Here is a 57671-nt window from a genome sequence, read left to right as displayed (position 1 = left end):
TATGTGACGATGCACGTTCCCGAAACACCATCGACGCATAACATGATCACCGAAACCGAACTGCGCATGATGAAGAAGGGCGCCATCTTCATCAACAATTCCCGCGGAACGGTGGTCGATCTCGACGCGCTCGCCAAAGTCTTGAAAGATGGCCATCTAGCCGGTGCTGCTGTCGACGTCTTTCCCAAGGAGCCGGCCTCGAACAAGGAGCGTTTCGAAACCCCGCTACAGGGCTTGAGCAACGTCATTCTGACACCTCATATCGGTGGCTCGACAGAAGAGGCCCAGCAGCGCATCGGTGGGGAGGTCTCCAGGAAGCTCGTCGAATATTCCGACATCGGCTCGACCATGGGCGCCGTAAACTTCCCTCAGGTTCAGCTACCCGAGCGCCCAAATGGCACGCGTTTCATCCACGTGCATGAGAACCGACCCGGCATGCTCATCCAATTGAATGAGATCTTTTCCTCGCGCGGAGTGAACATCGTCGGCGAATTCCTTCAAACTCACGGCGATACGGGTTATGTCGTCATCGAAGCTGAGGGGATTTCCGGATTCGCGGATGATATCCTTTACGCTCTTCGCGAAATTCCTGGAACCATCCGCTCCCGATTGCTCTACTAAGGCATTTTTGAACGGGGCCAACCCGCGGAACTTGAGTTTAGATCCGACATCAATCTTAGCGAATCTGGCCGGAATTTCGGCTCGAGCCCGGTTTATCGCGGTCGGTTCTGGACCAAGGGGAGGGGAGGCTTCGCCGTCGGCGAGGCCTCATCTTGTGTCGAGGAGACAACGCCCGACCCGGCATCGAGCCAAGTACGGCTTTTTTGGTGCCATACGGTGAGTGGGGAAGCTGCTCAGAATACTCGATTATGCCAAGCGGGCATGCCAGCCTCAAGGATGAGCGGTGCCCCCAATTTTCTTTGTCGTCGTCGCGGACATCTCGTCAGATTGACAAATGTGCTACTGAGTAGCAAATTGGGCTCAAAGGAGTTAAACCGATGAGTGTCAAATCGTCGATCTCGCTGACCGACCAGCAGGATGCGTTTGCCCGTTCGCTGGTGGAGAGCGGCCGGTATTCCAGCATGAGTTCCGTTCTTCAGCAGGGCCTGGAACTGCTTCGCCAAAAGACCGAAAATGAGACCGTCGAAACGGCAGCGCTTCGCGAATTGATCCAGCGGCGATTGAACGGACCGATAATTTCTGCGACGGAAATGGAAAGCCGTGTCGCGGCAATGATTGAGCGGAAGCGACGGGTTGTTCGTGTGGACTCTTGAGTATTCTGAGGATGCCGAACGCGATTTCGAGTTGATCTTCGATCATCTGTTCGACGTCTATGTCGAACTCGGCGACTCGGTCGACGAGGCCGTGGAGCGTACTGCTGAACTGATCCACAAATTGCGTGTCGAAATCGGTCGTCTCGTCGATACGCCAAACATCGGGACTCTGCGGCCGGATATTCATCCCGGCATCCGGTTTCTTCGGCGGGACAAGGCGGCTATTTGGTTTCTACCGGTGGAACATAGCCGCACAATCATTGTCGCGGCAATTTTCTACGGCGCGCAGGACCACATCAGAAATATGCTCGCACGTATGCTCGCGGGATAAGGTCCCTACAGCATAAGGTCCCTACAGCCCCGAAGCCTTCGTCAGATTGACCCTAGATCGGTCGCGTCGGCGTTGGTATTTGCAGGTCATTTCGGCGCTCGCATGGCCGAGCTGCTTTTGCACGTGGCGATCGTCGACTTCGGCCGAGGAGGCCAGACCGGCGCGCAGCGAATGACCGGAGAATTTGGCCGCCCGCTCGTCTTTGCCGAGGTTGCCATGCAAGCCGGCGGCAAGGGCTGCGGATTTTACGAGGCGGGCAGCCGCCTTGTCGTTGAGGCGGTCCGGTCCAAGGTCTTTGCCGCGTCCGGTGACACGGCGGAAGAGGGCCCCCTTGGCGAGTTTGGCGAACCTGATCCGGGTCTCGACGGCGACGAGCGGGCGGGTGGTGTCGGCGGAGCCGCGGCCGATCTCGACCTCGCGCCAGCCGGACTTTCCGTTCAACGTCAGCAGCAGCCCCTTGTCGAGGATCTCGATCCAGCCGCGCCCGTCCTCGGTCTGATCGCGTCCGAGGTCGCGACCGGTAATCTCGGAGCGGCGCAGGCCACCGGCAAAGCCGAGGAGCAGGATCGCGCGGTCGCGCAGGCCCCGGCTCCCACAACACGATAAGGCCTGGCGGGCGGCTTCGTTTGCTCCGCACCGTCTCATCCCGATCGTCGCGCTATACTCATTTCCGTGTCGTCCACTTCGACGCCGTCGGTCACAAAGAAGGATGGCGGCTCGATGGAGGTGGAGGTCGCCTGGACATTACCTCTTCCCACTTGTTGACTCACCCGCGGCTGAACAATAACTTTCGAACTCGGTCGTTAGGCTTGCCCTCACATGACGGATCAATCTCTTCAGCGTCGCCTTGCCGCCATCGTCGTTGCCGATGTGGTGGGATATTCACGCCTGATGGAGGCTGATGAAGTCGCAACGCTGGCGAACCTCCGGGAACTCCGTTCTGGCGTTATCGAGCCGGCTGTGATGCGCCACAACGGTCGCATCTTCAAGGCCATGGGCGACGGATTCTTGATCGAATTCGGTAGCGCGGTGGACGCGGTCGCAGCAGCGTTGGAAATGCAACGGGCCACCACTGCTGTTGAGGCTTCCGGAGACCGGCGCCTGCTTTTGCGTGTAGGCGTCAATCTGGGCGATGTCATTGACGACGGTTCAGACGTCCTCGGCGACGGCGTCAATGTCGCGGCGCGCCTCGAGACGCAGGCCGCACCGGGCGGTATCTGCATTTCAGCCAAGGTTCACGGCGAGATCGTCGGCAAGATCGGCGACCGGTTCTTTGATGCAGGCGAACGCTACCTAAAGAACCTGACTCGCCCGGTCCACGTGTGGCATTGGCCGGATGCGCTGCAGAGCATATTGCCGCTGCCCGAATGTCCCTCGATCGCTGTATTGCCGTTCACGAATATGAGTGGGGATGAAGCGGACGCGCCTTTCGTCGACGGCTTGACCGAAGACCTGATCACCGACCTTTCCCGTACGGCTGGCCTGTTCGTCATCGCGCGCAATTCCGTGCACGGCTACAAGGGTAAGCCGGTCGACGTACGGCTGGTCGCCCAGGAACTCGGCGTCCGCTACGTCCTCGAGGGGAGCGCCAGACGCGCAAAGGGCCGTGTCCGCATCAATGCCCAATTGATCGACGCGCTTGGCGGCCAGCACTTGTGGGCCGACCGGTTTGACAGAACGGTGGAAGATGTTTTCGAGTTACAGGATGAAGTTAACGCCAAGATTGTTGAAGCTCTCGTCGGCCGGCTGACCATCCCGACGCAGCGCAAGCGGCCGAAGAACTTTGAGGCATACGATCTGTGTGTGCGCGCCCGCCTCCTGACGGAAGAGTCGCCGCAAACGGAGCGTGAGGCCTATATGCTGCTCCAACGCGCGGTTGAGCTCGAGCCATCATATGCCGAGGCGCTCGGTCTGCTCGCCTATAACCGTTGGCTTTCCTGGACTCATTTCGGCGAGCCCGAAGATCCCAACCGTCGGATGGCAGTGACGTTCGCGCAGAAGGCGGTCGACCTAGATCCCAACGATGCCGGCTGCCGTTACGTTCTGGGGACCATTTTGGCTTATGAGCGGCGATGGGAGGAATCGGAGGCCGCCTTCGCCAAGGCCCTGGAGCTGGACCCCAACCACGCCGACACCTGGGCCGCCATGTCGGACATGTCCGTGCTGGACGGCAGGGTTGCCGACGGACTAGCGCAGATCGAAAAAGCTCTGCGGCTCAATCCCTATCCAGCCTGCTGGTATCTTTGTCATCTTGGGCAGGCGCAATACGCCGCGCGTGACTATGAGGCGGCAACCGCTACACTCCGCAGGAAAGACACGTATCGTACCAACTCACGCAAATTCCTGGCTGCTACGCTTGCGCAGTTGGGCCACCGTGAAGAGGCGCGGCGAGAAGCAGAATTGTTCCTGATCGCCCACCCTCATTTCACGATCGGCCATTGGCTCAGCTCCCAGCCGCTGCGCGATGCATCTGTACGAGACCACTTTGTCGACGGCTTCCGAAAGGCTGGCCTGCCGGAGATGTGACAGCGGCTGGGGACAATCGCGACGCGTTCGAGGACTTGATCAACGGATATGCGCTGCGCGAGAACGTTTTGATCTCAACCTGATCGTTGCCAAGCCGACCGTCGGCACCCTGCGCGTAGTTCTTGTTCAGCCTTATTCCGTAGGTGATGACGCCGAAGAGCTCTCCTATGTCTCCGTAGACATTCAGATGACGACCTGTCTCAAGGTGGTAGCTTTGTGCCAGTGACAAGAGCTCTTGAAAATACGGGATCAAAGATCTGATGGTACTGGGATATTTGGCGCGCCATTCGTGATATCGGAGCTGCTCTTCCACGTCGGACCAGGAAACCCACTCGCCGTCGTCATAGAAGGCGCGATCCCAGATATCAGCATCCATTCTTCAAGTCCGACCTTCGCGACCCCGCCCTTGCGATCTTTTGGTCGACCCATGCAGAAAGGCCGTTCCAGAGTTCTTGGTTCACGCCGAGGTGACGAGCGATCGCAATGATCTGCTGGTAGGAGATCGGCGTGATCGCAGCTTGGCCAGATACACTGGGATCCACCAGGCCTCGCTTTACCTTCCGCGCCGTCGGGAAGCTGGGATGATGGGCAAAGGCTGCTAGAGCTGCCGCTTGAAGGTTGCGGTGCTTGGCTATCGCTGCTGCCAGCACGGCGTTGCGCATCCACTGATAGGCGTCTCCCTTACATGGGCAGGGCGTATGATCAACGCCCGGATCGAGCGCGAAGGCCTCAGGGATGTATTCCCAATACCGAATGCCCTTGCCCGTAAGAGCGCAATGCGCGCGCACGCCGTTGCCCGGGTTGATTTGGTCAGCGTAGCTTCCGTTGCATTGTCGTTCGCCCGAGCGCGACACAGCCGTTTGGCTACATTGCTCTCCGGGTTCGGTGAACTTGCACTCGATGACGAGCGCGGCCATCGAGCCGGCGGCAAGGACGTCGACTTGCGTGGGCCTCGGTTCTCCCAGCAGCCGATCGCTGTCCGTCCACTCGAGTGTTATCGTCCATGGACCGCCTGATGCAACTCCCACACGCTCGGCGATGGCGTCGAGGATGCGGTCGCGATCGGTGCTCATCTTAAGTGTGCCGAACGCGTCGATTGCGATGGCTTGCGACGAATGCGCCTTGTGTGCCTGAATTCGATTGGCTCGGTCACGATGCCAAGGGAATGCCCTCCAGTCCTCGATCGCTCCGTGGCTGGCCGGAGACAGATTTTCGCGAACTGCCTCGAATTCGGCGATCATCTCGGGGTTGCCTCAATTCCATCAAGCCAATGCGATGTGTTGCTCCAATGGAGGTGGCTCGACCGTGCAGGCATTCGTGATGAGGGCGCGTTAGGTGACACTCGGCTTTTCCACCAGCTTCTCGATCAATCGCCTGAGTTCCGACGGCGTCGTTTGACCAGCTACGACCTCGTGGTACCCGATGCCAGCGCGGCGTAGCGCTTCCTTCTTGACCGCGTCACGTGCGGCCGCTGCGCCTTGATGATGCGCTCCGCCCTGGTACTCGATGACGTGCCGCGGTCGACAATTGCTGTCTACGAGCAGCAGATCGACACGCTTGGAGTTGATACAACTATAGGCGTCCGCATCGGTGCATCGGAGGATCTCACCGGGTTCGGTTTCCATGTAGTTGATGCCCTTGCCCTTCACGGTGCGGGCGATGATGCAGCACGGCTTTGTGCGCGGGCACGGTCGGCCTTCACGGCGCGCAGCAGCGTGAGGTCATCCATGCGCTTAAGCGTTTGCCGGAGGTCGTCTCCTGCGATGTCATCAGCGGCGAGTTCGACCTCGTTGTTCGGGTCGAGGCGAGTGCGACGGACCGCATCCGCGAAATCTGGCAGGAGGTATCCGTCCTGCCCGGCGTTCGCGACACGCTGACGGCATTCGCATTGTCCTCGATGATCAAACGCTGACCGCGGCGGAAAGGAAGTCCATGAAACCCACTAGAATCCTCGACGGCGGCATGAGCCGCGAACTTGTCCGCCTCGGTGCGGAACTCAGGCAACCTGAATGGTCGGCGCTCGCACTGATCGAGAACCCAGCGATCGTTCGGCGCGTGCATGAGGAGTTTTTTGCTGCCGGCGCCGACATTATCACCACCAACAGCTACGCGCTTGTACCGTTCCACATCGGCGAGGAACGGTTCCGCCTAGAGGGCCGCAGGCTGATGTCCCTTGCCGGACGCCTGGCGCGCGAAGCGGCCGACGAGGCTGTGGACCGAAAGGTGCTCGTTGCCGGATCGCTGCCCCCAATCTTCGGCTCCTACGAGCCGCAGCGCTTCATGCCGGACCTCGCACACGAATATCTCGACGCGTTGGTCGAGGAACTCTCGCCGTCGGTGGATGTCTGGCTCGGAGAAACCCTCAGCCTCGTGGCGAAGCCGAGGCGGTGCGGAATGCGGTGGCGGGCACCGGCAAGCCATTCTGGGTATCCTTCACGCTGGACGACGAGCCGGGTGCCGAGTACAGGCCGGCAGCGCTGCGTTCCGGCGAAAGCGTAGAGGAGGCCGCACGCTGGATCGCCGGATCTGGTGCGGCGGCGCTGCTCTTCAATTGCAGCCGCCCGGAAGTCATGCGCCGTGCCATCGATGAGGCCGCCTCCATTTTTGCGCAGGAGCGATTCTTCATCGAGATCGGTGTCTACGCCAATGCACTCGCCACGGAGGAGCAAGGTGCAGCAAACGAGACACTTCATTCGGTCCGCAACGACTTGTCGGTCAACGATTACTCTGTCTTCGCCTGTGAATGGGCAGAGAGCGGGGCGACAATCATCGGCGGCTGCTGCGGTGTCGGAGCATCACATATCCGTTGCGTTTCTGCCCGGCTCAAGGGGAGACAAACATAACCTTTTGTCCACTTCGGAGTGCATGGATCGCCGGTTCAAGGCGAGGGTCTTGAAAGTCGGCTCAGGGGCCGACGAACGAACCCGCTGCGCGGGAGGGCGCCTGCGGTTGAGGTAGAGATCAAGAACTGGTCGTTGCGCCTGCGTTGAGCGGCGTTCTGTAGGGGCAGAGCATCACAGGCTTCTTCAACAAAGGAGCCTGACCATGCCCCATCCCACTCTCGATGCCCCTGTCAGCCCGCTGCGCCAACGGCTGATCGACGACATGAACATGCGGCGTTTCTCACGGGGGACGCAACGCAACTATCTCCGCGATATCGGACGCCTGGCGACTTTCCTTGGGCGTTCACCAGACACAGCGACCACCGACGACCTGCGCCGGTTCCAGATCGAGCAGCAGGAGGATGGCGTTCCGATCCCGACCATGAACAGTATCGTGTCGGCGCTGCGCTTCTTCTTCACCCACACCCTCGATCGCCCGGACCTGGCGCGCAGGCTGGTCCGGCTGGCTCATCCGCGCAAGCTGCCGGTGGTGCTCAGCCGCGACGAGGTGGCCCGGCTGCTCAACGCCACCACCTGCCTCAAGCACCAGGCCGCACTGTCGGTCGCTTATGGTGCAGGTTTGCGCGTTGCCGAGGTGTCGATGTTGAAGGTCGCCGACGTCGACAGCGAGCGCATGCTGCTCAGGGTGGAACGCGGCAAGGGCGGGCGATACCGGAACGCCATGCTATCGGACGACCTGCTTTTGTTGCTGCGCCAATGGTGGAAGGTCGGACGCCAGCAGGGCGTGATGCACCGCGACGGCTGGCTGTTCCCGGGACAGCACGCGATGAAGCCGATCAGCACCCGCCAGCTGTATCGCGTGGTCGTCGAGGCAGCCCAGGCCGCCGACATCGCCAAGCGGGTCGGACCGCACACGCTGCGGCACAGCTTCGCCACCCATCTTCTGGAGGACGGCACCGACATCCGGATCATCCAGGTCCTGCTCGGGCACGCCAAGCTCAACAACACCGCCTTCTACACCAAGGTTGCAACCCGCACGGTGCGCACGGTCACGAGCCCGCTCGACAAGCTCGGGCTGTTCAAGGGAGAAGTATCCCCCGACGGCTGAGCCGTGCACGCCGCGGTCGAGATCGCCGACATCTTCCGTGCCGCCGGGCCCGCGTACCGGGCCACCCATTCCAGGCGCCTGAGCCTCACCCAGCTCAAGGTCATGTCGGCGATCGAGCATTGCCGCACCGCGGCCCTCGGCGGTCATGTCGAGGCGTGCGAGGACTGCGGCCAATGGCGGGTCGCCTACAACTCCTGCCGCAACCGGCACTGTCCCAAGTGCCAGGGCGCGGCGGCGCGGACTTGGCTGGCCGAGCGCGAGGCCGACCTGCTGCCGGTCGGCTACTTCCATGTCGTGTTCACGCTGCCCGCCGAAGTCGCCGGCATCGCGTTCCACAACAAGGCGCTGGTCTACGACCTGCTGTTCAAGGCGGCATCGGAGACGATGCTGACCATCGCCGCCGATCCGCAGCATCTCGGCGCGCGCATCGGCATCACCGCCGTGCTCCACACATGGGGATCGGCGATGACGCACCATCCGCACGTGCACATGATCGTGCCGGGCGGCGGAATCGCGCCGGACGGGAAGCGCTGGATCTCGTCGCGTCGGGCCTTCCTTCTTCCGGTCCGGGTACTGGGGAAGCTGTTCCGCCGGCTGTTCCTCACCCGGCTGATCGCCCTCCACGACGCCGGCCGGCTCGCCTTCTTCGGATCCATGGCGCACCTGGCCGACCGACGCGCCTTCCTGCACCATCTGAAGCCTGTACGGAGCAAGCGCTGGGTCGTCTATGCCAAGGCTCCCTTCGCCGGTCCGGAAGCGGTGCTAGCCTACCTGTCCCGCTACACCCACCGGGTGGCGATCTCGAACCGTCGTCTCGTCCGGTTCGACGAGAGCGGCGTCACCTTCCGCTACAAGGACTATCGTCGCGACGGCGCCAATCGCCAGCAGGTCATGACGCTCGCCACCGACGAGTTCATCCGCCGCTTCCTGCTTCATGTCCTGCCGCGTGGCTTCCATCGCATCCGCCACTACGGGCTGCTCGCCGGCTCCGCCCGCAAGGCCAGTCTCGCACTGGCTCGCGAACTGTTGAACGTCGCCGCACCGTCGGCTGACGACGGCCCGGAAGAACCGGACGACTTCCGCCCCCCATGCTCCTGCTGTGGCGGCCGCATGATCGTGCTCGAGGTGTTCGGACGAAGGAGGCAGCCGCGCGGGCCGCCGGACGCGACGACGACGAACCGGGAGACAGTTCCATGACCCGGCATGGCATGGTCCAGCCTTCAGCCGGAGGCACCCCGCCTTCGGCAACGGATCCACACGCCTCCATGGTGACCCTCGACGCTGACAGGGTCGCGTCCGACCGCCCACCAGGCCGACAACACCGCGCGGAGGCGCAACGAAGCGGTCCCGCCGGATCCATCCCGGTGCCTCCCGAAAGCGGTCACGCTATCCTCGACATCAGCCGAAAACGGAAATCCCCATAGCCATCGCCTGTGGCCCGCGGGTTCCTTCCTCGGGGACTTTCGTACGCCTGCCGGCGCCCGAAACTCTTCACGATGGCCGACTGTCCGCTGCCAGGACACCAAACACGAAAAGCGGACACGCGGCCCCTCGATGCCAAGGTCTTGAATAGGCCCAAGGGGACGTAGAAAGTTCGCATCGTGGAACGGCTGCTTTGCGCCACATCTGGACGCCAGCGAAGCCTCGCGGAATATCGTGGCGTATCAGGCCACCGAGTAACCAAGTGACGTTTGGTCCACGCTTCGGAATGGAATAGTTCATCTAGCCTACGGAGCGCCTGAATAAACAGGCTAGCCCTAGTCGATCAGTTCCAGCAGTTTCGCATAGCGTGGATGGCTTCGGATGGGATCAAAATCCGAATCGTTCTTGAACCAGGATTTCATATGAGGCCCAACTTTTTGCAGGTAGGGTTCCAGCAGGTCGATTGCGTGATCGGGCTCGCCGAGCAGCGAATAGACGCAGGCAACGTTGTACAGCGCATTGTTGTCGTCGGCATCGATCGCCAGGGCGCGATCTGCCCACTCCTTGGCCCGCTCATGCTGGCCAAGAGCAATGAGGGCGATGGCGCCGAGTTGGGCGGGATCGGAATTTTCGGGATGCTGCCTGAGGGCGCGTTCCGCCCGCTCGAGCCCCACCGCGGCCAGCTTAGCCTCCTCGTCGTGTCGACCGAGAGAGTGCAAGGCGTTCATGACCAGGAGCGGCGACCGGTAGTCGTCGGGGTTGATGTCGGCGCAGCGTTCGTAGAGTTCGACCGCTTTTTCCAGATCGCCTTCTGCGAACGAGTGTCGAGCATAGAAATAATGGCCCTCATAGGAGTTCGGATCTAGCGCGATCGCGCGTTCGAATTCGGCGACCGCGTCGCCGTGCCGGCCGTTTGTCGACAGCGCCAGGCCGTGCGAGGCATGTGCCTCGGCGAGGCTGGGATCAAGCGCCAGCGCCTTGGCGCAGGTCGCCAACAGCGCCTCGAGCGAGATCTCCGCACCGTGCCAGGCATGCAGGGCCGAATCGCAATCGGCGATCCCGGCATAGGCGCGCGCATAGTTGGGATCCAGATCAGCCGCCCTGGCGAAGAGGCGTCGCGCCAGTTGCAGCGATCCTTTGGTGCGCGTGTGGAAAAACTCGCGGCCTCTGAGATAGTTGGTATAGGCTTCGACATTCGCCGTCGGCGCCTGTCCAATCGCCTTCTTCTCTTCCGGCAGCAGTTTTACCTTGAGTTGCTCGACGATTGTGTGCGTGATTTCGTCCTGGATCGCAAAGATGTCGGTCAGGTCGCGATCGTAGCGATCGGCCCAGAGGTGCGTTCCATCCTTGCCGTCGATAAGCTGCGCGGTGATCCGCACGCGTTGTCCGGCTTTGCGCACGCTTCCTTCAAGGACAGTAGCGACATGGAAACGCCGGCATACGTCCTGTATGTCGACCAACTTGCCCTTGTAAGTGAACGCGGAGTTGCGGGCGATGACCGAGAGCCCGGAAATCTTCGACAGGTCGGTGATGATGTCCTCCGTGATGCCGTCGGAGAAGTATTCCTGCTCCGGATCGCCACTCATGTTGTCGAAGGGCAGCACGGCGATCGAAGGCTTATCCTTTGCCAGCGCTGCCTTGGGCGCCGCGCCGGTTGCTACGCCCTGCGGCGGAGTGCGCTGGAAGAGGTCAACGTTATAGACCCGCACTGGCCGGTCGATGTTCTTCAGCGTCTGTTCGCCCCTGTCCTCGAAGGCGAGGTCGAGCCGGTTGCCGACATTGTCGCGAACGGAGCCGGACACGGCGATGCCGCCCGGCTGGGCAATGCTCTCGATGCGCGCGGCAATGTTGACACCGTCGCCGTAGATGTCGTTGTCCTCGAAGATGATGTCGCCGAGATGAATGCCGATGCGAAATTCGATGCGGCGGTCATCCGGCACGTCGACGTTGCGCTCGCGCATCCTGCGCTGGATGTCGGCGGCGCAGGCAACTGCATTCACCACGCTCGGGAATTCGACTAGCATGCCGTCGCCGGTGACCTTGACGATGCGCCCCTGATGCTCGTTGATCTTGGCGTCCGCCATCTCGCGCCGGTGTGCCTTAAGCGCTGCGAGTGTCCCCGCCTCGTCAAGGCCCATAAGGCGGCTGTAACCGACGACGTCGGCGGCCAATATTGCAGTCAGGCGGCGTTCCATGATTGGTGGGCTACTGACTCCGGGGCTTCATCTTAGCAGTTTTTCGCGGTGAGTATCCGCATTTTCGTCGGCCAACAGTGGCACGACTGTATGGCAGCGTCCGGTTGCCACTGCGTCATAGCTCAACGAGGGATTGCGTATCTGCCAGAGAACATCGTAGCAGAAGAAATTGCTACCAAGCGTCCGGTGCAGGTTCTTGACGACTGGTCGCCGGCTTTCCCTGGGTCCGGAACGGGCAGGATGATCGCGTGCCGATGGAGCTTATGAACGTGCGAGCGCTGATATCTTCGCCTGATGAGGGGGAGAGCCTGCCGCTTGGCGAGACCGCAATCCGTGGCGTCGCGTGGTCGGGGGTCGGGTGTATTTCCAGGGTCGACGTAAGCCTGGACGGCGGCCCATGGCGCGAGGCGCGGCTCGTTGGTGAGCGGCGGCCCTCTTCCTGGCAATGGTGGGAGCTGATCACGCGACTTGAGCACACGGGGCCGCTCACAGTGCGGGCGCGCGCCACAGACATGGCGGGCCGGACACAGCCGGAGCGCGCCGAGTGGAACCGCCTGGGGTACGGCAACAACTCGATCCACTCGGTAGCGGCGCACGTAAGCTGAAGGCGGGAAGCGTGCGGATCTCCGGTGGAGATCGGCATCTCCACAAACACTGATGCGGCCGACGTAGGCTGTGCCATGCCTACACCTGGCTGCGCGGACTTGGTCGGAAGGCGGGGCACGCCCTTTATGAGGAGGTCGCATAAAGCGTCGACCGGAGCTGATTAGCCGCCTGACGACACTTGGTGTCAAATATTGCCTGGACGAGGACGGCGATGACGGTTTGCGCGACATGTGTGGGGTTCAAGTTCTCCCTCTGGCGGCCCGCAGCGGCACCAAGCGTCTTACCGGGCAATCTCCATAAAGCGACGCCGCTCTTGCCAAAGCGACTGCCGCTGGCGGGGCACAACATTAGGTCTTACCTAGCGTCGCAAAGGTTCATCACCGGACATGCCCGGCAGATTGAGCGTTAAAAATCGAAACGAGGATCAGAAGCTCGATCAGGCCGAGCGATTGACGTTCGTGCCGAGACACCTATTCACGGGCAAGCAACCTCTGACCTCATCCCTTCGGGTCGAATCCGGATTGTCACACTCGGCTTGTTAGGCGATCGGCAGACGCAGGATGGGATGAGTTTCGGTGAGCGAGCGCGAGCTCAATCGGTTGTCGGAGTTCATTGACGGTCGTCCTCGCCCGCGCGGCTCGAAGCAGCCTGCCGTTGACCTCCGTGGCAAGCCCGGTTGATCGGATGCTATAGTCGGCTGAGCAACTCCGACTTCTTGGCCCCGAATTCCTGATCCGTGAGAATGCCTTTCGCATGAAGTGCCGCGAGGCGTTCGATCTTGTCGAAGATGTCCTCATCCGACCGAACCGTCTCCGGCGCTGGATGTGCCCCCTGTTGTGGCTCGGCGGATTCCGACGCGGACGATGCGAATATCGACGGCGCAGCCGTGACGGCGGATGCTTCTGTCGCCGGCGTGTCTGGCGGTTCCTTGCCGCCCTGCCGTATCACATCCAGTTCCGAAATTTTCACCAGCCCATACTGAGAGGTGAAGCTCAGCGACTGATCGCCGCTTTGCTGTTGCGAGAACCCGCCAATGCGATGGTCCTTCGTGTCATAGACCAAAATCCGGCCGCCGATATCGATCGCTAGCCGTCGGGTTTTCGGGAAAAAGGCATAACGCAGGTCATTCTGCGCCCCGGTCGAGGCAGGATGCCCGAGCTCCTCGGGCCACCAGTCCCCAGCCGAATGCGCGCCCGGCACAAACAGGCTGACGCCGCCGGCCTGGTCTTGATACTGGGACTGGTGCGACGTCTGCGGGCGCAGCAAATCCATGCCGCGCACCAAGGCCGCAAGCTCGGAACAAACCCCGGCCACGTTCGCCTTCAGCGCATTGTTGAACATGTCGCCGACCATGATCATGCCGCCCTGCGACCACTGCCCCATCCCACCCAGATCAGGATGGTTGAACTGGGCCTGTGTCGCCTGCCCGGCGATAATCGCCATCAGCAGGTGCTCCACCGCGCCGAGGCTGACCCCGTACCGCTCCGCAATCTCTCCCAGGGTTCGTCGGCCCTCTTCACTGAGTTGTCTCATCGCGATTGCTTCCTTACTCCTCTCCGCTGAGGTCGCCTGTCTGTCCCGTTTGAAGGTCTGCAAATCCAATTTTAGCTGTCGTGGTGAAATCCAGTACGCCGATAACACCCGCGCGTTGCCCTGCCTTTCAATGCGGTCTGGGCGTTTCTCGATTTGAAGGGGGCGAAGAGCTTGTCGTAGCGTGTTGCGAATGTGCGTCTCCAAACTCGCTATTGCCCTATGGCTTAGACAGCAATCCGTCACTACCAGGTCTCGCCCCGCTCCATCGCCAGTTCTGCCTCGAGGCTCTCGGTGTCGCGGAAGATCGTGGCGACCGCCAGTACTCGTCCGCCGCGCTTGAAGCGCAGGAGGCAGTCCTTGGCGGGAATGTCGCCCTCGACCTCGATCTCGTCCCATGCCTCGGCATGGCCGACATAGTTGATCGGAACGTTGTAATGCTGGCTCCAAAAGAACGGCACACCCGTGAACTTCTTCCGGTGTCCGAGCATGTTGAGTGCGGCCGCAGCGCCTTGCCGCTGCGCCACCACCCAGTGCTCCACTCTGATGTTTTCGCCACTATGGGGATCGGGCCACCGGGCAATATCGCCGGCCGCATATATGCCCGGCACGCTGGTCTCCAGATAGGCATCGACCCGGACGCCTCGATCGGTGGCGAGCCCGGCCGCTTCGGCGAGACCGACCCGCGGCCGCACGCCGATGCCGGCAACGACCATATCTGCGGCCAGGATGCCGCCGCTGCTCAGCTGGATCTTCGTTGCGCCGATGCTCGCTGCTGTATCCCCAAGGTGGAAGATGACGCCATTTTCCTCATGCAGGGCGCGGATGAAATCGCCGATCTGCGGCCCCAGTATCCGTTCCATTGGCCGTTCCTCGGGCGCCACCACATGCACTTTGACACCGCGGCCTCGAAGTGCGGCGGCAACTTCTAGGCCGATGAAACTGGCGCCCAACACGACCGCGCTGCGTGCGGTGCCGGCTTGCGCGATGATCTTCCGACTGTCGGCAAGCGAGCGCAGCGTGTGGACATGGGGCTGGTCGGCGCCGGGTATGGTCAGGCGAACCGGTTCGGCGCCCATCGCCAGCAACAGTCTGTCGAAAGCGACCCGCGCCCCATCGGCGAGCAAGACTTCGCTGGCGCGGACATCGATGCCGGTAACCTTGGTTCCGAGGCGCAAGTCGATGCCGTTCCTGGTATAGAAGCCCTCCTTGCGCAGCGGGATCCAGTCCTCCGGCGCCTTACCGGCGAGATAGTCCTTCGAAAGGTTAGGGCGGTCGACGGGCGGCGCCTCGTCATCGCTGATCATGACGATGGCGCCCTGGAATTGTTCGCGTCGAAGTCTTTCGGCGGCGGCAAAGCCGGCGGCGCCGCCACCGACGATAACGATCTTTTCGGGAGTCGCTCCGTCGCCTTCGCGTGAAACCGGCGACTGCTTCTTGCGCTTCTCGCCGACGACTATTTTGTCGCCGTGCTGCTCAACCGACCAGCAGGCGAGCGGCGATAACGCCGGAGCACGCAAGGCCTCTCCGGTGCGCAGATCAAAGCAGGCGTGATGCCAGGGGCAGCGAACCGTGTCGTCGGCGACGAGGCCATCCACTAGCGGCCCACCGTAATGCGAGCAGCTAGCGGCTATCGCGAAGATCTCGGATCCGCGGCGCACCAGAAGCACCGGCTCGCCATCGCGATGACCGACCAACTTGCCGCCATCGGGGAGATCGGCGAGTGCAATGCCGAGGGCGAGATCGGGTCCGCTCGCGTCTGAATGGTTACCGGCCATCTTCTCCTCCGTCGAAGGGCAGCTACCGGTGTCGCCCACTGCGACGCCGGGCTTGCTCAGCCAACAGGCAACTCGTCTGGAATTGTCCGCCATTCTGGCTCCCAGGCAAGCGAATTTGACCTGCAGTTGCGCGCAATTTTTGCAATGTGCCCCGTACGAACAACCCGGGCGCCGGCGCTGTGCCGATCGCAATTTTCCGAACCAATTTCGACTTCAAGCCCGCGGAGTTGGCCCGATACAGGGACTGGTTGAAAGTCGTGGCGTCGCCCGGTTGTACGCGCCCTTGCCGATGACTATGTGTGCGGCAGCCAAAAAAGGATCAAACCCAATGCGTATTGTCACATTGTTGCTCGTACTTTCCGCGCTCGCCGGATGCTCTCAGACCGCCGGCGGTGCGAGCAGTGTCAGAGAGGATTACTACGGCGGCGACGGCGGTTTCTATGCGGGCGCGGTTGCCCCGCGCTGAAGCGGCGCCGGCGACGCTGCAAGCGCGCTGCTGATGGCCGTGAAAACTCCGACCGCGGCTGGCATCGCGTCATCCTCGCCTGTAGTGGCGTCGAACGTCACTACAGCGACACTGTGAGGACCACGAAGATATTTTTGTTGAGCCTTCAACCGGTCAAGCCGCGCGAAACATCTCGATGGCGGCGGTCGCTTTTTGCCATCGGCGCTGTAGGCACGCTCAGGTCAATTGAACACACAGTCCTGCTCAGCGTAGGAAAATCCGCTTGGATCGAAATGCGACCAGCCCGACTATGCGATACTTGTTTCCACCGCATCGAAAAAGCCGCTACGACCTCTTTGCACATATGTTCTCATTTTATGCGTCCAGGATCGCATGATGTATCGAGGGGAACTGGCGCCTTGGTAGACTAGGGCTTGCGTCCGCTTAGCAGGACTTAGATCCGCCGCGAAATCCCTACAAGCGGATGACAGCATTTTGCGGACCTAACCACGGCTCTCTCTATTCAAAGTTTGTCTGCCCCCATCAAACAGGATGCTGTGTAAGATTTCCCCAACTCGCACCGCCGGTTCACGCCTCTAATGGCCGCGCCTCGGTGCCTTTCGTTCCGTGGGGAAAACAATGGATCTGCAAAAGATCAAGACGCTTCTCGATTTTGTCGGGCGTTCGCGTGTCTCCGAGCTGACAGTCAGCGATGCGGAAACAACTGTCGTCATTCGCAATCCAGTTCGTGAAACTGGAGCCAACCAGGGTACCGCGACCGCAGTTCAGGCAACGCCATCGACGGTCGACGCGGCTAGGTTAGATGACCATCCGCAAACACAGATTGTTCGTGCTTCGACCTCAGGCATCGTACACCGGTCGAACAGCCCGGGATCCGCTCCACTCGTCGCGGCAGGTGATCCGGTTGAAGTGGGGCAGGCTCTGTGCATTGTGGAGGCGATGAAGGTCTTCACGACCATCTCGACCCCGTTCGGCGGCATCGTCAAACGCGTCTTCTTTGAGGATGGGCAGGAGGTTTCTTTCGGCGATGCGCTCGTGGAGATCGGCTGATGGACGCGTCCTTCAAGGCCGTCCGGCAAATCGGCCAACCATTCCAGTCCGTCCTCATCGCCAATCGCGGAGAAATCGCCGTCCGGATCGAACGGGCCTGCAAGGAACTCGGCCTTCGCGCAATCCTTGTTGCATCCGAGGCGGATAGGGCAGGAGCGGTAGCGCCGGGCGAGGGTGGTCCGCTCTCGATTGGGCCGTCAGCGCCTGCCAGAAGCTACCTCAACCAGGCGGCGATCGTCTTAGCCGCGCGTGTAACCGGCGCGGAGGCGATCCATCCGGGATACGGGTTTCTCTCGGAAAATGCCGATTTCGCTGAAGCAGTCGAAAAGGCCGGGCTGGTTTTCATCGGACCTCCGGCCTCGGCGATCCGCACCATGGGTGACAAGATCGCTGCGAAGCGCGCCATGATGGCCGCCGGGGTCCCTTGCGTGCCGGGACCTGGCGAGCCTCTACCTGATGATGTCGGGGCCGTGCGTGCCATTGCCGAGGCCATTGGCTATCCGGTCATCATCAAGGCGGCCGGCGGCGGCGGCGGGCGGGGCATGCGCGTCGTGCGCGACGGCGCCGATATAGCCGGTGCGGTCGCGGTTACGCGCGAGGAGGCGCGCCGCGCCTTCGGCAAGCCTGAACTTTACCTGGAGAAGTTTTTGGAGCACCCGCGTCATATCGAGTTCCAGGTGCTCTGCGACAATCACGGGAATGCCGTCTGGGTTGGTCATCGCGATTGCTCCGTTCAGCGGCGGCACCAGAAGGTCGTCGAGGAGGCGCCGGCACTCGGTATTGCGCCGGAACTCGCAGAGAAGATCGGCGCACGCTGTGCGGAGGCCTGCCGGCAGATCGGCTATCGCGGCGTTGGTACCTTCGAGTTCCTCTACGAGCACGGCGAGTTCTACTTCATCGAGATGAACACGCGTCTGCAGGTCGAGCATCCAGTCACGGAGGCAACAGCCGGTGTCGACCTTGTGCACGAACAACTGCGTTCGGCTCAGGGCGACGTGCTTGACACGAGCCGGTTTCGCGGCGAGGCGCGCGGGCACGCCTTCGAATGCCGTATCAATGCGGAGGACCCAACCACCTTCGTGGCTGCCCCCGGCCGCATTTCAGCGGTTCGTTTTCCGAGCGGACCCGGCATTCGCGTCGATACCCATGTCTCGGCCGGATACCGGGTTTCACCCTATTATGATTCCCTGATTGCCAAGCTGATCGTGCATGCGCCGACCCGCGACGAGGCGATCCGGCGCACGCAGGTCGCCCTTTCGGAGACCAGGATCGAGGGCATCTCCACCAATCTTCCGCTGCACGAGAGGATCTTTGCCGACCCGGAGTTCGTGCAGGGCTGCGTCGATATCCATCATCTTGAAAAACGTTTGAGGGAGGAAGCCGGTGTCAAGGCGTGATCGCTCGTCGGGCAGATCCGGGATCGGCGATTTCTCCGATCCGGCGCTCATCTCCACTTTGACTGCCTGGCTTAGCGCTTCCGGCGCGAGTGAGTTGGAGATCACCACGAAGGACGGGCCCGCCCTGAAGATCGTGCTGGCCCCTGATGCCAGATTGGCGAGGCAGCCTGAAGATGTACGAGATGTCGCCTCGTCGGTGACAGAGGGATGGGCGATCAAGGCACCGCTCGCAGGGGTCTTTCGCGATCGACATCCCGGTGACGTCGATGCTTCACCGCTTGCACGTCAGGGCAGCACGCTCGAGGCGGCCGAGATCGCTGGTTTTGTGGAGGTCGGGCCCATCCTGCTTCCATTCATCGCGCCGAAAGCCGCGATCGTCTCGGGCGTTCAGGCCCGCCCCGGCGAATTGGTCGGCTACGGCGATCCGGTGTTCATGATGGAACATGCTCAATGAGTGTCCTGCAGCAGCCCCCGTTTCCGTCGCCCGTCTCAATCGTTCCTGATACCGAGGGGCTGGCAAAGATTTCCTTTATCGGCACGCGCGCCTTTCTGCTTGAAGCGCCCGGTGACTTCGACTTGCCAAACCAAAGGCGTATCTGGGCGCTTACGCGCGCGCTCGAGACGCACAGCGACGTCGCCGAGATCGTTCCCGGTATGACGAACCTGCTTGTGATGTTGAAGGCGACCCCGGACGATCCGGACGCGGTCGTCCGGCAGCTGCACGAGGAATGGCGGCGAGCGAAGGGCATCGATCTCGCCGGTCGGCAAATAGAAGTCCCCGTCACCTATGGCGGCGAACATGCCACCGACCTGCCGGCCCTCTGCAACCTCAGCGGCCTCAGCGACCGCGAAGTCGTGCGCATTCACCACGAAGGCATTTATCGCGTCTTCGCCCTCGGCAGTGCGCCGGGCTTCGGATACCTGCACGGGCTTGATCCGCGCATCCACATGCCGCGAAAGACCGTTCCCTCGCTGAAGATGGCACGGGGCTGCGTCACGATCGGCGGCATGCAGACCGGTGTGGCGGTGCTGACCGGCCCGAACGGATGGAATTCGATCGGCTTTGCCGAGCTTCAGATGTTCGATCCTGAGGCAGCAACGCCCGCCCTGATGGCGCCCGGCGACACCGTGCGCTTCCGTCCTGAAAGGATCGAGCTGTGATCGAGATCATCGAAACCGGCCCGTTGAACACCGTCCAGGATCTCGGGCGTCCGGGCTATCGAAGTATCGGGGTCACGGCCTCCGGCGCAATGGACCCCCTGGCCATGGAGATCGGCAACATTCTCCTCGGCAATCCCCAGGGTGCTGCGGTCCTCGAGGTTCAGACTTTCCCCTTCCGGCTATGCTTTGTCAAAGGTGGTGCATTCGCGCTTACCGGTGCCGATTGCCGGGCGAAGCTTGACGGCCTCGCCCTTCCGCCCTGGTGGGCAGTGGAAGCCAAGGCCGGTCAGGTGTTGGAGCTCTTCCCGCCGCTTCGCGATGCACGTGCCTATGTGAGCCTGGCTGGCGGGGTCGATGTGGCAGAGGTGATGGGATCGCGCAGCACCTCGCTGCGTGGAAGCTTCGGTGGGTTTTCCGGCCGGACCCTTGCCGCCGGAGACGGCATCGCGACCGGTCCGGTCGAACCTGCTCACCTGCCGAAGGGCGGCTTCGGCGTTGTGCCGCCAGCAGTTGCCTTGAGGGATGCGTTTCCTGTCGACGAAGATGGTGCGCTTCTCATTCGCGCGCTGCCGGCCGGCGAACACGATCTTTTTGGGTCTGACACGGACCGGTTCTGGCGCCAGCCGTGGAAGATCTCGGCGCGCAGCGACCGCACCGGATACCGCCTCAGCGGAGATCCGATCCATCCGGTGGAGGTGTTGGAGATGCGTTCGCACGGCGTCGTGCCCGGTGTCATCCAGGTGCCGCCCGCGGGTGAACCGATCGTCCAGATGAGCGATGCCAACACGGCCGGAGGCTATCCGAAGATTGCCGGCGTCATCGAGGCGGATCTCTGGCGGATGGGGCAGGCTCGCATCGGTTCGACCCTGCGCTTCGTGCCGGCCACGCACGCCGAGGCTAGAGCCATCGAGAAGGCGCTCGCTGCCTATGTCGAGGACATCAGAATTACCGCGCGCCTCGTAAGTAAGGCGCTCGCCGCCATGGCTTAGGAGACATTCATGAAGGTGGATCTCAATTCCGACATGGGCGAGGGTTTCGGACCCTATTCGCTCTGTGATGACGAGGCGATGATGGATGTCGTGACCTCCGCCAACGTCGCCTGCGGCTTCCATGCCGGCGACCCGGAGACGATGGTCCGGATGGTGCGTCTCGCGCGGGCGAGGGGAGTGGACGTCGGCGCCCATCCGGGCTTGCCGGACCGGCAGGGCTTCGGGCGCCGGGAACTGCCCTTCGGTCCCGACGAACTGCGCCAGCAGATGCTCTACCAACTGGGCGCGCTGGTCGCGATCACCCGTGCGGAAGGTGTGCGCGTCTCCCATGTCAGTTTTCACGCTGCAATGGGCAACATGGTCAATCGCGACCCGACCCTGGCAGCCGCGATGATGGCGGCGATCCGTGCCGTCGATCCCGATCTGATTGTCTTTGGTACGTCCGGCAGCATCATTGAACGCGCAGCGCTCGATGCTGGGCTGAAGACGCTCACCCTCTTCCTTGCGGACCGCGCTTATGACGCCGAGGGCAAGCTCGTGCCCCGCGGACAACCCGGTGCCCTCGTCAAGGAGGAGCCTCGGTTGCGCGCAAGGGTGCGGCAGTTCCTGATCGAAGGCACAGTCACCGCCATCGACGGGACCGTGATCCCGATGCAGGCCCGCTCCATCCTCGTGCACAGCGATACGCCGGGTTCGCTTGAACTTGCCCGTACCGTCCGCAGCGAAATCGAGGCGACAGGCGGCGTGGTCACGCCTGTCTCCAAGCTGCTGGGCTGAGCCAGCCCGCCTACAAAACCTTATCCGTCCCCTATCGAAAGCAACGATCATGCCTGCGATTGCCGACCGTCTGAAGAACGTTTCCGTTTCCGCTTCCGCCACGATGACCCAGCGCGCCCGCGATCTTGCGGCGAACGGCATAAAGGTCATCAGCCTTTCCTCCGGCGAGCCGGATTTTCCGACACCCGCCAACGCCGTGGAGGCCGCCCACGCCGCAGCGCTTGCCGGCGACACAAAGTATCCGCCGCTTGATGGCACGCTGGCGCTCCGGCAGGCCGTCGCGCGCAAGTTCAAGCGCGACAACAGCCTCGACTACGATGCCTCTGAAATCGTCGTTGCCGGCGGCGGCAAGCAGATCATCTTCAATGCGGTCCTTGCCACCTGCAATCCCGGCGACGAGGTCGTCATCCCGGCGCCCTCCTGGATCAGCTATGCGGATATCGTGAAGTTCGCCGGCGCCGTTCCGGTTCCCGTCGATTGCCCGCAGCGGAACGGTTTCAAGCTGAGGGCCGAAGACCTCGAAACCGCGATCACGCCGCGCACCAAGTGGCTGTTTTTGAACTTCCCGAACAACCCGACCGGTGCTGCCTGCTCGCGCGCCGAGATGAAGGCGATCGCCGAGGTGATGCTCCGGCACCCGGACGTCTGGATCATGACCGACGATATGTACGAGCACCTGATCTACGACGACTTCGAATTCTGCACGATTGCCGAAGTCGAGCCCCGTCTCAAGGATCGCGTGTTGACGGTCAACGGTGCCTCGAAGGCCTATGCGATGACCGGCTGGCGTCTTGGATTCTGCGGCGGCCCGAAGGACCTGATCAAGGCGATCAGTAACGTCAACGGCCAGAACAGCGGCGGCACCTCAACGATCACCCAGGCCGCTGTTGCAGCGGTGCTCGACGGTCCACAGGACATCCTCAAGGAGCGGGCGGCGATCTACAGGAAGCGGCGCGACTTCGTGGTTGGGCGGCTGAGTGCAATCGAGGGCATCCGCTGCCACAAACCGGAAGGCGCATTCTACGTTTTTCCAAACATCGCCGAACTCATCGGCCGGACCAGCAGGAAGGGTCGCAGGATTGAGAACGACACGGATTTCGTCTTGGCGCTGCTCGACGAACATCATGTGACGACCGTGCAGGGCGCGGCCTACGGCATGAGCCCGTTCTTCCGTATTTCCTATGCCACCAGCATGGAACAGCTGAGCCAGGCTTGCGATCGCATCTCCGAATTCTGCATCGGCTTGCGCTAAGCGTTCAGCCTTTAGGCCTTTAGGCGGGCGGTAAGCTCCATGAGGATGGATCTCACCGCCAGTGCCGGCTCCGACAGTTCGCTCTGATCGGAAACGCAGAGCGACAGGGTCTCTTCGATTTTCGGCGTCACCATGCGCGAGACCAGAGGCTCGGAGGACTCAGCCACGATCCGTTCCGCGATCGCGCGCGGCATGATGGTCGCGCCGACGCCACTTGAGACGGCGCGCCCGAGCGTGCGGACGATCTCGACCTCAGCCACGACATTCAGAGACAGGCGCGCGCGCGTGAAAGAAAGGTCGATTGCCCGACGCACGAAGTTGTAGGGCGGCGGAAGAAGCAGCGGAACATCGTTCAGCACGCTCAACGGAAGCGGCGTATCACCCGGTTCGATGCCGAAATCGCGATGCGCCACGAGGTGAAATTCTTCCACGAACACTGGCTCGAACCGGACACCCTTGATGGGTCCCGTGCCATGGATCAGCGCCATTTCCAGCCTGCCGTTCATGATCATCTGGCTGTAGGTCTGGCCGACGCTTTCGGTCAGATGCAGCAGGATGCCGGGATGCCGCTTGCGCGTCTCTGTCAACAGGTCGACGGAGAGTGTGGCAGCACTTGAAAATGGCACAAGACCGACCGAGACGCGCCCGACAAGCGAGGCGCCGGCTGCCTTCACGTCTGCCTGCGCCTGGTCCATCTGGCGAAGAACGATCTGGGCATGACGGTAGACAGCCTTTCCCGCCTCCGTCATCGACACTCCCTGTTGGCTGCGGATCAAGAGCTTCTGTCCGAAATGGTCCTCCAGGGCGGCAAGTTGCTGGCTGAGGGCCGGTTGGGCGATGTGAAGAACGTCGGCGGCGCGCGTGATGCTGCCGGTATCGACGATGACGATGAAGGATTTGAGACGCCTGGTATCCATATGCCCTGCCTGCCTGTTCGGCCCAAATGTTACAGGCCGGTGGGTTCGCCGCAAGTCATAAGCCTTCGTTATCCATCCAGATTCAAACGGTCTTATTCAGACCTGAAAACCTTCGCTACTCTCTCTTTCAACAACAGGGGAACCAAAATGTCCTTTTCCGATTACAGAACCGCACTGGTGACGGGCGCATCCTCCGGGATCGGTGCTGCGGTCGTCGAGCGGCTGCGCCGCGAGGGTCTTGAGGTGCACGCGGTTGCCCGTAGCGCCGACGCGCTGAAAGCACTTGCCGAGCGCACGGGCTGTATTTCCCACGCTATCGATGTCACGGATCGTACCGCTCTGGCGAGACTTGCGGCCGAGGTCGAGTTCGACATCCTCGTGAACAATGCCGGCGTTGACCGGCCCAAAAAGTTTCTCGAGGCGGAGGATGGCGACATCGATCTCCTAATCGATGTCAACCTGCGCGCGGTTCTTCATCTCTGCCGGCTGATCGTGCCGGGCATGGCTGAGCGTGACCGCGGCCATGTCATCAACATCTCCTCGATTGCCGGCAACTACAACTTCAATGGCAACTCCACGTATCACGCGACCAAGGCTGGCGTCAGCATGCTCTCCAACCAGCTGCGCATCGATACCTTCGGCAAGCGCGTGCGCGTAACCGAGATCTGCCCAGGCCGGGTCGCGACCGACATCTTCAACCATGTGCACGGCAACGATCCCTCCATCCGCGAGCGCTTCATCGACGGTTTTGAACTGCCGCAGGCGAGCGACATCGCCGATGCCATAGCTTTTGCGATCGCCGCACCCGTCGCCGTCAATATCGGGCACATGGAAATCACTCCGACGCTTCAGGTGATGGGCGGACTGCAGACGGCCAAGCCGCAGACGGCAGGCAAACCGAAGGAACCAAGGTCGTGACGGGCTTCGAACTCGCCGCGATCCTCGGGAACCCGGAATACGTGGCCATGCTGGTGCATGGCATCGAGATGACCTTCATCATCGCCGTGTGCTCGTGGACCTTGGCGATGACGCTCGCAGTTATCTTGCTGGCGATCCGGTTTTCTCCCGGTCGCATCGGCAATGCGGTTGTCGCAGCCTACGTTTCCTACCACCGGAATGTGCCGACGCTCGTGCAGCTCATGCTCTGGTATTTCGGCATCTACACCATCCTGCCCTCAGGCCTTTCCGACTGGCTTTCCGCGCATTCGGCAGAAATGATCTTTGCCGTCGTTGGCCTCGGTCTCTGCCAGGCTGCCTACTTCAGCGAGGATCTGCGCTCCGGCCTTCGCTCGGTCAATCCGGGCCAGATGGAGGCCGCACGCGCCCTTGGGCACGGTTACCTCTCCGCGATGCGCTTCGTGCTGATTCCGCAGGGTGTTCGTAATGCCTTGCCGGCGCTCGTCAATCATAGCGTCTCGCTCTTCAAGAACAGCAGCCTTGCCATCGTGATCGGCGCCCCGGAGCTGACCCATGCGGTCAAGGAGATCGAGAACCTCTCCTTCCGAACCTTCGAAATCTACCTGATCGGTACGGTCCTCTATCTCTTCTTCTCGCTTCTGATCATGGCCGCCGGTGCCTACCTCACTTGGCGTGCTGATCCGGCGAATGGAGCAAGAAGATGATCCATGACCTGATCGCCATCGTCGACGAATACTGGCTGCTGCTCCTTATCGGGCAGTACCCGAACGGTCCGCTCGGCGGCCTTGCCAACACACTGATCCTTTCGGCGCTCAGCATCGCGATTGCCTTCCCGTTCGCGATCCTTCTCGCCTTCGCCAGGCTGTCGAAATACCGGATCCTGCGTTGGCCGGTGACCGTGCTCGTCTACGTCACCCGCGGCGTGCCGCTCCTGATGCTGGTGCTGTGGAGCTATTTCCTCGTGCCGCTTCTGACCGGCGCCGACGTGCCGAGCTTTCTCACCATGCTGACGACCCTGGTCGTCTACCAGGGCGCGTTCCTGAGCGAGATCATCCGCGCAGGCATTGTTGCCTTGGGGCAAGGGCAGATGGATGCGGCTCGTGCGCTCGGTCACAGCTATCTTAGTGCGATGCGCTACGTGATCCTGCCGCAGGCGCTCTACAACATGATCCCGAGCATGCTGTCGACCTTCGTCGCCACCATCAAGGACACGACGCTCGGCTATGTCATCAACGTGCCGGACCTGACCTTCGCTGCCAGCCAAGTCAACAACCAGCTCCTCACGCAGCCCTTCCAGGTCTTCCTCATCCTGGCGCTGACCTACTACGTGATCTGCTGGTCGCTCACCTGGCTCACCAACGTCGTCGAGCGGCGCATTACACGCCGGCGCGCTGGCCTTGTTGCCCCTAAGCGCCGCGGGCAGTTGCCGATTTCCCTGACACCGAACGCCACGGAGCAGCCATGACCGCGTCACCCTCCACCTTTGCAAAGGATCAGGCGATCCGGCTCGCCGATGTCCGCAAGAGCTATGGCGACTACGACGTCCTGAAAGGGATCGACGCGACAGTGGCGCGCGGGGAAGTGGTCGTCATCTGCGGTCCCTCCGGCTCGGGCAAGTCGACCTTGATCCGCACCGTAAACCGGCTCGAGGAGATCAACAGCGGCTCGATCTTCTTCGAAGGGCAGGACGTGCATGCGCAGATGAGCGGGCGGGACCTCAACCGGCTGCGCAGCCGCATCGGCTTCGTCTTCCAGAGCTTCAACCTCTTTCCGCACTTGTCCGCGGTCGACAATGTAGCGATGTCCCCGATCCGGGTGAAGGGGGTGGCGCCGGCGGAGGCGCACGAGAAGGCTTTGAAGCTGCTTGATCGCGTCGGCCTTCGCGAAAAGGCAAACTCCTATCCGGGTCAGCTTTCCGGTGGGCAGCAGCAGCGTGTGGCGATCGCACGCGCGCTCGCCATGGAGCCGCCTGTCATGCTGTTCGATGAACCGACCAGCGCGCTCGACCCGGAAATGGTCGGCGAAGTGCTGAACGTCATGAAGTCTCTCGCCGCCGAAGGCATGACCATGATGTGCGTCACACACGAAATGGGTTTCGCCCGCGATGTCGCTGACCGCATCTGGTTCATCGATGCAGGCCAGATCATCGAGACAGCAACGCCTGAGGAATTCTTCAAGAATCCCAGACATCCGCGCGCGCAACGGTTCCTCGCGGACCTGCGCCACTAGTGCATCCTGCCCTCAAGTGAATCACTTGATGGCAGAAAGATGCTCTAGAATCAAAGTGCTAGAGCGTCCTTTGTGCGTTCATATGAACGCACGGCGCTCTAGACCACGCAATAACCAACAACGAAGGAGAACAGCAATGAAGTGCAGGCATCTTATCCTCGGAATGACGGTTGCGGCGGCGGCGCTCGCAGGTCCCGCCAAGGCCGATCAGCTTGAAGACATCATCACGAACAAGACATTGCGGTGCGCGACCTTCGCAGACGTGCCCCCGTTTGCCGCTCCGGACGCAAAGACGCGCGAAATGGTCGGCTTCGACGTCGATCTTTGCGGCGCGATCGCCCGCGAACTCGGCGTGAAGGCCGAGATCAAGCCGGTCTCTGTCGAAGCCCGCGTGCCGGAGGTCAAGCTCGGTCGGGTCGATATCACTGTCGCCAACCTTGCCTATACCCAGAGCCGTGCTGAACAGATCCAGTTCAGCGATCCCTATTATCTGGCCAAGGAAATGCTGATCGTGCCTGCGGACGATGCCGGTAAGGCAAAGACCGACTATGTCGGCCAGCGCCTCGCCTCCACCAAGGGCTCGACTTCGGAGATGTCGATCAAGCTCAACAAGTCTGACCCGCTTACCTTCCAGGACACGGCATCGGCCTACCTCGCCGTGCAGCAGGGCAAGGCGCGCGGTATGGTCGCCAACACCATGACCACCACCAAGCTGGTCAACGAATCGAAGACCCGCGGCAAGCAAATGCGCATGATCCCCGAGCCGATGTTGTTCCAGCCAATCGGCATTGGCATGGCAAAGGATCAGCCGGCACTGACGTCCAAGATCAACGAAGTGCTGCGCAAGCTCGACGACAGCGGCGAGATCAACCAGATCTGGGACAAATGGCTCGGCCCGAACACCGAATACAAGATGGCTCGCACTGATAAGGTTGCACCGCTCTCCGAACTGAAGTTCGACCCGATCCCCTGATGGGGCCGGGTCTCGCGTAAGCGACCCCCGTTCTTCCGAATGTCTTGAACAACGCAAACGGCGGGCGTTGCGCCCGCCGCGACCACCCGTGGGAAAAATCATGACGCATATCAAGAAAATGCCCGTTCGCCCGAGTGCCGCTGAAGTGGAAGCGGTGGCCAGGTTCTCACCGGCTACGATCCATGAGGCACAGGGACGTCGGGGGGCACTGTCCTCCCGCATCAAGCCTGTTGACTACCGCATGAGGCTTTGCGGTCCGGCCTTCACGGTCCGTTGCGCACCTCGCGACAACATCATGCTGCAGCTTGCAATCAACTACGCTCAGCCGGGCGACATCATCGTCGTTTCGGCGGGCGAATACGAAGAGGCGGGATCGTTCGGCGATGTGCTGGCCAACGCGTGCCTCGCCAAGGGCATTGGCGGCCTTGTGACCGACAGCGGCGTGCGCGACACGATGCAATTGCGCGAACTCGGCTTCCCGGTGTTTTCGCTGAGCGTCTGCATCAAAGGCACGGTCAAGGAAACGCTGACCTCCACCAACGATGCGATCATCATCGGTGGAGAGGTTGTCCATCCCGGCGACATCATCGTCGGCGACGCGGATGGCCTGGTCGTTGTGCGGCGTGAAGAAGCGTTTGAGGTCGCCAAGCTGTCGCAAGCGCGAGAAGATGCCGAAGCCGAGTACATCGCCGCATACAAGGCGGGAAAGTCGGTCATCGAAGTCAGCAATCTCGAGCCGGTGCTGAAGGCAAAAGGGCTCGTGGTCGAAGGCTGACCTATGAGCCGGGGCGTCTCATGCGAGGCGCCCGGCGGTGAAGGAGAACTGGTTTGTCATTCCCACTTTTCGACCTCAAGGGCCGTCGCGCCCTGGTGACGGGCTCGTCGCAGGGTATCGGGCTTGCGCTGGCGCGCGGTCTCGCCGAGCACGGTGCCGCCCTCGTGCTCAACGGTCGCGACCGTCTAAAGCTTGATGCGGCCGCTGCCGCATTGAAGGAGGCCGGCCACTTGGTCGATGTCGCCGATTTCGACGTCACCGATGCCGAAGCGGTAAAACGTGGCGTCGATCAGATCGAGCAGGATATCGGCGCCATCGATATCCTCGTCAACAACGCCGGCATGCAGTTCCGCGCGCCGCTTGAGGATTTCCCGGTCGACCGCTGGGAACAACTGCTGAAGACCAATGTTTCGAGCGTCTTTTATGTCGGCCAGGCGGTCGCCCGGCACATGATTGGCCGCGGCGCCGGCAAGATCATCAACATCGCCTCGGTGCAGAGCGAGCTCGCCCGCCCGTCGATCGCCCCTTACACAGCGACCAAGGGCGCGGTGAAGAACCTGACACGCGGCATGTGCACCGACTGGGCAAAGTATGGCTTGCAGGTGAATGCGATCGCGCCCGGCTACTTCAAGACGCCGTTGAACCAGGCCTTGGTTGATAGCGCCGAGTTTTCATCCTGGCTGGAAAAGCGCACGCCGGCCGCCCGCTGGGGCGACGTCGAAGAACTCGTGGGTGCCGCGGTGTTCCTAGCGAGCAACGCCTCCTCTTTTGTCAACGGACACACGCTCTATGTCGATGGCGGCATCACTACCAGCCTCTGAGGTCTGCCTCGGCTTTGGCCCGGTCGTCGTTATGGGCGTATCGGGTTGCGGCAAGTCGGCGATCGGCGAGCGGCTTGCAAGCTATCTCGGCGCGCGTTTCATCGAGGGCGACAGCCTGCATTCGGTCGCCAATGTCGAAAAGATGCGCAGCGGCATCCCGTTGACCGACGCCGATCGCTGGCCCTGGCTCGACGAGGTTGGCAGCCGACTGGCCAGTTCGACCGCGACCGTCGTGTCGTGCTCGGCCCTGAAGCGCACCTACCGCCAACGTCTTCGCGAAGTCGCTTGGCAGCCGATCACCTTCGTCTTCCTGCGGGGGAGCCGAGCGCTGCTTGCCGCGCGGCTCGGTGAGCGAAAGGGCCACTACATGCCGCTGTCGCTGCTCGACAGCCAGCTTGCCACCCTCGAACTGCCATCGGGGGAGGCGGACGTCGTTACCATCGAAATCGATCAGTCGCTGGAGCGCATCGTAGCGCTGGCGATGAACACGCTGGCGATCCGCGCGGGTCGCAGCGCCAGTGAACAAACCACGGGAGGAAACTGATGACGAAACCGGACATCCTGCTGATGGGTCCCTATCCGGATTGGGATCTGGTGGAACTTGAAGCGCGCTATGCGGTCCACAAGATCTACGAGGCCGAGGATCGGGATACCTTCCTGAGAGCACATGGGCCGAAGATCCAGGCGATCGCCACTCGAGGCGAGATTGGTGCGTCGGCGGATCTGATCGGCCGGCTGCCGCAAGTCAAGATCGTCTCCGTCTACGGTGTCGGCTATGACGCCGTTGATCTCGTCGCTTGCCGCGAGCGCGGCATTCGCGTTACCAACACCCCTGATGTGTTGACCAACGACGTTGCTGATCTCGGCGTCGCGATGATGCTTTGCCAATCGCGCGGCATGATCGGTGCGGAAAGCTGGGTCAAGGACGGAAGCTGGGCAGCCAAGGGCCTCTACCCGCTGAAGCGACGGGTCTGGGGGCAGCGGGCCGGCGTGCTCGGCCTCGGTCGCATCGGCTTTGAGGTGGCCAAGCGCGTAAAGGGTTTCGACATGGACATCGCCTATAGCGACGTCTCCGAGAAACCCTATGCGGACGGCATGACCTTCGTCGCCGATCCCGTCGCATTGGCAGAACGCTCCGACGTGTTGTTCGTGACGCTCGCGGCCTCTGCCGCGACACGCCACATCGTCTCGAAGCAAGTGATCGAGGCGCTCGGTCCGGAAGGCATGCTGATCAACATCTCGCGGGCCTCCAACATCGACGAGGAGGCGCTGCTCGATGCGCTCGAAAGCGGTGCGCTGGGTTCGGCGGGGCTCGATGTCTTTGAAGGCGAGCCGAAGCTCAATCCCCGCTTCCTGAAGCTCGACAATGTCCTGCTGCAGCCGCACCACGCCTCCGGCACGATCGAAACCCGCAAGGCGATGGGCAAGCTCGTGCGCGACAATCTCGCTGCGCATTTTGCCGGCCAAGCCCTGCCCACCCCTGTCGTCTGAGGCCATAAGATGAAAGCCGTTGTTATTCACGCCGCCAAGGATTTGCGGATCGAGGATTGTGAGCTCGAAGCCTTGGGGGCGGGCCAGGTCGAGGTCCAGATCGAGGCCGGCGGTATCTGCGGATCGGATCTTCACTACTACAATCATGGCGGCTTCGGTACGGTGCGCTTGCGCGAGCCGATGATCCTCGGCCACGAGGTTGCCGGCACGGTGAAGGCGCTCGGTTCAGGGGTCTCGACTTTGGCCGTCGGCGACCGGGTGGCGGTGTCGCCGAGCCGCCCCTGCGGGGCTTGCGACTATTGCCAGCGCGGCCAGCAGAACCATTGCCTGAACATGCGCTTCTACGGCAGCGCCATGCCGATGCCTCATATCCAGGGGGCGTTCCGGCAGCGCCTGGTCGCCGAGGCGTGGCAGTGCCACAAGATCGCTGACGGCGTCTCGAGCAACGAGGCGGCAATGGCCGAACCCTTTGCGGTGACGCTTCACGCCGTTTCGCGCGCCGGCTCTCTGCTCGGCAAGCGGGTTCTGGTCACCGGCTGCGGGCCGATCGGGGCACTGGCGATCATCGCCGCGCGTGTTCACGGCGCGCGCGAGATCGTCGCGACCGACGTCATGGACGGTGTGCTCGACAAGGCGCTATCGATCGGTGCGGACCGGGTGATCAATGTCGCCAACAATCCCGATCGCCTCGCAGCCTATTCGGCAAATAAGGGCTATTTCGACGTTCAGTTCGAGGCCTCGGGCAATGCGCAGGCGGTGCGCTCTGGCCTCGACGTCCTCAAACCGAGATCGGTGCTCGTCCAACTCGGACTTGGCGGCGATGTCGCCATCCCGCAGAACCTGGTGGTGGCGAAGGAGATCGAGATGCGCGGGACGTTCCGGTTCCACGAGGAGTTTGGCCTTGCCGTCGATCTCATCAATGCCGGCCGGGTGGACCTGACCTCGCTCCTGACCGGGATCTTCCCGCTGGAAGACGCGGTGCGCGCCTTCGAGACCGCCGGCGACCGCAATCGTTCGATGAAGGTGCAACTTGCCTTCTAGCCTTCATCCCTCGGCTGGGGCTCCATCGGCCGGTTCCCCCGATCGATGGGGCCGCAATCACCCTCGTTGAAGAACAATAGCTCGCGTCCAATCTCCTCGAGGAGGCAATCACGTGTCACCGGCGGAAATCGGCCTAATCGGTCTCGGCGTCATGGGCTCGAACCTGGCGCTCAACATCGCTGAAAAGGGCAACAAGATCGCGGTGTTCAACCGCCCCGTCGAAGCGACGCACAAATTCTACGCGGAAGCCGGCGAGCTGAAGGGCCAGATTGTGCCCTGCGATACGATTGAAGAATTCGTCGCTGCCATCCGCCCGCCGCGCCCGGATTTCGTCGCCATGCGGCGCCGCTGTCCAGGCCTGCCGCCGGCTTCCCGGGGCATGCCCGGCGAATAAAATCGTTTAGGGAAACCTAAAAAGCGACAGGAATGGACGGATTCGCGGCAAGCCGTACTGGACAGTACTCTCTAAGTCTGCATGTTCTGCTGTCGCATTTGTTGAGGGACATAGGCGTTGCGTAGTCGGCGGGAGAGGACAGACAAGCATGGCGATTAAAATTGGTGCGCCGCGGGAGGTAACCGCAGGTGAGGCGCGCGTGGCACTGACACCTGACAGCGCGGTGCAGCTTGCCAAACTTGGTTATGGCAGCATCATCGAAACGGGCGCCGGCGTTGCGGCCGGTTTTTCCGATGACGCCTATCGGGCCGCGGGCGTTGAGGTGGCCACGTCAGCCGAGGCGCTCTGGGCCTCGGCTGACGTGATCGTCAAGGTGCGCCCACCGCAGCCGTCCGAGATTGCGTATTTGTCTGCGGACAAGACGCTGATCTCGTTCTTCTATCCCGGCCAGAACGGTGAGTTGCTGGAGCTTGCGCGGTCGAAGGACGCCAACGTCATCGCCATGGACATGGTGCCGCGCATCTCGCGCGCCCAGAAGATGGATGCGCTGTCGTCGATGGCCAACATCGCCGGCTACCGCGCGGTGATCGAGGCCGGCAACAACTTCGGCCGATTCTTCACCGGCCAGGTGACGGCTGCCGGCAAGGTGCCGCCGGCAAAGGTGCTGGTGATCGGTGCCGGCGTTGCCGGTCTTGCCGCGATCGGCGTTGCCACCTCGCTTGGTGCCCAGACCTATGCGTTCGACGTTCGCCCTGAGGTCGCCGAGCAGATCGAAAGCATGGGGGCCGAGTTCGTCTATCTCGATTTTGCCGATGGCGAGGGGGGCGCTCAGCAGGACGGTGCGGCAACCGGTGGCTATGCGGCCCCGTCCTCGCCAGAGTTCCGCGAGAAGCAGCTTGCCAAGTTCCGGGAGCTCGCACCTCAGATCGACATCGTCATCACCACGGCGCTGATCCCCGGCCGCGATGCGCCGAAACTCTGGCTTGCCGACATGGTGGCTGCGATGAAGCCGGGATCGGTGGTGGTCGACCTTGCCGCCGAACGCGGCGGCAACTGCGATCTCACCGTCGCCGATCAGCGCATCGTCTCCGACAATGGCGTGATCGTCATCGGTTACACGGACTTCCCGAGCCGCATGGCTGCGCAGGCCTCCACGCTCTATGCCACCAACATCCGGCATATGCTGACCGACCTGACGCCGGGCAAGGATGGCAAGCTCGTCCACAACATGGAGGACGACGTCATCCGTGGAGCGACCGTCACCTTCGACGGGGCGATCACCTATCCGCCGCCGCCGCCGAAGATCGCCGCGATCGCGGCGCAGAAACCAAAGGAGAAGGTGAAGGAGCCGACACCGGAGGAAAAGCGCGCTTCAGAGGCCGCAGCCTTCAAGGCCCAGACGAAGAGCCAGCTTGCACTGCTTGCCGTCGGTACGGCGCTGCTGCTCATCGTCGGCGCCTTTGCGCCACCAGCCTTCATGGGCCACTTCGTCGTCTTCGTGCTCGCCTGCTTCGTCGGCTTCCAGGTCATCTGGAACGTCTCGCATTCGCTGCACACGCCGCTGATGGCCGTCACCAATGCGGTCTCCGGCATCGTCATTCTCGGCGCGCTGCTGCAGATCGGGTCAGCCAACTGGCTGGTGGTGCTGCTTGCGGCACTCTCGGTGCTGATCGCCACGGTCAACATCGTCGGCGGCTTCCTCGTCACACGGCGCATGCTCGCCATGTTCCAGAAATCCTGATCGGGCAGGGGTAAACATCATGATGATCGGTATCGTATCGGCCGCCTATATCGCGGCAGCCGTTCTCTTCATCCTCTCGCTCGGCGGGCTCTCGGGCCAGGAAAGCGCCAAGCGCGCCGTTTGGTACGGCATTGTCGGCATGGCGCTCGCCATCATCGCCACGGTCTTTGGACCAGAGGTCGGCAACTGGCTCGTCATCGTCCTGATGATTGCGGGTGGCGCCGTGCTCGGTCATTTCGTCGCCTCCCGCGTCCAGATGACCGAGATGCCGCAGTTGGTTGCGGCACTCCATTCCTTCGTCGGTCTTGCCGCCGTGTTCATCGGCTTCAACGCCCACATCGAAGCGGCTGACGTTGCCGGACTCGACGCGGCGGCCCGCTCCGCACTGACCGGCTTTGCCGCGATCCTTGCGCACAAGGAACCGGTCGAACTGTCGATCATGAAGGTCGAGGTGTTCCTCGGCGTCTTCATCGGCGCCGTCACCTTCACCGGCTCCGTCATCGCCTTCGGCAAGCTTGCCGGCAAGGTCGACGGCAAGGCGAAGAAGCTGCCGGGCGGTCATCTGCTCAACGCTGCTGCAGCACTGCTCTCGCTCGTGCTCCTGGTGCTCTACGTCAATGGTGCCGGCACCTGGACACTGCTCGTCATGACGCTCGCCGCCTTCTTCATCGGCTATCACCTGATCATGGGCATCGGCGGCGCCGACATGCCGGTGGTCGTGTCGATGCTGAACTCCTATTCCGGCTGGGCGGCTGCCGCCATCGGCTTCACGCTCGGCAACGACCTGTTGATCGTCACCGGCGCGCTCGTCGGCTCCTCGGGCGCGATCCTCTCCTATATCATGTGCAAGGCGATGAATCGCTCCTTCATCTCGGTCATCCTCGGCGGCTTTGGCGCGACGAGTGGGCCGCAGATGGAAATCACCGGCGAGCAGATCGCCATTGATGCCGATGGCGTGGCCGCAGCCCTCAATGACGCGGACTCGGTGATCATCGTGCCGGGCTACGGCATGGCGGTGGCGCAGGCGCAGCAGTCGGTCTCCGAACTGACCCGCAAGCTGCGGGCGGCCGGCAAGAACGTGCGCTTCGCCATTCATCCGGTTGCCGGGCGTCTGCCGGGCCACATGAACGTGCTTCTGGCCGAGGCGAAGGTTCCCTACGACATCGTGCTCGAGATGGACGAGATCAACGAAGACTTCCACGAAACCGATGTCGTCATCGTCATCGGCTCCAACGACATCGTCAATCCGGCCGCCCAGGAAGACCCGAACTCGCCGATATCAGGCATGCCGGTGCTAGAAGTCTGGAAGGCCAAGCAGGTGTTCGTCTCCAAGCGTGGTCAGGGCACCGGTTACTCCGGCATTGAGAACCCGCTGTTCTACAAGGACAACACCCGCATGTTCTACGGTGACGCAAAGAAGAGCATCGACCAGTTGCTGCCGGCGTTGGCGTGATGCGTCCTTTGAAAACTCTCGATCCCATCGAGTGCGGTGGGATCGCGGGTTCACGTCCATTCCAGAGCACCATTGCTCGGAAAAGCGATCGCCCGTCTTTGAAGATTTATGCAGACATGGTGTCGTTTGACCTTGGAACCTTAGGCTCACTGTTCAACGATCCGACCAAGGTATGCTGAGGCAGCCGAGAAACTAAGGCAATCCGATCATTCTTCGGGCGAACGCGAAGCCGGGGCGTGATACGTTGCGTCCGATGATTGTCTGGTCTCACCAGAACCTATCCGCCTAGCACGGGTACTGGGATAATCTTTGGCGGCGCCGGCAATTCTATGTGTCCCAAGGATCAGAACTGATCGCCTTCGGACCGAGCAAGTGGTTTGGCGCGGCCCCGCGCGGAGGTCTCTATGCCCTTGTTTATTGTGCACCATCAGCACTCGCCCGGCACTTTTCCAGCGCACGATCCGGTCAAGGGGGTGAAGCTGCTGAACCATTTGAGCCGGCCGAGCGCCGCTCGCCACGGTGTGCTGATCAAGGCGGAGGCAGTCGCGCAGGGCTCACATTCATTGCTCTTGATTGCGGAAGCGGCGGACGAGAGCATTCTAGAAGCGTATTTGGCGCCACTCCGCGAAGCCGGTCAGGTCGAAGTGACCTTGGCGACGTCGTGGGCAGCCGTGGTTTCCGGCGGCTGCGATGCCAGCCCGATGGACGATTCTACCGCGTTGCTCGACCCCGCAGACGCATGCCAGGACGCCATCGAGGCTGGGCTTCTCATTCACCGCGTCCATCCGCTGAACGGTGAGACCTCGGTGCCGGACCTTGCAGGCGGGGCGGTGATGCCAAACGGTCGGTTCTACCTGCGCAACCACTTCGATATCCCGAGCCTCGACCGCGACGCCTACAGGCTTTCGGTCGCCGGTCTGGTCGAAAGGCCTCTGAGCCTGTGCATGAGGGAGCTTCACAACCTTCATGCCGAAAGCCTCGTGGTGACGCTGGAATGCGCTGGTAACGGCCGCAGCCTGTTCGAACCGACCGTGTCTGGCGAAGCCTGGGGACTGGGCGCCGTCAGCACGGCGGAATGGACTGGCGTTCCCTTGATGGAAGTGCTTGAGCGTGCGGGCCTGCAACCTGGGGCGACGGAATTCACGTTTCGCGGTGCGGATAGCGGGCTCGTGGATGGGCACGGCACGCCGGTCCGTTTCGAACGTGGCCTCAGCCTGGACCAGATACGTGAAGCGGGCGCACTTCTTGCCTACGAGATGAACGGCGAGCCGCTGTCATCGCCCCACGGTTATCCGTTGAGGCTGATCGTGCCCGGTTGGTATGCGGTGGCCTCCGTCAAGTGGTTGACCGAGATCGTCGTTACCGACCAGCCCTGCAAGGCCCACTATCAAACGGAGAAGTACTGGTTTCACTGGGTCCGGAATGGGCAAGACGAGCGCGCGCCGGTGGAGCTTATGAACGTGCGAGCGCTGATATCTTCGCCAGATGAGGGCGAGTGCCTGCCGCTTGGCGAGATCGCAATCCGTGGCGTCGCGTGGTCGGGGGCCGGGTGCATTTCCAGGGTCGATGTAAGCCTCGACGGCGGCCCGTGGCGCGAGGCGCGGCTCGTTGGTGAGCGGCGGCCCTCTTCCTGGCAATGGTGGGAGCTGATCACGCGACTTGAGCACACGGGGCCGCTCACAGTGCGGGCGCGCGCCACAGACACGGCGGGCCGGACACAGCCTGAGCGCGCCGAGTGGAACCGCCTGGGCTACGGCAACAACTCGATCCACTCGGTAGCGGCGCGCGTAATCTGAGGGCGGGAGGCGTGCACCTCGGCCAGCCGGCGCCTCTGTAGGTGCAGTGAGACGCGTGCTGGGTTTTGCAGCCGAGAAGACGAGCCGTGTGGTCTTTGACGCGACATCGAGATCTCGAACCTTGACTCTGTCGGAAGGGGCAAGCCGTAGCGGTTCGCTCTTCGTAGCGGTCGCGATAAACACCACGGTCCGGAACGATCGGGACTATCAAGACAGCTAGCCCGACCGTGTCTCAACCATCAATGATCGCATGGGGTTGTCGTCGATACGCGTACGCCGTGAAATGGATTATTGAAACTCCCCGAAGCGTGCACTAGGCGAGACAAGATCATGGTTCCCTACCTGCCCAGCGCCGAGTTGACAGGCTGCATCATGTATTATTGGCAAAATGCTTCAGTTGCTTTTGTGAAAATTAGTGTTTTCAGCGTGTTAGCTGAAGCAACTTAAATTTGCCGCATCACTTCGGCGCAGCTGACCAGGGATGCGGGCATATCGGCATCGCAATCGTCCGAACTCTTCCGTCTCCCCTGGCATGCGAAAAGCAAAGCTAGCGCCGCCGGGAGAACGCCGGAGATTCCCTCTGCGACGTGGATGCCCTTCGCTAGCATGGAGTTGAACGGCCCGAAATTGGCCCTTTCGGTCATCGGCACATGCGCCGGTCGCTACACGGTGATGCCGATTGTCAATCTTCGCCTATGCTGAAGTACAGCTTAGAATACACCGCTCAGTTGTCATAGATTTCCATAGGATGCAGGTGAGCCGCAACGAGAATAGGATGGCGCTAGTTCGCGCAGTCTGGATCTCGAGAACAACTGCTATGCAGAGCGCTGACAGTAGCTTTCCTCGTCCTGCAGGAGAAGGCAATGACGAAGGCGTTCGACTCACCTGACAAAATCAGGTTGGAAACAATGCAAGCGGCGCGGATCATCGAAAGCGTGGTCGGCAACGCCTGGGCCGCGGATCCGGCTGGTGAAATCGTTTGGGTGAGCCCTGCGGTGCTGTCGCGGCTGGCTCTGACGCTCGATGCGTTCAGTTCACAGTTGGACGGAGGTCCCCTCGGCTGGAGGCGAATGATCCACCCGGACGACTACGAACGGTCGATAGTGCTCTGGCGCTTGTGCCTTGAGACCGGCCAGCACTTCAGCATCGAGCATCGAACTCTGCGCACAAGCGGCGCCTACGGTTGGAGCCGAACATCTGCTCAGCCCTTGCTCGATGGCGACGATCATGTCCTTGGCTGGTACGGCGCCATGATCGACATCGAAACTTCCGCCGCGACCGCGCGTTTTGCCGATGTAGCGTATGCCGCGGAGGCAGCCATAGAAGAATTGCCAAACTCTTTGAGCGGGATTCACCCCGACGACCGAACTGCGGCCGCCCATGCAGCCGCACGCGCATTCTGGACGGGTGTTCCGCAAGTGACCCGGCACAGGCAGATCCAGCCCGACGGCAAGTACCGGTGGACGGAGACCCGCGCCGAGCCCGGTTATCGCGTCAGCGTCGACATCGACGATTTGATAACGGATCGCGAGCCGCGCATGGCCGTGGCGTGCGATATCGCCTATGCCAACGATTTAGAGCCAATACGGTCTGCGAAAGCTGTCGAGAGCATATTCGGCAACGGTTGGGCATTCGATGCGCGCGGACGTTGGATCTATCTGCATCCATTTGCGCAGAGCTCGCTCGGCGTAACCCCGGAGCAACTGAACACCTCCGTTGACGATGGTCACACTGCCTGGAAGCAATTGCTGCATCCGGACGATTATGAGCGAACCGCAGCAGTATGGAATCTTTGCCTGGAAACGGGGGATGATTTCAATGTTGAGTTTCGCTTCCGCCGCGTATCTGGAAGTTATGTCTGGGCCAGAACTGCCGCACGGGCAGCCCGCGACAGCCAAGGGCGCATCGTGGGGTGGTTCGGCATCGCGCTCGACATTGATGTTTACAAGAAGACCGTGGAGCTGTTGCGTGGCCGGGAGCTGGAGCTTTCGCAGCTTGTCGACATGGTTCCGGTTCACATCAGGCGATTGGCGCCCAACGGTGAGCCCTCCTTCTTCAACAAACGCCTGCTTGATTTCTTTGGCTGGAAGGATCTCGCACAGTTGCAAACATCGGCTGGGAGCAGGCTGGTGACGGCCATGGAAAAGCTCGTCCATCCGGATGACTCTTCTCGTCTCTTGGAAGCGGTCCGCCGCTCCGTCACAACCGGCGAACCTTATGCCATGAAGTACCGTTTGCGCCGCTCGGACGGCGTGTACCGTTGGGTCGACGGTCGCGCGGCGCCGCTGCTTGACCAAGGCGGAGCCATCGTAAATTGGTATGCGATCTCGATCGACATCGATGACGAGATGCGCGCGCAGAACGCGTTGCGCGACCGCGAAAGGGAACTCCTACAGCTTGTCGACATCGTTCCCAGCCTGCTTTGGCGGCTGAACCGCGAGGGCGAGCCAACGTTTTTCAACAAGCGGCTGATGTGCTTTCTCGGCCTGGATGCGGCGACTTCCGATCAACCAGACAAGGGCCGCCTGGCGGCTGCCTTCAAGGGGGCCGTCTACCCCGATGATGCATCCGGCCTTGAGGAGGCACTGAACCGATCTGTTGCGACGGGCGAGAACTTCTCAAAAAGGTGTCGCCTGCGCCGGTCGGATGGCGTCTATCGCTGGGTTGAAAGCAGTGCCGAACCCTTGCGCGACGATGATGGACAGATCGTGCAATGGTACGGGCTATCACGTGATATCGACGATCAATTGCGCGTTGAGGAAGCGCTTCGCGAACGCGAGCGCTCGCTTTGGCAACTCGTGGAGACATTGCCGGCGATGATCGACTGCGCCTCTCCAAGCGGCGAACCGGTCTACCGCAGCCAGCAGCTGCGGGAGTTTCTCGGGTACAATCTCGAAGACTTGGACGGAACTGGAAAGTCCCGGTTGGACGGTACGCTAGATGCCGGGGTGCATCCCGACGATGTTGCGGGCGTGAAGGAGAAGTATGCGCATTCCCTGGCTACCGGGGAACCCTACGCTCGCAAGCACCGTCTACGGAGGTTCGACGGCGAGTATCGATGGGTTGAGACCAGAGCGGCTGCCATGCGCAATCTGGAGGGCACGATCATCCAATGGAACGTGATTTGCCTGGACATCGATGGCGAGGTTCAGGCGCAGGACGAATTGCGTCTTGCGCAAGAGAGGCTTTCCAGAGCCAGCCAGTCCGCGAGTCTGGCCGAGCTGTCTGCGTCAATCGCTCATGAGGTAAACCAACCATTGGCAGCGATCGTGGCCAACTCCAACGCCTGTCACCGTTGGTTGATGGCCGAACCACCCAATCTCGAGCGGGCAAAGATCACGGCCGAACGCATCATCCGTGACGCCAACTCTGCGGCAGAGGTCGTCAGTCGCATCCGCGCTCTGTTCAAACAGCGTGTCGAGCCGCAGAGCAATACCAATCTCGTGGGCGTGATCGCCGAAGCCATTCATCTCATCACAGAGGAGGCCCTGCGTCGTCGCGTCCGCGTAGACGTTGATATCGAGCGAGCCCTCCCGCACGTTTCCGTCGACGCGGTGCATATCCAACAGGTTCTGGTGAACCTCATTCGCAACGGCATGGACGCGATGGACGCCACTGTCAGCGACCGCGTCGTGAGCGTCCGGGTCCATCGCATGGGGGATCTGGTCGCGACGGAGGTCAGCGACCACGGCACCGGTGTCGAGTCTCCGGAACGAATCTTCGAATCCTTCTTTACGACGAAAGTGAACGGAATGGGTATGGGCCTGGCGATTTGTCGCTCGATCATCGAGTCGCACGGGGGGCGACTGTGGGCACAAAACAACGAACCAAACGGTGCAACCTTCACGTTTACTTTGCCGATTGAAGTGGAAGTTGCGGCATGACGAATGACGAGTACACAGTTTTCATCGTCGATGATGATGACCGGATCCGCGAGGCCCTCTGCGAGCTTTTGGCCTCACACGGTATCCGTGCGATCGCCTTCGGTTCGGCCGGAGACTACGTCAATTCAGAAAAACCGGATGCGCCGGCTTGCCTCCTGCTCGATATCGAGTTGCCAGACATCAACGGTCTGGATCTTCAAGGCGAGATCGCAACGGAAGAACATCCACCGATTGTATTCATAACCGGTCACGGAGATATCCGTTCGTCGGTTCGCGCCATAAAAGACGGCGCGGTGGACTTCCTGACCAAGCCGTTTACCGACGCGGATTTGATGGCCGCCATTCACACGGCCATTGCCCAAGACGAGAAAAGACGAGCCGAGCGCGCAGAGTTTGGGAAGCTGAGGCGACGCTATCTTGACCTGACACCGCGCGAACGAGAGGTGCTGCCGCTGGTCATAAGCGGGCTGCTCAACAAGCAGGCGGCCGCAGAACTCGGCATCAGCGAGGTAACCCTGCAGATCCACCGGCGAAATGTGATGCAGAAGATGATGGCAGGCTCTTTTGCCGACCTCGTCCGTATCGCGGAACGTTTGAAGATACCCATCACGCATGCCCGCAAGACGGGAGTGAAATCGATGGCTTTGCCGCATCGGCAGGTCGTCGCAATTGTTGACGACGATCCGAGATTGCTGGAGTCGCTCGAGGATCTGTTGGAGTCCGCCGGTTATTCGGCTCGCAGATTCTCGTCGGGCCGTTCGCTTCTTTCCGCCGGGCTACCGGGTTTGGATGCGCTCATTACGGATATCGGCATGCCGGGAATGGATGGGTTCGAACTCAGAGATATCGTAAAGGCGAACCAACCGAATCTGCCCATTTTCTTGATGACCGGACGCCACGAAATCGCCGATCAGCTGAGTGCGCAGGACCGGAGTTCTTGCTTCAGAAAACCCTTCGACGCGCAGGTCCTGCTTGCCACGCTTGCCGCCGCCTTGTGTGACCGTGAAATGGAGGGGCGCGATGAAGCTTGAGGTACCGCTCCAGCCGACGACAGATCCGCGCCCCCGCCATGAAAGCGAACGCCCGCTCGTCGTTATCGTCGATGATGCGTGACAAGACAGAGGCCATCCTGATGCAACACGCTCAAACCAACACGGACGAGCTTGCGGAACCTATCGTCTACGTCGTTGACGATGACAAGGCGATAAGGGAAGCGTTACTCGATTTGTTCACGGTGACCAAAAGGCGGGCGACTGCCTTCTCGAACGGTCCCGAGTTCTTGGAGACAGCCGACATTCAGGCGCCGGGTTGCCTTGTCCTGGATATCCGTATGCCAGGGGGCACTGGCCTCGATCTCCAGGAACACCTCCTGCTTGCCGGGAGTCGACTGCCTGTGATCTTTCTGACGGGTCGGCGATGAAGGCTGGTGCCATGGATTTCATCACCAAGCCTTTCTCCGACCATGATCTTCTCGAGGCGCTAGACCGTGCCATAAAGCTCGACGCCGAGCGCCGCAAAGTCGATGCGGAACGCGACCGGATCCAATCGTTGTTGGATACCCTTTCTCCTCGCGAGCAAGAAGTGATGTTCGCGGTGGTCAGCGGCCTTATGAACAAGCAGGTCGCGTATCAGCTCGGCATTAGCGAAATGACGGTAAAGCTCCACCGGATGAGCGTGATGCGCAAGATGCAGAGTCGCTCGCTGGCGGATCTCGTCCGGAAAACGGAGCAGCTTCGACGGAACTGAGTACCGCATAGGCGCGCAATTCGATGCAGCCGCTACCTTCAATCGCAAACTTGCCGGCCCAGTGGCAGCAGCCGTTTTCAAGGTCGAAACGTTGGCGCCGAGGAAACGCCAGGCGCGCCGATCGATTGCAACGCCTCGCCAAAGAAAAGAGGCCGCCTGCAAAGCAAGTGGCCTCTAAGTGTGCCGGCCTTCGGCAATTGTGCCGCGGGGAGGGGACTGCGGCACGAGATCATCACCTGAGTAGGGATTGCCGGCGAGTGATGATGATCGAAACTACCGCCTTTTGAGCGCCGGCATCACTATACATTCGTTTAGCGAAACCTCTCGGATTGATCGGAGAATTCGTGCGTCGAAGCTCTTTGGTGCAACGAGCAGGAGTTTCCCGCCGCCGCTGCGCCGGATCCCGTCGCTGCCAGAAGAACCCGGGATGGTGCGCGACTGACGCCATGTTGAGCTTGTCACTCAGGCCACAAGCTCACTGAAGCAGTTCGGACTTCCTTACAAGGTCGCTGAAGGAACGGGCTTGCATCTTTCTCATCGCGCTCGCGCGATGAAGCTTGACCATGATTTCGCTGATCCCCAGTTCGTATGCGGCTTGCTTGTTCATGAGACCATCCGTGACGAGCTTCATGACCTGCCGTTCACGAGGGGTAAGGCTTGCGGCGCACTCGCGGGCATGCCTTCTCCTTGCAGCCATCTCGCGCTGTTTTTTTCCTTCTTCGATAGCGGTCGTCACTGCGCTAAGCAGTTCATCCACTTCGAAAGGCTTCAAGAGAAAATCGATGGCTCCCGCCTTCATGGCGGTGACGCTTGTCGGGACGTCTCCATCGCCTGTCATAAAGACGATAGGAAGGTCGAAGCCCGCATCGGACAGCTTTCTTTGATACTCGATACCGCTCATGCCGGGTAGCTTCACATCGAGCAACAGACACCCTGCCGCCTGTGGATCGCCCCTATGATCGAAGTCGGCAGTGTCGACGAACGCTTCGGCGCGAATTCCTGAGGAATCGAAGAGTTCAAGCAAAGATGAACGAACGCGTTCATCGTCGTCGATGATGTGGACCACATCCAGGTTGGCCGTTGCCTCAATGGGTTTTGAAAACTCAGGCATGGCTTAGCTCCCTTGATCGTCAAGAACCAACACTCCCCGATTTTACCCGAAGTGGCTTCGCTGACTATAAAACGAAGGTTTGCCCCCGAACCCGGTCTCACGCCGTCCGTATTGATCGACCTTGTCGTTAGGCACCACAAAGCGAACCGCACGGCGCGACCGCCCGGAAGGTGACCTCGATGAGTTGTTCTGGAAACGCCAGCCGGGAAACGCCGATCAGGTTGCTCGCACATTCCGGCACCTCTGCTCTGTACATTTCCTTCCGGACCTTGCCAGCAGCCGCAAATGCGGCGTCGACATCGAGCACATAGAGTGTCTCTTCGACCACATCGTCGAGCGAGGCGCCGAATTCGGCCAGCACGGCGACAGCATTGGCGTAGGTCTGTCGCATCTGCTCTTCCATGCTTGAAAAATCGACCGGCCTTCCCGTCGGATCCAGCTTTGCAGGAGCGACGAGGTTGCCCGCCTTGTCGTGACTTAGTTGCCCGGAGACGTAGATGATGCCTTTGACCTGCACAGCCTGAGAATAGCCGTAGGCTTTTTCCCACGGCACGCCGAAGTTTGCGGTCATCTTTTTCGTGGAACACATGAAATCCTCCATTCTTTCCAGGTAGACGGCGGCCTCAATTCGTCACCACCCGGAGCTCAGCTCAGTTTCAGATCTAAAGTGGCGACGAGAACGAAGGCTGCAGCGAGACCCGCATATTCAAAGGATGCATTGGCCGCCTACGCATGAATGGACGGGCGCCGGAGGCGCCCGTCCTCGCACTATTCGGTGATAAAGCTGAGTATGTCCTGATTGATGACGTCAGCGTGTGTCGTCGCCATACCGTGAGGGAACCCCTTGTAGATCTTCAGGGTAGAGTTCTTCAGAAGTTGGGCGGAGCGGGGGGCGGAAATCGCCAACGGAACCACCTGGTCGTCATCGCCGTGCAGTACCAGTGCCGGCACGTCAATCATCTTGAGATCCTCGGTGAAGTCGGTCTCCGAGAAGGCCTTGACGCCCAGGTAGTGGGCATTGGCGGCTCCCATCATCCCCTGTCGCCACCAATTGTGGCTGACGGTCGCAGATGGCGTGGCGCCAGGGCGATTGAAGCCGTAGAAGGGGCCGTTGGCGATGTCGTGATAGAGTTGCGCCCTGTTGGCTGCGAGCGCCTCGCGGTAGCCGTCAAGCGCCTCGATCGGAAGCCCCTCGGGGTTGGTCGGCGTCTTCAGCATAAGCGGTGGCACAGCGCCGATCAGGACGAGCTTGGCCACACGCCCCTCGCCATGACGAGCGACGTACCGGGTCGCTTCGCCACCGCCCGTCGAATGCCCGATATGGATTGCGTTGCGCAAACCGAGATGCCTGACGAGGGAGGCTACGTCGGAAGCGTAGTGATCCATGTCATGGCCACCGCTCACCTGCTCTGATCTCCCGTGCCCACGACGGTCATGGGCAATCACGCGATAGCCTTTACCGAGGAAGAAAAGCATCTGGTTGTCCCAGTCATCCCCGCTCAACGGCCACCCGTGATGAAACACGATCGGCTGCGCGTCGCTTGGCCCCCAATCCTTGTAAAAAATCCTGGTCCCATCTCCTGTCGTTACGTATCCGTGACCGGATTGCTCGGCTGTCATGGCCATTCCTTTCTGTGCTGGTCTCGCTGCACCAAATGATGCTCTCAATCCGCGATGCTGGGCCCGCGGGTCATAGGCCCGCGACGGGTCATGTTGCTGAACGGATATCCGTTCTAACGCCCTGGCAGGAACCGTCTTCCGGCGGGACTGGCGGCTCGTGCAAGGCCTGGAGACGCTAGCATCTGGCCAACAGCGCGAAAGGTATACCTTCGTTTCGACGATCCTTTGCGGGCTGCTGCAGGTCGTCGCTATCACCTTGGGCATGTGGAGAGGCGCGCCTTGCCGGGGGAGTTCCAGTCTGTGTCACGATGGGAGCTCCCCAATCGTTTGGGCAGTCTGCTGGAGATCACGCTTGAAGGGTATCCGTCGACATTCGCAGCGCGGCGCGTTTCGCAATCTCATCACACTTCAGGCGCTGCCAGGAATATCGAGGTGCAGAGCATGGATATCGACCGCCTCTGCGACGCCGTCGATCGTGTGAAATCCGAGGCGCTCGGTCTGATCGTAGCAGCCTGCTGCCTCTACGAATTCTCCGGAGAGAAGTACGGGATAGCGCAGAGTTTTGGTGAGCGCTTCAAGCTTGAAGGTCGTGTTGACGGCAGAGCCGATCACAGTGAAGTCGAGGCGTCGTTTCGAACCGATGTTGCCATAGACCACCTCGCCCAGGTGGACCCCCATGCCGAAACGCACTTGCTCGACCACTGGCCAAAGCCGAGACGCGGTTTCGTGTCCGTCGCGAACTGCAGCGATAAGGTTTTGACAGGCATCGGCATCGTCCATGGGAAAGACGGCGAGGAGACCGTCTCCGATAAACTTGAGGATCTCGCCACCATGGTTTTCAATAGGCTCCCCGACGGCTTCGAAGAAGCTGTTCAAAATTCCGATCAGTTCGTCACGCGGGAGCCGGTCGGAAAGGCGGGTGAAGTTTCTCAAATCGCAGACAAGGATTGCGGCATCTATGGTTGCGCCAGTTCCTCTTCTGGTCGCGCCTCGCAATACTTTCTCCGAGGCATGCGACCCAACGTAGGTGTCCAGCAAAGTACGCGCCAGCTGGCTTTTCACACGTACTTCGGTGACGAGCGAGAGCCAAGGCTGAAGTGCATCGAAAAGCGCCAGTTCCTGTTCGGAGAACCCATCGCGCCGATCGGTTGCGAATGTGAGGAGATGACGTCGACCTTGCGTATGATCCAGGGGCCAGGCAGCGTAATCCGAGTGGCCCGCCTGTTTCAGTTCTTCGTAAACCGCGAAACGGTGCGGTCCCAAGATTTGCAGTTTCTGCCGGACGCGCATTCCGCTCGTGATCGCCAATTGAAATGGGCTGCGAAGAAAAGCGTCAGTGGCCTCCACGTCGTAGGCGATGGTCTGGACGTTGGCGACCGATTGTCCACGGTTCCAGGTCATTCGTGTCCCCAGCCACTGCGGGTGGTGCACGCGAAGATGAAGCGTCGCCCTGCTCAGCAAGACTCCGCAATGAACGAGTCGCCGGCAGAGCTCTGCAAACACCTTTTCTGCCAACGGCTCGTAGCGAACCCCAGCCGAGAGCCAGTGCAGGATCTGCTTGCGAAACTCGCTCGTTAGCTCAGAGCCCATGTCCTTCAGCATGCTCCCATGGTCGCACGAGAGGCGTTCCAGGATTGGCAGGCTCAGTGCTGTCCTTGGACAGACGGAAACATCTGCCGCTCCTGAACAATACGATAGCCCTGGAAACGACGGCCCATGTGTTCCGCCTGCCGAGTATCTCATGCCCGACCGCCCCAGCACGATGCAACCCGTCCAAAAGTATAGAACCAAGGCCAATGGCCGACCGCTGCCTCGTGGCGACAAAGGCGCCGTGCGGGGCAGCGATCGACCGGTTGCTCAGGTCAAGACGGTTGTCTCGTTCATTCTGACCGAAGCAGTCGGTCAGTAATCCCACCAGGCCGGAACCCAGCGGTAGAGGTCGCCGGTGGCGGCTACGCGACCGACCGACGGGAACGGCATGTGGGTGGAAACGAGCCAAGATCCGGTCTCCGCAAGCTCCCGCATGAGGCGCAGTCGAACGCGGGTCGCCTCTTCGGGGTCGTGTTCGAAGCCGTTGTGCCACTCGGGGTGGTCGAAGGAGACGGGGAACAGGGCGTCGCCGCCGAACATCAGCCGCTCGCCACCAGACGAAATGCGGACCACGCTATGCCCGGGGGTGTGGCCGCCGGTACGCGTGACGACCACGCCCGGCGCCACCTGCGACTGCTCGTCAAAAGTCCGCAGATTGCTGCGGTACGCACTGAGGAACTCGAGAGACGCTTTGCGCGCCAGATCTGCGAGCGCCGGTGGCATGGCGGTCCGCGAGAAGTCAGGCGCCTGCCAGAACCTGGTCTCTGCGGCAGACACGTGGACGCGGAGGTCCGGACGCAGCCGCTCCTTCACGCCTTCGACGAGGAGCCCGCCAACATGGTCGAAGTGCATGTGCGTCAGCACCACGTCGGTCACCGATGCGAGATCAACGCCGGCGGCTTCCAATCGATGAACGAACTGCCCGGCCCGTGGGAAGTCGGGATATTCCTCGCCGAGACCGCTGTCGAGGAGGATAGTCTGGTCGCCGCTGCGGACCACAACGGCGTTCAACGCCCAATCGAAGGCGACCTTTGACAGAAACCTGTCATCCAGCCACGCCCCCCGCTCGTCCGGGTCAGCGTTGGTGGCCATCGACTCGGCCGGCGGCGTCAGAATTCCATCACTGATCACCAGCACGTCAATCTCACCGACCCGGACCGCATAACGCGAGGGAACCAGTTCATCCGGCGCCGGTTTTTCCTGGTGGACGATTTTTCGGGGGCTTGTTTCTATGTTGGACATGATGTGCTCCTGTTTCGCAATTGAAACGTGCCGGTCAGGGCTACACCACGGAGTCTAGGTTGGAGGTTTTTGGTGGTCGAGCTACACCTGAGTATGGGCAGCTCATGCTTGGTCCTGTAAGCCGAGTTTATCATCGCAGGCCCAATGTCCAAGATCGGCGCCAGAGCGCCGATCGTGCCAGATTCAAAACTGCCGGGATGCGTCTAAGTTCGATTTCGCATCAGGCTGCGAGACGTTCGTCCGATGGTCCGAAGAACTCGTAGTGCACTCTGTCGCTCGAGACGCCCTCTCTGGCGAGCGCGGGAACGAGTGAACGAAGGAATGGTTTGGGCCCGCAGAGATAGAATTCGGCCTCGTGCACAGGCGTCTGCTTTCGAAGCCATTCAGCGGTGATGAAGCCATCAAAGTCATGAGACGACCCGGCCGCATCTTTGCTCTGAGGTTCACTGTAAAAGCTGCTGATCCTGATCTTGCCGTGAGCCTTGGCAAGCGCACGCACGTGCTGATCCATCGCATGCGTAGCGCTGTTTAGCGCGCCGTGGACGAAGTGAACTTCGAGATCGGGATGTTCCTCAACGATCGTCTCCAGCATGCTGACCATCGGCGTCAGCCCAACGCCGCCGGATAGCAACACGACTGGTGCCTCGGGCAGCTCCGGGAGGTAAAAGTCACCTGCCGGCGGTGTGACGCTCAGCACAGAACCGACTGCTGCGGTGTCGTGGAGGTACCGCGATCCACCTTGGCCCAATGCCTCCCGCTTGACCGAGATGCGGTAGAAGCTCTCGTTCGGTCCGCTCGAGATCGAATAGTTGCGCTTCATTTCGATGCCATTGTCCGGTTTGATGCGGAGTGTGAGATATTGCCCGGGTTTGTGGCGTACGACGCGGCCGCCGTCCTTGGGCTTCAGGACAAATGATGTGACGACGTCGCTTTCGCGCGTCTTCGACACGATGACGAAATCTCTCCAGCCGTTCCAGCCGCCCGATTGTTTCAAGAGTTCGTCGCGTATCTCGGCTTCACGTTCGCTAAGAATGTCTGCCAGGAACCAGTAGGCCTCGCCCCAAGCGTTCAAGATCTGTGGGGTGGCCGCGCTCCCGAGCACGTCCGCGATGGCGGCAAGAAGGGCCTTTGCCACAAACGGGTAGTGATCCGGCAGGATGTGGTAGCCGATATGCTTGTGCGCAATGCGCTCGACCACGGGTCCGAGTGCTGCGAGATTGTCGATGTTCCGGGCATAGGCAAGGATGGCGGCCGCAAGCGCATTGACCTGGGAGCCGCTTTCGCCCTGGTTGGCGTGGTTGAACAGCTCCCGAATATGATCGTCACGGAAGAGGCGCGCATACATGCTCTTTGTGATGTCGGTGCCGTGGGCCGCGAGGGCCGGGGCGCTCGCCTTCACGATCTGGATGGTCTCGGCTGAGAGGGGTTTCGGCATGATGTTTCCTTTCGATGCGGTGCACGCTGGGACGTGGGTTGGCGATCTCAGTGCACGTCTTGCTCACGCTTAAACATGCATCTTACATGCATGTATTCTGTCGAAGGAAAAGATGCTAATGAAATGCATGTTTTTGAACCGGGCTTTTTGACGCAGGCGGGCGATGAGGCTAACGAAATACACGGACTATGCGATGCGCCTCATGATCTATCTGGGCTCGCGACCATCGGGATTGAGCTCGATCCGCGAAATATCGGACGCCTTCTCGGTCTCGCAAAATCACATGATGAAGGTTGTGCAGGATCTGGCGAGCGCAGGATTTCTCGAGTCCGTACGCGGCCGCAACGGAGGCATTCGTCTCGCGCGACCGGCGAACGAAATAGGCCTTGGCGCTCTGCTGAGACATACGGAGGTGTTGACCGACCTGATTGATTGCGAAGGGTGCCGCATAGCTCCCGCCTGTACGCTACCCGTCGTCCTTTCCGAAGCCACAGCTGCCTTCGTATCGGTTTTCGACAAGTACACTCTGGCCGATCTGATCGGGAGACGTTCGGCCCTCGGCGAGCTCTTGGGCTTCAGAGCCGGAGATCACCAAAGCCAGCCCCTGGCGTGAGAGCACTGAAGGGGCTCACTGCTTCTGCGCTAAGGCGTGTCGGATAGATGCCGCGAAGCGAATGGCAGAGCGTGCACCCACCACAACGGCGATCGGCAATACCGTTCGCCCGAGCGGGCCCTAAACCTTGGTTTGGGAGGCCCAGCCCGGATCGCGATGTTACCCTCCTGGCAGTCCGAAGCAGGAGAACGGAAATGCAAATGCTGAAACATGCTGTTTTCGTCATGGTCGGGTTCAATGTTTCGCTCGCCGCATGGCTCTCGATCCACATGCTCTATGACCCGGAAGGGTGGTACTACTTCATCCGGGGTCATCGATACGGGCTTCTACAACCAGCATTTCATTCGTGACATCGGCATCATCCAAGGGTTCGTCGCTCTTGCATTTGCGATCGGCTGGTTCAGGCCGGATCGGCGAGTTGAACTTTGGGGAGCAGCCACTCTCTGGCTGATCGCACACGGCATCTTTCACCTGTGGGAAGTGGCCGTCGGGATATGCTCTGCCTCCGTCATTCTGAGGGATTTCCCGGCCGTGAGCTTGCCGGCACCCTTCGGTATTGCCGCGACCGCCTGGGCGTGGGTACAGGGGCAGCAGCCGGCCTCGTTGCGAAATCCGAACGAAGCGGTGCTTTGAGCCCGTGCTCCCGAGTGTGGGCAGGATGGCGCGCTACGCACCGTCCATCAACTCCTGCGCTGCTGCAATTGGCGGCGCACCAGCGAAACGCTCACGACACCGCCCTTTCGTCGGCCTGACCTGGGCTTGGGGTTGCAGGGTGCCTGGCTTGCGGTGGGGAGTTCTTCCGTTGCCAGTGCGGCAAATCCGTTTCGCCGTGTCTTCGCGCCACCTCCGCAACCGGTGGCGATCCGGATGGGCTATGCGTCTGCGACCAATGCCGGACGCGCGGTCGTTGACGCAGGTGCGACAACAGCAAGGGTGGCCGAGGTGTTCCGCGACCGGGTCGCCATCTCACGCACAAGAAAAGTCCCCATGCGCCTGAGGCGGCTGAGCCGCTCGATCCAGATAGGCACTGTCTACACATCCGTCCCGGGATCTAATGCCTCCATAGAGGCAAACCACCAGGCCTGCCGCAACGGGCAATTGCCGTCCAGAATCCTAAACCAGTGTTTGGGTTGTTGGCGAAGTGCGCGGTGTATAGCACTCCTGGTGTAAATAACGCTGGATAAGAGATTGGCTTTAACGGCGAAAATCTCGAATAAAGTACATGGAGTTGAAATGAAAAATAAAGTTCCGAGCACGTGGTTGGAGCTGACTAATCTTGTCATCGGGTTCGGGTTTCTTTGTGCGGCTTTCGCATTTGTGGAGTCCGCGCCTGCCTTGTGGAGTGGAGTAATCGTTGGCTCCATTATCACTTCGTGCTCGATTGTGGCGCTCTACCACTATCAGGATTGGGCGGAGTGGACCAATCTGTTCACCGGATTCTGGGCCGTCATTGCCCCTCTCGTCCTTGGCTTTGGATCTACGGCGGCGCCGATGTGGACCCACGTCTTGGTGGGGCTTTGCGTTGCGACGGTTGCCACCATGCAGCTGCGCGCGAGCCGCAGGTCGCGATAGCTCCAAAGCAAGACTGTCGCTATGCTGCCGGGGTCAACAGTACGTCGGCCATGGTGCACCAGACCTATCGGGCACGGTTGACGCGTGCTTCCGAGCGCGATCACTGGCTGAAGTAGCGATGCCGATGACGTCGAGGTGCTGCTCCCAACGCGACCTCCTCGTCACGGCGCAGCCGGTGGTCCTTCGCCGCCTTCAGGCAGGATGGCTATGCGCTTCACCAAGGGCCGATACAGGCGAGGCCACCGGCTCTATTTCCCCAGTACATCAGCCGGATTAAAATAGAGACGATAGTCGTTGCGAGTAGGGCGCTTGCTCGGCTGGTTAGCCTGTAAATAGATGTCACCGGATTGGTGCAGTATTTACAGTCTCGCCGGTCCTGAGTTTGCCGTCGAGAATACGTGCCCGAAGTGCGGACGAGGCGCCTACTTTCTCCAACAGGAGTAGCCAATGATACCCGCCTGGTCAGATCGCCCCGGCCCCCAATACCTGGGGCTGTTTGTCGCCGCCTACTTCGCGGCCGCCGGATTTGCGCAGTTGCTTGCAATCGTACCGGGCACTGGCATCTCGATATGGCCTCCAAGTGGGCTCTTCATTGCGACGCTCGTCTATTCTCACACGCTGAACCGGCCGTGGTGGATCATCGCAGGCCTTCTCGCGGAACTCTTGGCCAACGCGCTTTGGTTCCACAACCCACTGCCTGCCGCCATGCTGATCTACACTGGCAATGCTCTCGAAGCGGCGGCGGGCGCATGGCTCATAAGAAGGACCTGCGGGTGGCCGGTTCGCATGGAATCGGTTCAGGACGTGCTTGCAATTGTCGTCATGGGTGCCGGGCTGGCCCCGCTGATCAGCGCGACTGTGGGAAGCGCGACATTGGCCTGGTTCAACATGCAGGCGTTCGCGACGGCCTGGCCCTTGTGGTGGATAGGGGATGCAACAGGGGTCTTGATCGTCGCGCCGCTCGCGCTCGTCCTGTTCCAGAGCTGGCGAGGCGAGGCGCCGCTTTCCGCTACCCGATGGCTGGAAGCTTTTGTTCTGGGATTGATTTTTCTCGGTGTCGCCGGGCTTTCCTTAAGCGGCTATCTGGCCTTCGCCTACATCATCATGCCGCCACTTCTTTGGGCGGCCGTGCGCTTTGAATTCAAAGGAGCGGTTGTCGCCCTGGCCCTTCTCGCGCTCGTCACGGCCGCATTCACGCTATCCGGCGTCAGCCAGTTTGCGGGTGACCCGGACTCGCAACGGCACAAACAGGTGATGCTGCAGTTGTTTCTTGTAATTTCGGCCTTCTCTGCGTTGATCGTGGCCGCGATCTCGCGGCAGTATCACCTGGCGGCGCAGACACTGCGTCAAAGCGAGCGCTCGCTGAGGCAACTGATCGATACAGTCCCCGCGCTCCTTTGGCGGCTGGCGGCCGACGGAGAGCCGACCTTCTTCAACAAGCACATGGTTGATTTCGTCGGACAGGAGGTGGTCAATTTCGACACATCCGGAATGAGCCGACTGGCGGCCTTCACGCGAATGCTGGTGCACCCTGAGGACCAGGAGCGCGTGTCGGAAGCATTCAACACGTCGCTCGCAAGCGGTGAGCGTCTCTCCCTCAGGTATCGCGTGCGACGCGCCGACGGAGGCTATCGCTGGATTGAGTCTCGCGCAGAGCCGATGCGGGATGCCGATGGCAGGATCATCCAATGGTACGGTGTGAGCGTTGACACCGACGACGAGGTCCGCGCACAGGAGGCTTTGCGCAGTCGAGAGCGGGAACTCTCCCAGTTGGTCGATATGGTTCCGGGGCTGCTTTGGCGCCTGGACCCGACGGGCGAGCCGGTCTTCTTCAGCAGACGCATGATCGATTTCTTCGGGCTCGACGCCGGGCAGCAAGGATTGCTCGATCCGAGTTGGCTGGCGTCTTTCATGCAAACCATCATCCACCCTGATGACGCTCACCGTCTCGGTGAAGCGCTCCGCCACTGCTATGCCACCGGAGAGAGTTTCGCGATGCGGTACCGACTTCGTCGTGCGGACGGCGCCTATCGTTGGGTGTCGGGTCGCGCCGAGCCTCTTCGAGACGACAACGGACAGGTCCTTCAATGGTACGGCCTCGCCCATGACATTCACGATCAGGTGCAAGCCGAGGAGGCCCTGCGCCGCAACGAACGGCAGCTCCAACAAATCATCGACGCCGTGCCGGCCAACATCTGGAGTTGGACCCCAGAAGGTGAGATGTCCTACGTCAGCAAGCGATATTTGGACTACCTCGGCCTGGCCGAAGCCAAACCTGACGATTTCGCGGGCGTCGCTCAGCAACTCGTCCACGCCGATGATGCTCCCGAAGTACAGCGCACCGCAGCAGTCTGCCTGAAGACCGGGGAAGCCTTTACCATGCGTTACCGCCGTCGCGAGAAAGACGGAACCTATCGCTGGATGGAGGGCAGATGCGAACCGCTGCGCGATCGCGACGGTACGATCGTGCAATGGTATGGTGTATCGCTCGACATTGACGATCAGGTGAGATCACGGGAGGAGCTGAGCCTGGCGCAGGAGAATCTCGTCCGCGCAAGTCAGGCCGCCAGCCTTGCTGAACTTTCGGCATCGATAGCGCATGAGGTGGGCCAGCCGCTGACAGCCTTGGCCTCCAGTGCGGATGCTTGCCAGCGATGGCTTTCGGCGCAGCCGCCAAACCTTGACCGCGCGAGGCTGGCTTTGGAGCGCATCATTTCCAGTACGAGGTCCGCGGCTGAGGTGGTCAGCCGGGTCCGAGCGCTGTTCCGGCATTCCGAAGCCAGCCGAAGCCCGACTGAGCTCGGCCGTCTGCTTTCAGAGGCACGCGATCTGATGGCCGAGGATGCATCGCGCCGTCGAGTTCACATGGAGGTCGATGTCGGGAGCGACATTCCGTCTCTTGTTTGTGACCGCGTGCAGATTCAGCAGGTGCTGATCAACCTCATTCGCAACGGCATGGAGGCGATGGACGCAGTCTCGGGCAAGCGCGTGCTGAAGGTACAGGCGCGGTCGGCGGGGAGCGAAATCCTAGTCGAAATCCGGGACCGTGGACCGGGCATCGAATTTCCTGACAAGATCTTCGAGCCGTTCTTCACGACGAAAGGGCAGGGGATGGGCATGGGGCTGGCGATCTGTCGTTCGATTGTCGAGTCCCACGGTGGAAGGTTGTGGGCAGAAAAGGGCGAGCCCGAAGGCACGAAGTTCACCTTCACGCTCCCAACCGGAAGTTCCGCAGGGCTCTAGCGCAATGACGCAAGCAGGCGGCGGCTGCCCTGCAGCGCCAGGGCATCTTGGTGCGTCTCACCCAAACGTAACGACATGGCGCAGCGAGAAACGACTTTGCCTCGATATCAAGGACGCAACTAAACGGAAGTATAGGTCTGTTCGTCATCGAAAGGTTTAAACTTCACGTGGCGTCAGAAGGTCCATGTGCAGCGGCAATATCGGAAATGAGGAAAAGAAACGAAAGGCTCGTGGTTCGGCCACTCAGGAACTATCATCGAAAATCCTTGAGGATCCCAAAGTTGCTGCTGGTGTCGTTGTTGATGACTTACCTTACGACGACATGGTCAAGTGAAGGGGAAAGAGAAGGGCGCGTGGGGAGCGCCGCTATTGGGGCAAAAGGTGCGTCCAACGAGAACATCCTTTACGTGACCGACAGGGCACCAATGACGTCCGACGGCGGTGCACTTTCCTACAGTTCGGTCCGGGCGCGCTCAATGAGCTTCGGTTCGGTGGCTCTCGCTGCGGGGCAATCCGTTGCGCAAGCCGGCGGGAACAGACGCGGTGTCGCGCCGCTCAACGTCTCAGAGATTACCAAACTCGGTGAATTTCCACCGTCGCCATACCAGATCGAGCTGACAGCCGACGGTCCACGCCGACACCGGGCAACGGTCGATGCCCACCTCAAGGCAGCCGCGACGTTGCAGGATGAAGTCAGCGCCCGTTTAGCGAAGGCGAAGCGCAAGGAGGTCGTGATTTTCGTCCACGGCTACAACAACAGCTTCGACGATGCGGCGGTAACGGCGGGCCGGTTTTGCGCTCTCCTGTCGAGGGATTTTGTGTGCGTCCTGCTTTCCTGGCCGGCAGGCGGTTCCGGTGGTGCCCTTTATGGCTACAACATCGACCGCGAGTCCGGCGAGTTCGCTGTCGCCGACTTGAAGAAGGCCATTCGTATCATTTCCGCGACCCGACAGGTGGAAGATGTTCATCTGATCGCCCACAGCAGAGGTGCGGATGTCCTTTTGTCGACTCTTCAGCATCTGGGTATGGAGGCCTACTCCACACGATCGTCTCCTGGTGAGCGCTACAAGATCAGCAACGTCGTGTTGTTCGCTCCGGATATCGATCTGGATATCGCCGCGACCAAACTGTTCGGATTTGTGTCCGATCCGGATGCGCCGCACGGGGCGGTCGCAGAGCCTTATGATGTTTTGCCGCGGATAGGACCGTTGCATCTGACGATCTACTCCTCGCCCACTGATATGGTGCTCGCGCTGTCACGCGGGCTCTTTGGAAGTGTTGCTCGGCTCGGGCGGTTGACGCGCGATAGCATCAGTGCCGAGGAAGCGGGTGCCAATCCGCTCTGGCGGAATTTGCATCTTACCGGTGTCGCGGACTTCATCGAATATGACGGAAGAGCCGGCTTTGGCGGGCATAGTTACTTTCTGAGCGACCCCGCGATCGAAAGGGACATCATTGCGTTGCTTCGCGATCGCCGCAAGGCCGGGCACCCGGACAGGCCATTGATCGAGATAAGGCGTCCGTTCTGGAGGATTTCCACGGACGAAGCAGCGCCTGGCCAATGATGCGGGCCGTCTTTCCCGGCTAACAAAAATGAAGGCGGCCCGGTATCCCGCTAGCTTTCACGTCGCGGTCGAATTCCGTTCAGGACGACGTCAACTGCGGAGAGAACGGAAACGTTTGCAGGTTCGGGATGGATGCCGACGATCGCCTGGAGAAGGTTGTCGCGGATCATGCCGACAAAATGACGGGAAACCTGCAGGCAATTGTCGGAGCGGATTTCGCCCCGTTCTTTTGCGGCTTCCAAGACTTCTGCAAGCCGCGATGTTGCGCGCCCGGGCCCTTGCTCATGGAACACCTTTACGAGACCCGGGAAGCGATGCGCTTCGCTAATTGCGATGCGGTAGAGGCCGATCACGCTGGGCGACATGTAGAGGTCCATAAGTTGCTTGCCGAACACCGTCAGCGTTTCCTCCAGGTCATGTCCTTCAATTTGCTCTACGTCCAGCGTTGACAGAAGTTGATCTGCGCTTTGGTTGACGATGGCGGCAAACAGCCCCTCTTTGTTGCCGAACTCATTGTAAATGTTTCGCTTTGACCCGCCGGCGCGTTCGATAATCGCGTCAATGCTGGTTGCAGCGTAACCTTGCTCGAAAAATACCTCAGCGGCCGCGCGAAGAAGGGCTTCGCGGCGGGCTTTCGGTCGCGCCAAACTGATTTCGGCCAAAGTCTGTCACCTCCTCCGACAACGGGCTCTTGACTGGTAATGGCAATTACCATAGACGTCAATGGTAACGGATATTACCAGGGGCGGCGATGCTGACTTCCAATAGAAAACGCCGAGAGCCCTCGATCGGTGTC

The 57671-nt window shown here is 61.1% G+C and carries 46 protein-coding genes and 9 pseudogenes (1 of these 55 cut by a window edge); 40 read left to right on the top strand and 15 right to left on the bottom strand.

Translation table 11 applies throughout. From position 1 onward, the window contains the following. The 3 genes from serA to PWG15_RS28370 all read left to right on the top strand — a co-directional run. On the top strand, positions 1-621 hold the 3' portion of the coding sequence (serA, locus tag PWG15_RS28380) for a phosphoglycerate dehydrogenase (RefSeq protein WP_275027239.1). 618 nt of this gene lie to the left of the window's left edge; the window shows 621 of its 1239 coding nt (coding positions 619-1239); its start codon lies beyond the left edge, outside the window; its stop codon occupies positions 619-621. 377 nt (positions 622-998) lie between these two features. Beyond that, complete coding sequence (locus PWG15_RS28375) at positions 999-1274, top strand: type II toxin-antitoxin system ParD family antitoxin (protein ID WP_275024832.1); 276 nt, start codon at positions 999-1001, stop codon at positions 1272-1274. Further along, complete coding sequence (locus PWG15_RS28370; protein ID WP_275024831.1) at positions 1255-1605, top strand: type II toxin-antitoxin system RelE/ParE family toxin; 351 nt, start codon at positions 1255-1257, stop codon at positions 1603-1605. Before PWG15_RS28375 ends, PWG15_RS28370 begins: the two co-directional genes overlap by 20 nt. A gap of 21 nt (positions 1606-1626) precedes the next feature. Here PWG15_RS28370 and PWG15_RS28365 read toward each other — a convergent pair. After that, positions 1627-2193, bottom strand: a pseudogene (locus PWG15_RS28365) (tyrosine-type recombinase/integrase); the annotation flags it as partial. A 231-nt stretch (positions 2194-2424) separates the two neighbouring features. Between PWG15_RS28365 and PWG15_RS28360 the strand changes: the two are divergent. Beyond that, a complete protein-coding gene (locus PWG15_RS28360) occupies positions 2425-4131 on the top strand; it encodes an adenylate/guanylate cyclase domain-containing protein (protein ID WP_275024830.1) in 1707 nt (568 codons plus the stop codon). Positions 4132-4189: 58 nt separating this feature from the next. Here PWG15_RS28360 and PWG15_RS28355 read toward each other — a convergent pair. The 3 genes and pseudogenes from PWG15_RS28355 to PWG15_RS28345 form a co-directional block, all read right to left on the bottom strand. Beyond that, positions 4190-4507: pseudogene (locus tag PWG15_RS28355) on the bottom strand (hypothetical protein); the annotation flags it as partial. Beyond that, positions 4497-5372: a PGN_0703 family putative restriction endonuclease gene (locus tag PWG15_RS28350; protein ID WP_275024829.1), complete on the bottom strand. Its 876-nt coding sequence runs from the start codon at positions 5370-5372 to the stop codon at positions 4497-4499. The gene PWG15_RS28350 and the pseudogene PWG15_RS28355, both read right to left, overlap by 11 nt. A 90-nt stretch (positions 5373-5462) precedes the next feature. Further along, positions 5463-5741: pseudogene (locus tag PWG15_RS28345) on the bottom strand (DUF2726 domain-containing protein); the annotation flags it as partial. A 107-nt stretch (positions 5742-5848) separates the two neighbouring features. Between PWG15_RS28345 and PWG15_RS28340 the strand changes: the two are divergent. From PWG15_RS28340 to PWG15_RS28325, 4 genes and pseudogenes are all read left to right on the top strand, one after another. Beyond that, positions 5849-6043 (top strand): annotated as a pseudogene (locus PWG15_RS28340) (Lrp/AsnC ligand binding domain-containing protein); the annotation flags it as partial. Between the two features lie 20 nt (positions 6044-6063). Further along, positions 6064-6974: pseudogene (locus PWG15_RS28335) on the top strand (homocysteine S-methyltransferase family protein). A gap of 202 nt (positions 6975-7176) precedes the next feature. Then, positions 7177-8082, top strand: coding sequence for a site-specific integrase (locus tag PWG15_RS28330; RefSeq protein ID WP_275024828.1), 906 nt, complete (start codon positions 7177-7179; stop codon positions 8080-8082). 3 nt (positions 8083-8085) lie between these two features. After that, positions 8086-9279 carry an IS91 family transposase gene (locus tag PWG15_RS28325; RefSeq protein WP_275024827.1) on the top strand — a complete coding sequence of 398 codons (1194 nt, stop codon included), beginning with the start codon at positions 8086-8088 and terminating at the stop codon, positions 9277-9279. 560 nt (positions 9280-9839) lie between these two features. On the opposite strand, the gene PWG15_RS28320 is transcribed toward PWG15_RS28325, so the two are convergent. Further along, entirely contained in the window at positions 9840-11699 is a 1860-nt protein-coding gene (locus PWG15_RS28320; RefSeq protein ID WP_275024826.1) for a TPR end-of-group domain-containing protein, read from the bottom strand. Positions 11700-11914: 215 nt separating this feature from the next. Here PWG15_RS28320 and PWG15_RS28315 point away from each other — a divergent pair. Continuing rightward, positions 11915-12304 (top strand): annotated as a pseudogene (locus tag PWG15_RS28315) (oxidoreductase); the annotation flags it as partial. A 688-nt stretch (positions 12305-12992) separates the two neighbouring features. On the opposite strand, the gene PWG15_RS28310 reads toward PWG15_RS28315, so the two are convergent. Then, entirely contained in the window at positions 12993-13838 is an 846-nt protein-coding gene (locus PWG15_RS28310) for an SHOCT domain-containing protein (protein WP_275024825.1), read from the bottom strand. Between the two features lie 242 nt (positions 13839-14080). Beyond that, positions 14081-15613, bottom strand: coding sequence for an FAD-dependent oxidoreductase (locus PWG15_RS28305; RefSeq protein ID WP_275024824.1), 1533 nt, complete (start codon positions 15611-15613; stop codon positions 14081-14083). A gap of 328 nt (positions 15614-15941) precedes the next feature. Between PWG15_RS28305 and PWG15_RS28300 the strand changes: the two genes are divergently transcribed. The 8 genes from PWG15_RS28300 to PWG15_RS28265 all read left to right on the top strand — a co-directional run bounded on the left by PWG15_RS28300 (position 15942) and on the right by PWG15_RS28265 (position 22705). After that, the gene (locus PWG15_RS28300; RefSeq protein WP_275024823.1) at positions 15942-16079 is read left to right on the top strand and encodes a hypothetical protein; all 138 of its coding nucleotides are present in this window, start codon (positions 15942-15944) and stop codon (positions 16077-16079) included. 618 nt (positions 16080-16697) lie between these two features. Then, positions 16698-17129 carry an acetyl-CoA carboxylase biotin carboxyl carrier protein gene (locus tag PWG15_RS28295; protein ID WP_275024822.1) on the top strand — a complete coding sequence of 144 codons (432 nt, stop codon included), beginning with the start codon at positions 16698-16700 and terminating at the stop codon, positions 17127-17129. Next, entirely contained in the window at positions 17129-18526 is a 1398-nt protein-coding gene (locus PWG15_RS28290) for an acetyl-CoA carboxylase biotin carboxylase subunit (protein ID WP_275024821.1), read from the top strand. The genes PWG15_RS28295 and PWG15_RS28290 overlap by 1 nt, the downstream gene beginning before the upstream one ends. Positions 18527-18620: 94 nt before the next feature. Continuing rightward, positions 18621-18980, top strand: a complete 360-nt coding sequence (locus PWG15_RS28285; protein WP_275024820.1) for a hypothetical protein — start codon at positions 18621-18623, stop codon at positions 18978-18980. After that, positions 18977-19687, top strand: coding sequence for a 5-oxoprolinase subunit PxpB (gene pxpB / locus PWG15_RS28280; RefSeq protein ID WP_275024819.1), 711 nt, complete (start codon positions 18977-18979; stop codon positions 19685-19687). Before PWG15_RS28285 ends, pxpB begins: the two co-directional genes overlap by 4 nt. Further along, positions 19684-20676, top strand: a complete 993-nt coding sequence (locus PWG15_RS28275) for a 5-oxoprolinase subunit C family protein (protein WP_275024818.1) — start codon at positions 19684-19686, stop codon at positions 20674-20676. The genes pxpB and PWG15_RS28275 overlap by 4 nt, the downstream gene beginning before the upstream one ends. A 9-nt stretch (positions 20677-20685) precedes the next feature. Then, positions 20686-21453, top strand: coding sequence for a 5-oxoprolinase subunit PxpA (locus tag PWG15_RS28270; protein WP_275024817.1), 768 nt, complete (start codon positions 20686-20688; stop codon positions 21451-21453). A gap of 49 nt (positions 21454-21502) precedes the next feature. Then, positions 21503-22705, top strand: a complete 1203-nt coding sequence (locus tag PWG15_RS28265) for a pyridoxal phosphate-dependent aminotransferase (protein ID WP_275024816.1) — start codon at positions 21503-21505, stop codon at positions 22703-22705. An 11-nt stretch (positions 22706-22716) separates the two neighbouring features. Here PWG15_RS28265 and nac read toward each other — a convergent pair whose 3' ends face one another. Continuing rightward, positions 22717-23622 (bottom strand): nitrogen assimilation transcriptional regulator NAC, encoded by a 906-nt coding sequence (gene nac / locus PWG15_RS28260; protein WP_275024815.1) that lies wholly within the window; start codon positions 23620-23622, stop codon positions 22717-22719. Positions 23623-23769: 147 nt separating this feature from the next. Here nac and PWG15_RS28255 point away from each other — a divergent pair, with 147 nt between their 5' ends. The 18 genes and pseudogenes from PWG15_RS28255 (at position 23770) to PWG15_RS28170 (ending at position 42884) form a co-directional block, all read left to right on the top strand. Next, a complete protein-coding gene (locus tag PWG15_RS28255) occupies positions 23770-24540 on the top strand; it encodes an SDR family oxidoreductase (protein WP_275024814.1) in 771 nt (256 codons plus the stop codon). Beyond that, complete coding sequence (locus PWG15_RS28250; RefSeq protein WP_275024813.1) at positions 24537-25244, top strand: amino acid ABC transporter permease; 708 nt, start codon at positions 24537-24539, stop codon at positions 25242-25244. The genes PWG15_RS28255 and PWG15_RS28250 overlap by 4 nt, the downstream gene beginning before the upstream one ends. Further along, positions 25241-26005: an amino acid ABC transporter permease gene (locus PWG15_RS28245; RefSeq protein ID WP_275024812.1), complete on the top strand. Its 765-nt coding sequence runs from the start codon at positions 25241-25243 to the stop codon at positions 26003-26005. Before PWG15_RS28250 ends, PWG15_RS28245 begins: the two co-directional genes overlap by 4 nt. Beyond that, positions 26002-26769, top strand: a complete 768-nt coding sequence (locus tag PWG15_RS28240) for an amino acid ABC transporter ATP-binding protein (RefSeq protein WP_275024811.1) — start codon at positions 26002-26004, stop codon at positions 26767-26769. The genes PWG15_RS28245 and PWG15_RS28240 overlap by 4 nt, the downstream gene beginning before the upstream one ends. A 136-nt stretch (positions 26770-26905) precedes the next feature. Continuing rightward, entirely contained in the window at positions 26906-27742 is an 837-nt protein-coding gene (locus PWG15_RS28235) for an ABC transporter substrate-binding protein (RefSeq protein ID WP_275024810.1), read from the top strand. 100 nt (positions 27743-27842) lie between these two features. Continuing rightward, on the top strand, positions 27843-28517 hold the full coding sequence (locus PWG15_RS28230; protein ID WP_275024809.1) for a 4-carboxy-4-hydroxy-2-oxoadipate aldolase/oxaloacetate decarboxylase: 675 nt from the start codon (positions 27843-27845) through the stop codon (positions 28515-28517). A 53-nt stretch (positions 28518-28570) separates the two neighbouring features. After that, positions 28571-29338, top strand: a complete 768-nt coding sequence (locus tag PWG15_RS28225) for an SDR family oxidoreductase (protein ID WP_275024808.1) — start codon at positions 28571-28573, stop codon at positions 29336-29338. Further along, positions 29307-29882, top strand: coding sequence for a gluconokinase (locus tag PWG15_RS28220; protein WP_275024807.1), 576 nt, complete (start codon positions 29307-29309; stop codon positions 29880-29882). Before PWG15_RS28225 ends, PWG15_RS28220 begins: the two co-directional genes overlap by 32 nt. Beyond that, positions 29882-30829 carry a 2-hydroxyacid dehydrogenase gene (locus tag PWG15_RS28215; RefSeq protein ID WP_275024806.1) on the top strand — a complete coding sequence of 316 codons (948 nt, stop codon included), beginning with the start codon at positions 29882-29884 and terminating at the stop codon, positions 30827-30829. Before PWG15_RS28220 ends, PWG15_RS28215 begins: the two co-directional genes overlap by 1 nt. 9 nt (positions 30830-30838) lie before the next feature. Beyond that, entirely contained in the window at positions 30839-31870 is a 1032-nt protein-coding gene (locus tag PWG15_RS28210) for an L-idonate 5-dehydrogenase (protein WP_275024805.1), read from the top strand. Between the two features lie 112 nt (positions 31871-31982). After that, positions 31983-32225: pseudogene (locus PWG15_RS28205) on the top strand (NAD(P)-binding domain-containing protein); the annotation flags it as partial. A 193-nt stretch (positions 32226-32418) separates the two neighbouring features. Continuing rightward, a complete protein-coding gene (locus tag PWG15_RS28200; RefSeq protein WP_275027237.1) occupies positions 32419-34005 on the top strand; it encodes a Re/Si-specific NAD(P)(+) transhydrogenase subunit alpha in 1587 nt (528 codons plus the stop codon). 19 nt (positions 34006-34024) lie between these two features. Next, entirely contained in the window at positions 34025-35458 is a 1434-nt protein-coding gene (locus PWG15_RS28195; RefSeq protein ID WP_275024520.1) for an NAD(P)(+) transhydrogenase (Re/Si-specific) subunit beta, read from the top strand. Positions 35459-35862: 404 nt separating this feature from the next. Beyond that, entirely contained in the window at positions 35863-37254 is a 1392-nt protein-coding gene (locus PWG15_RS28190) for a sulfite oxidase (RefSeq protein WP_275024804.1), read from the top strand. A gap of 863 nt (positions 37255-38117) precedes the next feature. Continuing rightward, entirely contained in the window at positions 38118-41138 is a 3021-nt protein-coding gene (locus PWG15_RS28185; RefSeq protein WP_275024803.1) for a PAS domain-containing protein, read from the top strand. Next, a pseudogene (locus tag PWG15_RS28180) lies at positions 41135-41767 on the top strand (response regulator transcription factor); the annotation flags it as partial. The gene PWG15_RS28185 and the pseudogene PWG15_RS28180, both read left to right, overlap by 4 nt. 9 nt (positions 41768-41776) lie before the next feature. Beyond that, complete coding sequence (locus PWG15_RS28175; RefSeq protein WP_275027236.1) at positions 41777-42169, top strand: response regulator; 393 nt, start codon at positions 41777-41779, stop codon at positions 42167-42169. A 101-nt stretch (positions 42170-42270) separates the two neighbouring features. Further along, a pseudogene (locus tag PWG15_RS28170) lies at positions 42271-42884 on the top strand (response regulator transcription factor). Positions 42885-43359: 475 nt separating this feature from the next. On the opposite strand, the gene PWG15_RS28165 reads toward PWG15_RS28170, so the two are convergent. The 6 genes from PWG15_RS28165 to hmpA all read right to left on the bottom strand — a co-directional run bounded on the left by PWG15_RS28165 (position 43360) and on the right by hmpA (position 49882). After that, positions 43360-43995, bottom strand: a complete 636-nt coding sequence (locus PWG15_RS28165; protein ID WP_275024802.1) for a response regulator transcription factor — start codon at positions 43993-43995, stop codon at positions 43360-43362. A gap of 127 nt (positions 43996-44122) precedes the next feature. Beyond that, positions 44123-44596: a RidA family protein gene (locus PWG15_RS28160; RefSeq protein WP_275024801.1), complete on the bottom strand. Its 474-nt coding sequence runs from the start codon at positions 44594-44596 to the stop codon at positions 44123-44125. Between the two features lie 167 nt (positions 44597-44763). Then, entirely contained in the window at positions 44764-45615 is an 852-nt protein-coding gene (locus PWG15_RS28155) for an alpha/beta fold hydrolase (protein WP_275024800.1), read from the bottom strand. A gap of 408 nt (positions 45616-46023) precedes the next feature. Further along, positions 46024-47217, bottom strand: a complete 1194-nt coding sequence (locus PWG15_RS28150) for an adenylate/guanylate cyclase domain-containing protein (RefSeq protein WP_275024799.1) — start codon at positions 47215-47217, stop codon at positions 46024-46026. Between the two features lie 300 nt (positions 47218-47517). After that, positions 47518-48447 carry an MBL fold metallo-hydrolase gene (locus PWG15_RS28145; RefSeq protein WP_275024798.1) on the bottom strand — a complete coding sequence of 310 codons (930 nt, stop codon included), beginning with the start codon at positions 48445-48447 and terminating at the stop codon, positions 47518-47520. A 220-nt stretch (positions 48448-48667) separates the two neighbouring features. Then, the gene (hmpA, locus tag PWG15_RS28140) at positions 48668-49882 is read right to left on the bottom strand and encodes an NO-inducible flavohemoprotein (protein WP_275024797.1); all 1215 of its coding nucleotides are present in this window, start codon (positions 49880-49882) and stop codon (positions 48668-48670) included. Positions 49883-50075: 193 nt separating this feature from the next. On the opposite strand from hmpA, the gene PWG15_RS28135 reads away from it, so the two are divergent. The 5 genes from PWG15_RS28135 to PWG15_RS28115 all read left to right on the top strand — a co-directional run bounded on the left by PWG15_RS28135 (position 50076) and on the right by PWG15_RS28115 (position 56875). Next, the gene (locus tag PWG15_RS28135) at positions 50076-50495 is read left to right on the top strand and encodes an Rrf2 family transcriptional regulator (RefSeq protein ID WP_342457059.1); all 420 of its coding nucleotides are present in this window, start codon (positions 50076-50078) and stop codon (positions 50493-50495) included. 276 nt (positions 50496-50771) lie between these two features. Further along, positions 50772-51128: a hypothetical protein gene (locus tag PWG15_RS28130; RefSeq protein WP_275024795.1), complete on the top strand. Its 357-nt coding sequence runs from the start codon at positions 50772-50774 to the stop codon at positions 51126-51128. Between the two features lie 600 nt (positions 51129-51728). Continuing rightward, positions 51729-52067: an SPW repeat protein gene (locus PWG15_RS28125; RefSeq protein ID WP_275024794.1), complete on the top strand. Its 339-nt coding sequence runs from the start codon at positions 51729-51731 to the stop codon at positions 52065-52067. Positions 52068-52514: 447 nt separating this feature from the next. Then, on the top strand, positions 52515-55310 hold the full coding sequence (locus tag PWG15_RS28120) for a sensor histidine kinase (protein ID WP_275024793.1): 2796 nt from the start codon (positions 52515-52517) through the stop codon (positions 55308-55310). Between the two features lie 290 nt (positions 55311-55600). Beyond that, complete coding sequence (locus tag PWG15_RS28115; protein WP_275027235.1) at positions 55601-56875, top strand: alpha/beta hydrolase; 1275 nt, start codon at positions 55601-55603, stop codon at positions 56873-56875. A 50-nt stretch (positions 56876-56925) separates the two neighbouring features. On the opposite strand, the gene PWG15_RS28110 is transcribed toward PWG15_RS28115, so the two are convergent. Beyond that, on the bottom strand, positions 56926-57537 hold the full coding sequence (locus PWG15_RS28110; protein WP_275024792.1) for a TetR/AcrR family transcriptional regulator: 612 nt from the start codon (positions 57535-57537) through the stop codon (positions 56926-56928). Between the last annotated feature and the right edge of the window lie 134 nt (positions 57538-57671).

Source organism: Ensifer adhaerens (genome assembly GCF_028993555.1).
GTDB classification, from domain to species: Bacteria; Pseudomonadota; Alphaproteobacteria; order Rhizobiales; family Rhizobiaceae; genus Ensifer; species Ensifer adhaerens_I.
Note: the sequence above shows the minus strand (reverse complement) of the source record. Positions and strands in the feature narration are given on the sequence as shown.

What these genes read in the sequence shown, in the direction of transcription:
- PWG15_RS28270 (WP_275024817.1), top strand. Translation starts at nt 20,686, where the DNA reads ATGAAGGTGGATCTCAATTCCGACATGGGCGAGGGTTTCGGACCCTAT.
- PWG15_RS28125 (WP_275024794.1), top strand. Translation starts at nt 51,729, where the DNA reads ATGAAAAATAAAGTTCCGAGCACGTGGTTGGAGCTGACTAATCTTGTC.
- PWG15_RS28305 (WP_275024824.1), bottom strand. Translation starts at nt 15,613, where the DNA reads ATGGCCGGTAACCATTCAGACGCGAGCGGACCCGATCTCGCCCTCGGC.
- PWG15_RS28120 (WP_275024793.1), top strand. Translation starts at nt 52,515, where the DNA reads ATGATACCCGCCTGGTCAGATCGCCCCGGCCCCCAATACCTGGGGCTG.
- PWG15_RS28155 (WP_275024800.1), bottom strand. Translation starts at nt 45,615, where the DNA reads ATGACAGCCGAGCAATCCGGTCACGGATACGTAACGACAGGAGATGGG.
- PWG15_RS28145 (WP_275024798.1), bottom strand. Translation starts at nt 48,447, where the DNA reads ATGTCCAACATAGAAACAAGCCCCCGAAAAATCGTCCACCAGGAAAAA.
- PWG15_RS28190 (WP_275024804.1), top strand. Translation starts at nt 35,863, where the DNA reads ATGCCCTTGTTTATTGTGCACCATCAGCACTCGCCCGGCACTTTTCCA.
- PWG15_RS28165 (WP_275024802.1), bottom strand. Translation starts at nt 43,995, where the DNA reads ATGCCTGAGTTTTCAAAACCCATTGAGGCAACGGCCAACCTGGATGTG.
- PWG15_RS28185 (WP_275024803.1), top strand. Translation starts at nt 38,118, where the DNA reads ATGACGAAGGCGTTCGACTCACCTGACAAAATCAGGTTGGAAACAATG.
- PWG15_RS28175 (WP_275027236.1), top strand. Translation starts at nt 41,777, where the DNA reads ATGGCTTTGCCGCATCGGCAGGTCGTCGCAATTGTTGACGACGATCCG.
- PWG15_RS28350 (WP_275024829.1), bottom strand. Translation starts at nt 5,372, where the DNA reads ATGATCGCCGAATTCGAGGCAGTTCGCGAAAATCTGTCTCCGGCCAGC.
- PWG15_RS28265 (WP_275024816.1), top strand. Translation starts at nt 21,503, where the DNA reads ATGCCTGCGATTGCCGACCGTCTGAAGAACGTTTCCGTTTCCGCTTCC.
- PWG15_RS28245 (WP_275024812.1), top strand. Translation starts at nt 25,241, where the DNA reads ATGATCCATGACCTGATCGCCATCGTCGACGAATACTGGCTGCTGCTC.
- pxpB (WP_275024819.1), top strand. Translation starts at nt 18,977, where the DNA reads ATGAGTGTCCTGCAGCAGCCCCCGTTTCCGTCGCCCGTCTCAATCGTT.
- PWG15_RS28230 (WP_275024809.1), top strand. Translation starts at nt 27,843, where the DNA reads ATGACGCATATCAAGAAAATGCCCGTTCGCCCGAGTGCCGCTGAAGTG.
- PWG15_RS28255 (WP_275024814.1), top strand. Translation starts at nt 23,770, where the DNA reads ATGTCCTTTTCCGATTACAGAACCGCACTGGTGACGGGCGCATCCTCC.
- PWG15_RS28160 (WP_275024801.1), bottom strand. Translation starts at nt 44,596, where the DNA reads ATGGAGGATTTCATGTGTTCCACGAAAAAGATGACCGCAAACTTCGGC.
- PWG15_RS28195 (WP_275024520.1), top strand. Translation starts at nt 34,025, where the DNA reads ATGATGATCGGTATCGTATCGGCCGCCTATATCGCGGCAGCCGTTCTC.
- PWG15_RS28130 (WP_275024795.1), top strand. Translation starts at nt 50,772, where the DNA reads ATGACCCGGAAGGGTGGTACTACTTCATCCGGGGTCATCGATACGGGC.
- PWG15_RS28300 (WP_275024823.1), top strand. Translation starts at nt 15,942, where the DNA reads ATGCGTATTGTCACATTGTTGCTCGTACTTTCCGCGCTCGCCGGATGC.
- PWG15_RS28330 (WP_275024828.1), top strand. Translation starts at nt 7,177, where the DNA reads ATGCCCCATCCCACTCTCGATGCCCCTGTCAGCCCGCTGCGCCAACGG.
- PWG15_RS28150 (WP_275024799.1), bottom strand. Translation starts at nt 47,217, where the DNA reads ATGCTGAAGGACATGGGCTCTGAGCTAACGAGCGAGTTTCGCAAGCAG.
- PWG15_RS28220 (WP_275024807.1), top strand. Translation starts at nt 29,307, where the DNA reads ATGTCGATGGCGGCATCACTACCAGCCTCTGAGGTCTGCCTCGGCTTT.
- hmpA (WP_275024797.1), bottom strand. Translation starts at nt 49,882, where the DNA reads ATGCCGAAACCCCTCTCAGCCGAGACCATCCAGATCGTGAAGGCGAGC.
- PWG15_RS28290 (WP_275024821.1), top strand. Translation starts at nt 17,129, where the DNA reads ATGGACGCGTCCTTCAAGGCCGTCCGGCAAATCGGCCAACCATTCCAG.
- PWG15_RS28240 (WP_275024811.1), top strand. Translation starts at nt 26,002, where the DNA reads ATGACCGCGTCACCCTCCACCTTTGCAAAGGATCAGGCGATCCGGCTC.
- PWG15_RS28295 (WP_275024822.1), top strand. Translation starts at nt 16,698, where the DNA reads ATGGATCTGCAAAAGATCAAGACGCTTCTCGATTTTGTCGGGCGTTCG.
- PWG15_RS28235 (WP_275024810.1), top strand. Translation starts at nt 26,906, where the DNA reads ATGAAGTGCAGGCATCTTATCCTCGGAATGACGGTTGCGGCGGCGGCG.
- PWG15_RS28135 (WP_342457059.1), top strand. Translation starts at nt 50,076, where the DNA reads ATGCGCCTCATGATCTATCTGGGCTCGCGACCATCGGGATTGAGCTCG.
- PWG15_RS28320 (WP_275024826.1), bottom strand. Translation starts at nt 11,699, where the DNA reads ATGGAACGCCGCCTGACTGCAATATTGGCCGCCGACGTCGTCGGTTAC.
- PWG15_RS28310 (WP_275024825.1), bottom strand. Translation starts at nt 13,838, where the DNA reads ATGAGACAACTCAGTGAAGAGGGCCGACGAACCCTGGGAGAGATTGCG.
- PWG15_RS28210 (WP_275024805.1), top strand. Translation starts at nt 30,839, where the DNA reads ATGAAAGCCGTTGTTATTCACGCCGCCAAGGATTTGCGGATCGAGGAT.
- PWG15_RS28375 (WP_275024832.1), top strand. Translation starts at nt 999, where the DNA reads ATGAGTGTCAAATCGTCGATCTCGCTGACCGACCAGCAGGATGCGTTT.
- PWG15_RS28215 (WP_275024806.1), top strand. Translation starts at nt 29,882, where the DNA reads ATGACGAAACCGGACATCCTGCTGATGGGTCCCTATCCGGATTGGGAT.
- nac (WP_275024815.1), bottom strand. Translation starts at nt 23,622, where the DNA reads ATGGATACCAGGCGTCTCAAATCCTTCATCGTCATCGTCGATACCGGC.
- PWG15_RS28360 (WP_275024830.1), top strand. Translation starts at nt 2,425, where the DNA reads ATGACGGATCAATCTCTTCAGCGTCGCCTTGCCGCCATCGTCGTTGCC.